Here is a 55,358-nt window from a genome sequence, read left to right on the forward strand (position 1 = left end):
GCGAGAGGTCGAGCTGCCCGGGGACCGACATCCCGTGGACCAGGGTCGCCGCCGGCTCCACCCCCTCCAGCGCGGTGGCGTGGAACTCGCCCGCCGCCACGGTGTAGGTCTCCCCGCCAGCGCTGACCCGGGCCGGACCGGGCTCGCTCCGCACCAGGAGGGAGGTCGGCCGGATCTCGTCCACGCCGTCGCTCCCGCTGTGCACCTCGAAGATCCGGTGGGTGGCGCCCTCCTCGCCGTCCCGCACCGCGCTCGTCCGTACGGGCAGGTTGGCCACCCGCCCGTACAGCACGCGGCTGCGCAGTTCCCAGCTGTGGGCGTGCATCGGTGACGCGTCCGGATCGGCGCGGTTGCCGATCTCGAAGAGGTGCACGCAGATTCCGCGCGGACCCTCTCTCAGCAGCGGCAGGCAGAGGAATCCGAGCGGATGACGGACTGCATGCAACTCCCTGGTCCCGGAGGCTATCTCCGCCAGGGTGACAAGAGTGCTTTCGAGCTCGCGGTCCATGGGCACGCGCCGGAGCGCATCACCTCCTGTAGGGGTCCTCCGCGTGCAGGGCCTTTTCGATGATCTTGCCGATGTCGCTGTCGGTGAAGACGCGCGGCAAGGGCAGCCGCAGGTCCTCGAAGAGCGTCCGCACCTCGTCGACGGTGGGCTCCTGACCGAGCGGGGAAGCGACGCGCAGGTCGAGCACGGTCGCCTGTTCGCGGCTCTGGTGCAGCTCGGTCACGTAGTAGTCGTAGAGCGGCTGCCCTCGCTCCACCAGCAGGTTCACCCGGGACTGGTCGTCCTGGGTGATGATGAGGCAGGTCTCGGACAGGTCGAAGCGCAGGGTCGGCACCGCGGCCGACAGGTGCACGCTGATCTCCAGGGTGGTCAGCTGCCGCTGGTACCAACAGGCGGCGAGGACGGTCGCGTACGACTCCCGGCGGACCCGGTCGGTGGTCCACGGGTCGTCCCCGCGCCGCTGCGCGCCGAACATCTGCCGGAACCGGGAGTACGCGGCGCAGGCCCGCTCGTCGGCCGGGTTGACGATGTCGATCTTCACGTTGAGCTGCGAGCGCTGTTCCTTCGCGGCGGCCACGCACAGGGGCAGCGTGACCGCCCGCAGGTAGGTGCCCGTACCGCCCTTGAAGTACCAGAGGTTGGTGTGCTGGCGTGCCTTGCGCAGTGCCTCGCCGACCTCGTTGCCCGAGATCGAACGCACCATCGCGAGGTCCTCCAGTGCCTGCCGGGTGCCGCTCATCGCCTCCTGGATGCTCGCGGGCCGGCGCACCCGTTCCACGATCGACCCGGTGGCGAGGAGGCCGAGGACGACGAGGGTGGCACCCGAGGAGACGTCGTCACTGATGACGTCGCCGAAGATGTCGAGGAGTCCGACCGCCATCGCGATGCCCAGGGCGACCACGACGTCGGCGTTGCGCAGCACCCAGGCAACGAAGCGTTCCAGCCGCCCTACGTGCGCTGCCATGAACGCACCCCCCTCCCCCACCCGTGTTCCGATGGTAGGAGACGTGCCGGTGGCGCCACCAGAGCGACTTCACGTCGCGCGGTGGTCCTCCACGGCGCCGCTGTCGCCGCCGTCGTTGTCGCCGCCGCCGGTCAGCAGTCGGGAGCGCAGTCGCTGCACGGTCCGCTCCGGCAGCCCGACACGGTCCGTGAGGTAGCCGTGCACGGATCCGTACCGGGCCTCCAGGTCCGCCAGCACCAGCTCCATGATCACGGCGGGGGCGCGGCCGTAACTCGGCCACTTCATGGTCCGGCCCGGGTTGGCGGCCCGCCAGTCCGCGGCGAGCCGCTCGGTGGCCAGCTCGGTGAGCGCGAAGTCCGCGAGGACATCGGCCCGGTCCACCCCGAGCAGGGTCAGGACGAAGACTCCGATGAGCCCGGTCCGGTCCTTGCCCGAGGTGCAGTGGAAGACCACGGGCCCGGGCGCGTGCGCCACCTCTTCCAGGACCTGCCGGATCTCCCCGGCCCCGTCCTCGGTCACCTCGGCGAACCGGTCCGCGAGGTAGCGCCAGGGATCGATGTCGGGGTCGATCTCGGCCTGGTCGTAGGGCCGGTGCTCGATGCTCAGGTTGACGTAGCGAAACCGCTCGGCCTCGGGCACCCGCCCCTTGGCCTCGATCTCCCACGGATACCGAAGGTCGATCACGGTCCCGATCCCGAGCTCCAGGAACCGCTCCCAGTCGCCGCCCGCCAGCTTGCCGAGCGAGTCGGCGCGGTACACCGTCCCCCAGCGGACGGTCCGGCCGTCGGCGGACCGGTAGCCGCCCAGGTCACGGAAGTTGTGCAGTCGTTCGAACTCGACGTGCCGCTCCATCGGATCTCTCCCCCGTCTTCGGAAACCCCACCGACACCATGCCGCAGAGCGGCCGCCCGGCCGGGGGATCCGCGGGAAACTGCACCCAAGATCACAACGGGGACCACGGACCCCGGGCCCGGCAAGATCAGGAAGAGGCGGCCTAACCCTCCGCCGCGGGGATGAGGTACCCCCAGGTCCTGATGCCGACGATGCCGTCCGGGCCGCCGGTCTCCCGCGGGTACGTCGACTGGAACCGCAGGACGGCCGCCTCCGTCCTGGGGCCGAAGGCGCCGTCGATGAAGCCCGGGGCATCGGCGGAGTTGACGAACCCGGTACGGACCAGCGCCCATTGGAGTGCCCGTACGCAGTCGCCCGTGGAGCCCCTGGCGAGATTCACGGCCGGGACGGGCCAGCCGTTGGCCGCCCAGCGGGTGCCGGCCTGGTTCGTGCACGACTCCAGGTAGCCGGCCTGGGCCGAGGCCTGCGGGGCGGTGAATCCGGCGGCCATGAGCAGGGCCGCGCCCAGGACTCCGACGCGGGTCGTCGTGCGCCTGATGGTGTTCATGCCGGGGGTTTCCTCTCGGTGAAGGGTGGGCGTGCCGGCCACGCGGACTACTCGAAGTAGACGGTGGCGATCAGGTGGTGCCAGGTGTAGCGCCCGACCACACCGTCCGCGCCGCCCCTGGTCGAGTTGCTGCGCTGGAAGTTCACCACCGCGTCGTACGTCTTGGGGCCGAAGCGTCCGTCGACGAAGCCGGGCTGGTCCTCGCTCCGGACGGCTCCGGCCTCGAGCAGCTCCTCCTGGAGCTCCCGGACGCACACGCCGGACGAGCCCTTGGCCAGTACCACCGTGGGGATCTCCCACGCCATGTAGTACTCGGAGCCGTAGGCGTTCTTGCAGGCCTGCAGTTCGTTGCCCCAACTGGCCTGGGCGGTGGGGGCGGTGACCAGCAGCGTGCCGACGGCGGACGCGGCGAGCGCGAGGGCGGCGAGAGGGCGGATGCGATGCGACGAGGGCATGGGAAGGCGTCTCCTGGCGATGCGGAGGAAGAGCGGACGGGACGTACGCGGGAAGAGGCCCGCGCGAGGCGGGAGGGACTCAGCCCGTCAGGAGCTTCTCCCAGGTCCGCGGACCCACGATGCCGTCGGCGTCGAGGTTGTGGCTGCTCTGGAACCGGCGGACGGCCGAGTCGGTACGGGCGCCGAACACGCCGTCGACGAAGGTTCCGCCGCCCTGCTCCCACGAGGTCAGGCCGAACTGCGCGACGAGCTCCTGGAGTCCGCGGACACACACGTCGGAGTCGCCCTGGGAGTAGTTGTAGCGCGGGATGTTGTAGCGCCCGCTCGGGGAGAGGCGCGTGCCGTACGTGTCCTTGCAGATCTTGTACGAGGAGTCGTCCGCATGGGCGGCCGGGGCGGAGACGAGCAGGGTTCCGGCGGAGACGGCGGCGATGAGGAGCGAGGTGACGCCCTTCGCGGGGCGGGGTATGCGCATGTCGGGAGACTCTTTCGCTGATGATCCGGTGGCCCGGTGGCCCGGCGGCCTGTCGGGGACACGGCCTGGTGGCCTGGCGGCCTGGTGACGTCGAAAAGCTGTCACACGAGGCCCGGCCGTCTCCCTCGTCCCACCCGCGCGGGATGCGGGGGACGAACATCGACCCAGGTCAGAGCCGCTTTTCGGCCCCCGTCCCAGGGACGTCCCGCGGGTCGGGCCGGTCAGCCGGCCCGCTCACGCACGTAGGTCTCGGTGAGGAGATCGCAGGTGCACCAGTCGCCGGCGCACGGGGTGCCGTACTCCGCGCCGTAGGGGCCGAGCCGGGCCATGAGGTCGAGGATCCCGGCGCGTTCGGGCGCGGCGAGGACGGGGGCCGGAGCATCCTCCGGTCGCCGCCGGCCGGACGGGAGGTGGTCCAGGTCGGCGACGCGCCGGCCGTCGACGAAGAGGGTGAGGAGCGGGTGCTCGGGGAAGTCGTTGAGCCGCAGGACCCACCAGCGCCCTCCGACCCGCGCGGCATGCGGAAAGACGCCCGAGCCCGTGGCGTACCAGCTGGTGCCCGGTGGCAGCGGGAGCGGGATCCCGTCCGCCCCCGCCCGTCCTGTGGCGGCCCGTTCGTTCGTCATGGGTCCATCGTGCACGCCCACGACACGCGGAGCAGCTGCCGGGGGCGTTCAGAACTGCAGCCGGAACAGCGCACCCCCGCCCGGAGCGGCCTCCGCCGTCAGCTCGGCGGAGTGCGCCCGCGCGATCTGCCGGGCCATGGCCAGGCCGAGCCCCGACCCCGGCAGCGCGCGGGCCGCCCCGGCCCGGTAGAACCGGTCGAAGACGTGCGGCAGGTCCTGCGGCGAGATGCCCGGGCCGTGGTCACGGACCGTCAGCTCGGGTCTCCTGCCTCCGCCCGGGACGCCCGCCACCAGCTCCACCTCGACGGGCAGCCCGTCCCGGCTGAACTTGGCCGCGTTGTCGAGCAGGTTCCCCAGAAGCCGGCTGAGCCGGGCAGGTACCCCCGGCACCACGACGGGCTCGGCCGGCACCCGTACGTGGACGGGCACGGCCGGCCAGTGCGTCCGCGCCGCCTGCGCGCAGTGCTCCACCAGTGCGTCCAGCCGGACCTGTTCCACGAGCGGCTGCGGCTCCTCGTCCCGGGCCAGTTCGATCAGGTCGTTGACGAGTCCCGTCACCTCCCGCAACTGCCGTCCCAGCGCGGCCGAGGCACGCTCGCGCTGTTCCGGGGTGAGCCGGTCGGCCCGGGCCAGCAGCTCGGCGTTGGTCCGCAGCGCCGTCAGCGGGGTGCGCAGTTCGTGGGAGGCGTCCGCGACGAGCTGGCGCTGCGCCGCGACCGACTGTTCGAGCTCCCCCAGCATGGTGTTGAAGCTCGTGGCCAGCCGGGTGATCTCGTCCTCCCGCCCCGGTGGGGGCAGTTCGATCCGGTGCCGGGCGTCGCGGGTGGCGGCGATCCGCTCGGCCGTCGCGGTGAGCCGGGCGACCGGCGCCAGGCCGGTCCGCGAGACCCAGGACCCCAGCAGGGCGGCCAGCAGCACGCCGACCACCGCCGTCAGCACCAGCCACCGGGCCGCCTCCTCGATGCCGTCCTCGACGGTGTCGGCCCGCAGGGCCACCTGGAGGGCGCGCCCCTTGGCGTAGTCGGTGGTGAGCATCCGGGCGGGATACCCCGCCACCGCGATGTTCGTGTAGTAGGGGGCCTTGCGGCCCGCCGCGACCTCCCGCGCCGCCGGGGCCACCGGCAGCAGCCCCGGGGTTCCGGGGTCCTTGGCCGGGTCGGCGGCCACCACCTCCGCGCAGGCGGGGGCAGCCAGGAACCGGCATTCCCCGGCCAGGGTGCCCGGCGCGGCCCCCGGATTGCGCTGGGCGGCGAGCCGCGCGGACTGGGTGAGGCTGAGGTCGAGCTGCTCGTAGAGCGCGGACCGGACCACCAGGAACGCCGTCGCGCACACCCCGACGGCCACCAGCGCCACGGCGGCGGTGACCGACAGCGCCAGCCGGGTGCGCAGGGGGCCGCGCCTGCGCCAGACCCGGCCGAGCCGCCGACGGCCGCCGCTCACGCCGCGTCCAGCCGGTAGCCGACCCCGTGGACGGTGTGCACCAGCCGGGGTTCGCCCGCGGCCTCCAGTTTCCGGCGCAGGTAGCCGACGTAGACGGCGAGGGAGTTGGAGTCCGGCCCGAAGTCCCGCCCCCACACCAGCTCCAGGATCAGCTCGCGCGGGAGTACCTGGCCGGGGTGGCGCAGGAGCAGTTCGAGCAGGGCCGCCTCGGTACGGCTGAACTCCAGCGGACGGCTCCCCCGGCGCCCGGTCCGGGTCGCGGGGTCGAGGACGAGGTCGGCGAAGCCGAGCGGTGCGGTGGCACCGGCGGGGCCGGGCGCGGCCCGCCGCAGGAGCGCGCGGACCCGGGCGACCAGCTCGTCCAGGGCGAAGGGTTTGACGAGGTAGTCGTCGGCGCCCGCCTCCAGCCCGTCGACGCGCTCGCTGACGGAGTCGAGCGCGGTCAGGACGAGGACGGGGGTACGGTCGCCCAGCGCGCGCAGCTGCCGGCAGACGGCGAGTCCGTCGAGTACGGGCATCATCACGTCGAGGACCACCGCATCGGGTTCCCAGGCCGCGACCTGGGAGAGGGCGGCGAGCCCGTCCGGGACGCCCCGTACCTCGTACCCCTCGACGGCGAGCCCGTCCTCGACGGCGGCCCGCACCTCGGGCTCGTCGTCGACGACGAGGATCCGCTGCCCGCCCGTACCGCGTGTGCTGCCTGTGCTGTCCGTGGAGCTCATGGGGCACAGCCTGCCAAAGGCTTCTGAGAGATCCTCTTAGAACCTTCTTACGGCGCACCGGGAGTGTGCGCACATGACCACCACCACACCCCACACATCCGGGGCGCTCTCCGTCGTGATCGGTGCGGGCGGCACCGGCGGGCACATCTATCCCGGTCTCGCCCTCGCGGAGGCGCTGCGCGCCGCCGTGCCCGGAGCCGTGGTCTCGTTCGTCGGGACCGAGCGCGGCCTGGAGACCGAACTGATCCCCCGTGCCGGCTACCGCCTGCACACCGTCGACATGATCCCCTTCGATCCCGCGCTGGGCGCGAAGCGGTACCTGCTCCCCGCGGCGCTGCTGCGCTCGGCGCACCAGGCGCGTTCGGTGATCCGGGCGCAGGGTGCCCACGTCGTCGTGGGCATGGGCGGATACCCGAGCGCGCCCGCCGTGCTGGGTGCCCGGCTGGCGGGGCTGCCGGCCGTGATCCACGAGTCGAACGCGGTGCCCGGCCGCGCCAACCAGTTCGCGGCCCGGCTCACGCAGCACGTCGCGGTGGCCTTCGACCGCAGCCGGGGCCACCTCGCGGGCGGCGACCGGGCGCTGACCACCGGGATGCCGATCTCCGCCGCCCTGGCCGGTCTCGCCGAGCTGCCCGGGCCGGACCGGACGAGGCTGCGCGCCGGGGCCCGGCGGGCGCTCGGGGTCCCGGCGGGGCGCCGGCTGGTCGTCTTCAACGGCGGCAGCCTGGGCGCGGTGCGCCTCACGCGGGCGGCGGCCGGTCTCGCCGACCTCTGGCAGTACCGGGACGACGTGCAGCTGCTGGTCAAGACCGGTCCGGACGCGCTGCCGGACGCGGTGGCCGAGCTGGCGTCGTCCGGCGGGGAGCGGATCGCCCGGGCCGTGCCGTACCTGGACCGGATGGACCTCGTGTACGCGGCCGCCGACCTGGTGGTGTGCCGTGCGGGCTCCGCGACCGTCGCCGAGCTCGCGGCGACCGGGGTCCCGTCGGTCCTGGTGCCCTACCCGTACGCGCCCGGCGACCACCAGACCCACAACGCGCGGGTGCTGTCGGACGCGGGCGCGGGACTGCTCCTGCCCGACGCCGAGACCACCGCGGAACGCCTCGCCGGCCTCATCGGACCGCTGCTGGCCGACCCGGCGCGGCTGTCGGCGATGGCCGGCGCCGCCGACCCGGGCCCGCACGCACGGGCCGCCGAACTGCTGGCCGCGGAAGTCCTCCGCGTCGCCGGCCTCGTACCCACCCCTCACCTGGAGCGCATATGAACAGCTGGACCGACCGCACCGTCCTCGTCACCGGCGCGGAGGGCTTCATCGGCTCGACGCTGGTGGACCTGCTGGTGTCGCGGGGTGCGCGGGTGCGCGCCCTCGTCCACTACAAGCCGTACGCGGAGAAGGGCCACCTGGCGCGCTACCTCGCCGACCCGGACGGTCCGGTGGAGATGTGGGCGGGGGACGTCCGTGACGCGGGCCGGGTCAGCGACGCGGTGGCCGGCTGCGACACCGTCTTCCACCTGGCGGCGCTGATCGGGATCCCGTACAGCTACGCCTCGCCGGGCGCGTACGTGCAGACGAACGTGACGGGCACGCAGAACGTGGCGGAGGCCTGCCGGCGACACGACGTCCGGCGCCTCGTGCACACCTCGACCAGTGAGGTCTACGGGACGGCGCTGACCGCCCCGATCTCCGAGAGCCACCCGCTGCAGCCGCAGTCCCCGTACTCGGCGTCGAAGATCGGCGCGGACATGATGGCGCTCTCCTTCCACCACGCCTTCGAGCTCCCGGTGACGGTGGTGCGCCCGTTCAACACGTACGGGCCGCGCCAGTCGGCGCGCGCGGTCATCCCGACGATCCTGGCGCAACTGCACGCGGGGTCCCGGGAGATCCGCCTGGGCTCGCTCACGCCGACCCGGGACTTCACGTACGTGACGGACACCGCGGAGGGTTTCCTGGCGGTGGCGGAGTGCGACCGGGCGCTGGGTGAGGTGGTCAACCTCGGCACCGGCGAGGAGATCTCGGTCGGCGCCCTGGCCGAGGCCCTGATCGCGGCTTCCGGCCGGGACGCGGAGGTGGTGGTGGACCCGACCCGGCTGCGGCCCTCGGGCAGCGAGGTCCAGCGTCTGCTGTCGGACAACTCCCGGGCCCGCGACTGGGCCGGCTGGCGGCCCCGGGTCGGGCTGGAGGAGGGCCTGCGCCGCACCTCGGACTGGATCGCGGCGAACCCCTCCCTCTTCGCCCCGGACCGGTACGCGGTCTGAGGGCGGCCTCCTCCGGACCCGACGGTGCCCCGGCCCGGGGCGCCGTCGGGCGGATATCCCGGTGAACCGGTGGCCGGTCGCCGGATATCTTGGCTCGTCCCGCACCGAACCCGGAGGTCCTCCCGCATGAGCAGCACGACGCCGTCCTTTCCCGACCGTATGGAGCTGACGGGCGAGGGCCTGGTCCTGCGCGACTGGACAGCGGCGGACCTGGCGGCGATGCCCGAGCTCTTCGACCACCCCGACATCGCCTACTGGACGCCGATCGTCTCCCCCTTCGACGCGGAGGCCGCCCGCAACCGTCTGGAGCGGGCGCAGCGGCTGCGCAAGGAGGGTACGGCCGTCCTGCTGGCCATCACCGTCGACGGGGGCGCCCCGCTCGGCGAGGTGATGCTCAAGCGCGCGCCCGAGGGCACGGAGCTCGGATACGCCCTCGGTCCGGCGCACCGGGGCCAGGGTCTGGCTGCCCGGGCGGTGCGGGTGATGGCCGCGTACGCCTTCGAGCAGCTGGGGGTGGACCGGGTGATCCTGGAGCTGGAGGCCGAGAACGCCTCCAGCGTCGGTGTGGCCACCCGGGCCGGGTTCCGCCTCCTCGACGTACCGCTGATCACGGGCGAGGAGAAGGGGCGGCCCTACACGCTCCAGACCTGGGGCCTCGACCGCTCCTGAACCCGCAGGCCCGGGGCGGAGGCTGCCACCGGGGCCGCGGGCCGCGGACCGGGGGCCTGGAGTGCGAAGGCCTCGGAGAGCAGTTCGTACGAGCGCCGGCGGTCCGCCGGGTCGCAGGTCAGGGTGTTGACGATCAGCTCGTCCACACCGTGGCTCCCGGCGAGGGCCGTCAGCGCAGCGGCGACCTGCTCCGGTGCCCCGGAGACCAGGGCCGTGCGGTGCACCTTGGCCCGTTCCAGTTCCGCGCCCGTCCAGCGGTGACGGCGCGCGGTCTCGTACGCCGGGAGCGGGCCGTCCTCGCCGAGGTCCTTGCGGGCACGCCACAGCAGCAGGCTCTGGGCCAGTTCCTCGGCGCGCCCGGCGCTGTCCGCCGTCACCACGCGTACCGCGAGGGCGCCGCCCGGCCGGTCGCCCGTGGCGGTGCGGAACCGGTCGCGGTAGTCCTCGAAGGCCTCCTGGCCGCCCACCGGGGAGAAGAAGTGCCCGAACGCGAACTCGGTACCCAGCAGCCCGGCCAGCCGCGCCGACTCGCGTCCCGCGCCCAGGAGCCACATCTGCGGCGGGACCGGAGCGTGCGGGACGACTCCGCCCCCGGTCAGCAGTGCGCGCAGCCCGGCCAGCCGCTGCGGGAAGTCGCGGGCGGGACCCCCGGCACGGCCGATGCCGAGGTCGACCCGTCCGGGGTGGAGGGAGGCCAGTACGCCGAACACCTCGGCCACCTTCGCCGGGTCGTAGCGGGGCAGCAGCACCCCGCCGGTCCCGATCCGCATCCGCGAGGTGTGGGCGAGCAGGGTGGCCGCGAGGATCTCCGGCGCGCTGCTCGCGAAGCCGGGCGAGTCGTGGTGTTCGGCGACCCAGTAGCGGGTGTAGCCGAGGGCCTCGGCGGCTCGGGCGAGATCCACGGAGGCGCGCAGTGCCTGGTCCGGGGTGTGGTCCTCGCCCACCGGGGTCTGGTCGAGCACGGACAGTCGCAGTTCTGTCATGACGGGCCGCCTTTCAGTGCTGGTGGACGGGGAGGCCGGTGGCGCCCGCCATGGTCGCGGGGACGATCCTGAAGTCCCTTTCGAAGACCAGGTTGTGGAGGTCCGCGGCGGCGATCGCACGCAGGGTGGGCAGTTCGGCGGCTGCCTGTGCGTCGTCGAAGACGTTCAGCGGCCATTCGGAGACCGTCGCGCCGCGCAGGTGCGGGTGGTGGAAGGAGGCTCCGTAGTGCGCGTACAGCGTCACGGGCGGGATGTCGGCGGCCGACTGCTCGTCCCACCACAGGGTCCAGGCGTGGAAGAGGCTGCGGTCGTCGGCTCGTTGGACTCCGCTCGCGTCGATCACGCCCTGTCCGAGGAGCAGTTCGTCGTTGAGTTCGCCGAGCGCCTGGCGGGCGTACGGGTCCAGCAGGCGCGCGGCGGTACGGAAGTGCTCCTCCTTGTCGGGACGGGAGACGGAGCCGCCGTGGATGCCGTCGCGCAGATCGGCGAAGTGGCGCAGCAGGGCGTCGAGGTTGGGGACGTCGGAGACGGTCATGTCAGCTCCAGGAAGAGGGGGAGGGGAGGGTTGCGGGGTCGTTCCGTACGGTGATCCGGCGCAAGGCCAGTCCGAGCCAGCCGCGCATCGACGCCTCCGGGTGCCCGCCCGGGCCGCGGCCCGGCTGCAGGAACGCCCCGTGGCCCGTCTGCCGGAACTCCCGCAGGGCGACGTGCACCCCGGCCGCCCGCAGCAGGCGCCCGTAGTGGTGCACGTCGTCGCCGACGGGGTCGAGGTCGCCGGTGGCCATCACGGCCGGTGCGAGTCCACGCAGGTCGGTGGCCTCGAAGGGGGTGCTGTGGATCCGGGTGCCGTCCGCGGCGACGGGCCGGCCCGGGTGCCGGTAGTCCTCCCAGGCCGCCGTCAGGTAGGCGGCGGTGGGGAACATGTCCGGGAAGCGGTGGTACGAGGCCGCCGCGCAGCGGGGGTCCAGCGGCGGGTACGCCAGTACCTGCGCGGCCAGCGGCACCCCGCGGTCGCGGCAGACGAGGGCGGCCGACGCGGCCAGGGTGCCGCCGGCGCTGTCGCCTCCCACGGCCAGGACGGGCGGGGCGCAGGTGGCGGCGGTCGAGGAGGCGGAGGAGGCGGCGGTGGACCGGGCGCCGGCGGGCCCGCCCGGCTGTTCCCCGGCCCAGGTCAGGGCGGACAGGATGTCCTCGACCATGGCCGGGTGGCGTACGTCCGGGGCCAGCCGGTAGTCCACGCTCACCACGCCGAAGCCGGAGTGGCGGGCGAGTTCGGCGGTGGCTCCGTGCCAGTCCTGGGCGGATCCGGCGCGCCAGCTGCCCCCATGGGCCCACACCAGCCAGCCCTGCGGTGAAGCGGTACCGGGCCGGTACACCCGGGCGGACAGGGGCCCGGACGGGGTGGGCACGGACACCTGCTCCCAGCTGACGACGGTGGGTGTGGCCATCGGGGTTCCTTTCCATCGGTAGCCGGCGCTCGCGCCGGGCCCGGGGCCAACGTTCGCGGCCGGGGCAGGGCTGTCACAAGGCGGAGTTGCCTTAGTGGAGGCGGGCACTTCGTCAGCTGGGCTGCTTGGCGCGGAGGAAGAGGACGGTGGTGAGGATGCCGGCCACCACGATGGCGGTGTTCACGATGACCGCCGTGGTGATGCCCGCGTGGATGTCGGTGTTGGCGGCGGCGACCGCGGACATGATCGGTGTGCCCATCGTGATGCCGATCTGCTGGGTCATGGTCGCCAGACCGGTGGCCATGCCCTGCTCGTGGTCCGGCAGACCCGTCGTCGCCGTCACCATGAACCCGACGATCACCAGCATGTTGCCGACACCACCGGCGAACGTCGCGACGAGCAGCAGCCACATGGACGCCGACGTCTCACCCAGCGCGACCAGACTCAGCGTCGCGACCGCCTGCAGCACACCACCGATGATCAGCGTCGACCGTGTGCCCACCGCACCGATCACCCGCGGTGCGATCGAGCCACCGATCACCGTGCCGACACCCAGCACACCGAACGACAGACCAGCCGTCAGCGGCGAGAAGTCCAGCACCTCCTGCAGGTAGAGCGTCATCAGGAAGACCAGGCTGGTCTCGGTGAGGAACGCGATCAGACCCGCGATGTTGCCCCACGCCACCGTCTTCTTCTTCAACACCGACACCGGCACCAGCGGAGCCGACGACTTCGCCTCGATCGCGTAGAAGGCGATCAGCAGCACCACACCGGCGACCAGCCAGCCCAGCGCCGATCCCGAACCCCAACCGTGCTCACCCGCCTGCGTCAACCCGTAGATCAGCGCCAGCAGACCCAGCGTCACCGCCGTGGCTCCGGGCACGTCCAGCTTCGGACGCACCGACGGACGCGACTCCTTGATCACCGTCGGAGCGATGAACAACACCGCCAGCGCCACCGGCACGTTGATGAAGAACGCCCACCGCCACGACAGCAGGTCCGTCAGAACGCCACCGAGGATGGCGCCCGTGGTGAACCCCGCCGACATCAGAGCACCGTTGAGACCCAGCGCCTTCTGCCGCAGCGGCCCCTCCGGGAACGACGTCGTCAGCAGCGACAGACCGGCTGGCGTGACCGCCGCCGTCGCCAGACCCTGGAACACCCGCGCCGCGATCAGCATCTCCGGCGAGGTCGCCAGACCACCCGCCAGCGAGGACAGACCCAGCACCGCAAGCCCCACCAGGAACAGCCGGCGCCGACCGAACAGATCCGCCACCCGCCCGAACAGCAGGGTGAAACCGGCCGCACACAGCGCGAACGACGTCGCGATCCACTGCAGGTTCGACAAGGAGAAACCGAGCCCGTCACCGATCACCGGCAACGCCACGTTCAGAATCGAAAAATCGACCGCCAGCATGAACTGCGCCACCAGCAGCACCACGAGAACCAACCTGAGGCGCCCGTCCAGCCGAACGGGGCCTTCGGCTCCTCCCCCTTCCCCTGCACCCGCGTCAACACGCGCTCCCTCGACAACCGACATCGCCATACATCCTTTCGATCACAACTGAGGCCTTCGGCTCGAAGGCCGGTACTCGCCGGGGAAGCCGGCTCAGGCAGGGGGCGGCGCCGAGGCGCGGCGCCGGAGTTCTTCGGAGAGTTCCTGCCAGTCCCGTGCGCACTGGGCGGCCGCGGCGGCCGCCGTCTCCACGCGGTACGGGGGTATTGCGGCGACGATCCGCTCCCACTGGCGCAGTCCGCTCACCTGGAGGTCGAGCATGCGGAGCAGCAGCCTGCCCGCATCGCTCAGCCTGAGCAGGGGGTCCTTGCACAGGCTGGTGACCAGTGCGGGCAGTGGCTGCCCCCGGACCCGGGCGGGGACCGGGGGCGGTGCGGGGGCCTGGGTGCCCGCGGAGCGGCGCTGGGCGGCCGGTACGGGGTCCGCACCGGCTCCGATCCGGCGCCGTACGTCCCGCACGGTCGACGGCGCGATGCCCGCCTCCCGCGCGATCTGCCGCAGCGACGCGGTGGGACGGCCGGCCAGCAGCCGGGCCGCGGCCTCCCGGCCGCGGACCGGATCGGCGGGCCGGACGCGGCCGTCCTGGCCGACGCGGCCCGGTGGGGCGGGCCCGGGAGCCTCGCGGCGCCGTAGTGCCCCGACGGTCTTGCCCGCCAGCCCGGTGCGCCGCGCGATGCCGCGGTCGGACCAGTCGGGGTGGGACCGCAGGATCCGCAGCGCCGCGGCGGTCCGTTCGGCATGGGTCAGCGGGAGCCCGTGACTGATGTTGGCCTCGACCGAGAGCACGAACGCGTCCTCGGCGCTGCCGTCGAAGTACGTCACCGCCACCGTGTCCTGCCCGCGCAGCAGGGCCGCCCGCAGCCGGTGCGTGCCGTCGATGATCCGCATGGTGGGCCGGTGCACGAGCAGCGGCGGCAGCGTCCGGACGGACTGGGCGAGGGCCTGTGCATGGCTCTCGTCCACCCGGACGGTGCGGGGGGAATCCGCGTCGAGCAGTGCGCCGACCGGAACCTCGGCCGCGACGGCGGGGGTTGGCGTCGCGGGCCGCGGGTTCGGCTCGTCCATGTAGTTCACCTCCTTCTCCGCACTCGGTGCTTCGGACGCCGCTCCGATCGGTGGAGCGGCGCCCGAGAAGAAATTACGTAATTACCGTTCGGTAACCAATCGCGAGGCCGAACCCCGCTGAGATCTGGGCAAGTTGGCGAAGGAGTGCCTGGTCGGGTGGGCGACCGCGGAACTTCCCCGGTCGCCCACCGGGCGGCCGCTCAGACCCCCGCGAGCTCCTCGGATCGGACGAACTCCCTGAGCCAGGAGACGAATTCGGGGCCGAGGTCGGCACGCTCACAGGCGAGCCGGACCGTCGCGCGCAGGTACTCGGCGCGGTCCCCGGTGTCGTAGCGCCGGCCGGAGAAGACGACGCCGTGCACGGGGCGTCCGGCGTGGACCAGCGTGCGCAGGGCATCGGTCAGCTGGATCTCGCCGCCGCGCCCCGGGGTGGTGTTCCGCAGGACCTCGAAGATCTCGGGGTCGAGCAGGTAGCGGCCGATGACGGCCAGGTTGCTGGGGGCCGTACCGGGCTCCGGCTTCTCCACCAGCTCGGTGACGCGCACGCCGTCGCCGCCGCCCGCCGAACGCTCCACCGCGGCGCATCCGTACTGGTGGATCGCCTGCGGATGCACCTCCATGAGGGCCACGACACTGCCTCCGAGCCGCTCCCGCACCTCGGCCATGCGGGCGAGCAGGGGGTCGCGGGGGTCGATCAGGTCGTCGGCCAGGAGGACGGCGAAGGGCTCGCGGCCGACGTGGGGCGCGGCGCACAGGACGGCGTGCCCGAGACCCTTGGGGTCCCGCTGGCGCACGTAGTGGATGTCGGCGAGTTCGGTCGAGGCGCAGACGCTCCTGAGTTTGTCCTGATCACCGCGGCGCTGGAGGGCCTCCTCCAGCTCGTGGTTGCGGTCGAAGTGGTCTTCCAGCGGCCGCTTGTTGCGTCCGGTGACCATGAGGATGTCGGACATCCCCGCCGCGACGGCCTCCTCCACCACGTACTGGATGGCCGGCTTGTCGACCACCGGAAGCATTTCCTTCGGGGTGGCCTTGGTCAGCGGGAGGAATCGCGTCCCGAGTCCGGCGGCGGGGATCACTGCTTTGGTTATCCGGTGAGGTGTGGAATTCATGCCACCGACGCTAGGGCGATCTGCCTCCCGTCGGTTCGAATTACCTCGCCTTTCTTCCTACTTGGGCATTTCCGGGGCCGCCGGAACGGCAGCGATGCCCCGCCGGACGAGCCGCCACAGCTCTCTGAGCTCGCCGGTCACCGCGCCGGGGTGCTCGCCCCGGCCCCGGCGCACCCGGGTGACGACGCCACCCACCAGATGCGCCGTCAGCAGGGTGACCGGGCTCGGGTCCACCTCCGGGTCCAGCTGACCCTGCTCCGCGGCCTGTTCCAGCAGCTCCTTGACGTCTGGAAGCCAGCAGCCGCACCAGTCGGGTCCGGCGCCCACCCGTTCCTGGGTGAGGCGCGCCGCGGCGCGCACGGCCGCGTCCGTCTCGATCAGCCGGCCGAGGGCCAGCACCAGCGCGGAAACCGTGTCCAGCGCCGGGCCGCCACGGGCCGTCACCCCTTCGACCACTCTCCGGGTGGCGGCCCGCCCCGAATCCTCGACGGCCGAGGCCAACTCCCCTTTCGCCGAGAAGTGAAAAGTGAGAGCCCCGATCGAAATACCGGCGGAGCGGCTCAGCCGGGAAAGCGAGGTCCCGTCGTACCCGTTGCGGTCGAATTCAGCGGCGGCCACCGAGATCAGATGATTACGGGTGCGTACGCCGCGCTCTTGCTTCACCACTGCACTATCACTGCCATCCAGGTCGTTCCTCACGAGCCATCGCGCCCCGCACGGAGATGGCTGCCTCCAGCGTCACCCCGGCACCGGCCGCGGACAACGCCGACTTGACGAAGAAGCACCCATGCCCCACCTCGCCGGGGGGGGCGGCCCGGAAGGGCTGCGGCACGGCTCCGGCGCGGGAGCCGCTGTCCTCCGGACCCCAACGTGCCGAAGTCGTGGCCGGAGCGCCATGGGTTCGCTAGAAAAAAAACGAACGTTCTGTATTCTATGACTGCTACCGACGGCGCATGCCGACGTCCGCAGTGGAGGGGGAGACAGATGACGACACGGACGAGGACCAGAGCCCTGGCTGCCGGCGACACCGCCCTGGCCGACTTCACCGAGCGCCTCTTCGGTCACTTACCGAGAGCCGACCAGCGGCGCTGGGCCCGGGTCTACCTGCAGGGGCTGCTCACGACCCCGGGCAAAAAATCCGTACGCAGGCTCGCGGCGTCCGTCACCGACTCGCCCACGGCCTCCCAGTCCCTGCAGCAGTTCATCAACGCGAGCCCCTGGGACTGGAATCCGGCCCGTACCGAACTGCTCCGGTGGGTGGAGGAACGACACCCCGTGCGGGCCTGGACGATCGGGCAGGTCTGCTTCCCCAAACGCGGTGAGCACTCGGTCGGCGTGCACCGCCGCTTCGACCCGGTCGCCGGACGCATCGTCAACTGCCAGTTGGGCTTCTGCCTCTTCCTGTCCCTGGACGGCATGAGCGTGCCCGTCGACTGGCGGCTGGCACTGCCCGAGGCCTGGGCGGCGGATCCCGTCCTGCGCCGCCGGGCACGCGTCTCCCCCGAGGTCGTGCACCAGGCGCCGGAGGCCCTCGTACTGGAGCTCGTCGACTCGATCGCCGCCCGCACCTCGTCGGCGCGTCCTCCCGTGGTCGCCGACCTCAGCCGCCTCGCCGGCGCCGCCGCCCTGATCGGCGTGCTCGGCCGCCGCGGGCACGACTTCCTCGTGTCCGTACCGCCCGCTCTCCCGGTCCGCGCCGCCGCCCTGGCCCACGGCCCCGATCCCGCGCGGGCGCCCGGGCGCGGGGAGACCACCGCGGGCGACTTCGCCCGGCTGGGCAACACCAGCCACCCGTACGCCACGCCGCTCACCGGGCCCGACGCGCGTGCGCGGCGGCAGCGCATCCACTCGGCGCTGGTCCGGGTGCCGGACGGGGATGCGGCGGGGCGGGGGGCTCAGCAGATCTACCGGCTGTTCGGCGAGCGGCGGCCGGACCGGCGGGGCGGCGGGCCCGTCTGGCTCACCAACATGAACCGCCACCGGATGGACGACCTGCTGCACCTGGTGCGGGGGGCGGCCCGGTCCACGGCGGTACTCGGCTCGCTGGCCGACGAGTTCGGGCTCCTCGATTTCGAGGGCCGGTCCTTCCCGGGCTGGCACCACCACATGACGCTGATGTCGGCGGCCTACGCGTACGCGTATGCGGTGCGGGAACCCGGGCAGGGCGGGCGGCGGTCCGCCTGAGCAGGCGTGGCCCGGGGGAACCAGGCCGCGCCGGGCAGCGGGCTCCGCCCGGACCCTCCCCCGGCCACCGCCGGACCGGAGGTGTCCCCTGCTCGAACGCCGGCGGGGCTGGATGACGGGCGGAGCCCGGATACCGGGTGCGGGACGGGCCCGGTGGGGTCAGCCGCGGATGAGGGCGAGGACCTCGTCGCGGACCTTCGCCAGCGTCGCCTCGTCCCGGGCCTCCACGTTCAGGCGCAGCAGCGGCTCGGTGTTGGAGGCGCGGACGTTGAACCACCAGTCGCCGGCCGTGGCGGTCAGACCGTCCAGCTCGTCGATCGTGACACCCTCCGCGTCACCGTAGGCGGCCTTCACCGCCGCCAGGCGCCCCGCCTGGTCGTCGACCGTGGAGTTGATCTCCCCCGAGCCCGCGTACCGGTCGTAGGAGGCCACCAGCTCCGACAGCGGACCGTCCTGGCCGCCCAGCGCCGCCAGCACGTGCAGCGCCGCCAGCATGCCGGTGTCCGCGTTCCAGAAGTCCCTGAAGTAGTAGTGCGCCGAGTGCTCGCCGCCGAAGATCGCACCCGTCCTGGCCATCTCCTCCTTGATGAACGAGTGGCCGACGCGGGTGCGGACCGGGGTGCCGCCGCTCTCCCGCACCACCTCCGGCACCGACCACGAGGTGATCAGGTTGTGGATCACCGTGCCCGACCCTCCGTTGCGGGCCAGCTCGCGCGCCGCGACCAGTGCCGTGATCGCCGACGGCGAGACCCCGACACCCCGCTCGTCCACGATGAAACAGCGGTCCGCGTCCCCGTCGAACGCGATACCCAGGTCCGCGCCCTCCGCCAGGACCCGGGCCTGCAGGTCCACGATGTTCTTCGGGTCCAGCGGATTCGCCTCGTGGTTCGGGAACGTCCCGTCCAGCTCGAAGTACATCTGCGTGACGTCCAGCGGCAGTCCCTCGAAGACGGTCGGGACCGTGTGGCCCCCCATCCCGTTGCCCGCGTCCACCACCACCTTCAGCGGACGGATCGACGCCAGGTCGACCAGGCCCTTCAGGTGGGCGGCGTACCCGGGGAGGGAGTCCTGCTCCGTGACCGTGCCCGCCGCCGTCCCGGCCGGAACCGCGGGTGCGCCCTCCTCGGACCACTTCTCCACCAGCTCACGGATCTGCGACAGACCCGTGTCCTGACCGACCGGGGCGGCACCGGCGCGGCACAGCTTGATGCCGTTGTACTTGGCCGGATTGTGCGAGGCCGTGAACATCGCACCCGGCAGGTCCAGCGCACCCGACGCGTAGTACAGCTGGTCCGTCGAACACAGGCCGATCAGTGTCACGTCCACCCCGCGCGCGGCCGCGCCGCGGGCGAACGCCGCCGACAGGCCCGGCGAGGAGGGGCGCATGTCATGACCGATCACGATCGCCGACGCGCCCACGACCTCCACGAACGCGGCACCGAACAACTCGGCCAGCGACTCGTCCCACTCGTCCGGCACGACACCACGCACGTCATACGCCTTGACGATGTTCGAAAGGTCGGACATTTCCACTCCTTCAGGGGGTGACCGGCTGTGCTTCGGACGCTACCCGCCGCCCTGCCCGACACAGCCCGACCACGCCCCATCCCACTGAGGCTTTGGCAGATCGCCGTCACCCCGGGGCGAGCCCGCCCCTCTCCCGGTACCACTGGGCCGCCGCGCCGATACGGCTCAGCGGACCGGGCCCCGGTGCGATCCCGGCGAGTTCCCATACCGCGTCGGCGCGGTACCAGTGGTCACCGGCCAGCAGCGTGAACTGACGCTCGCTCACCCATCCCTCGGTGGCCGCCAGGGCGTCGAGGCATCTGCGCCACGACCAGTGCGGACCGGGCCGCCCAGGCAGCACACGATGCTCGGCGAGGACGTCCATCAGGTCCCGGTTGCGCACCGGCTCGGGGTGGTGGGCGTGCAGGACGCCTCTGGCGCCGGCCTCGGAGCCGCCCGCGAACGCGAGCGCCACGACGAGCCGTGCCAGATCGTCCACGTCGACGAAGGAGGCGAGTCCGGCCCCTCCGCCCCATCCCGCCGGCACCCGCCGGAAGGCGTCGACGAGGGCCGGTACGGCCCACCGGTCGCCCCGGCCCAGGACGAGGCCCGCGCGCAGGACCAGTCCGCCCGCGTCGAGCACCGGCCGCTCCCCCGCCAGTCGGCTGCCACTGGCCGCCGACACCGGGGCGGGCGTCAACTCGCGCACGTCCTGCCCCCGATGGGGCCCCGGACCGTAGACCGCGCAGGTCGACAGGTGGATGATCCGCGCGACTCCGGCCCGCCGGGCCTCGGCCACCAGAGCGGCGGTTCCCGTGGAGTTGACCGCCGCGCACCGGTCGGCGTCCGGTCCGACGTACGAGGCCAGGGACAGCAGGACGTCCGCACCGTCGCACACCCCGCGCAGGGACGGTTCGTCGGCCAGGTCCGCCTCCACCCAGCGAGCTCCCGCCAGGGCCCCGACGGGCCGCGTCCGGGACACCGCGCACACCGCGGCCCCACGGTGCCGCTCTGCCAGTCGGCGCAGCACCGCCGACCCCACGAAGCCCGTCGCGCCGGTGACGACGATGCGACGGGTGCTCAAGCCCGCTTCTCCGGAGCCGACTTCGCCCGCGGCTTCGATTCCGGCTTCGGTTCCGGCCCCGGAGCGGGCGCCGGGTCCGGGGCCGGCCCCGGCTCGCCGGGCGGCAGGCTCAGGCGCAGTCCGTCGCGGATGCCGTCGGCGGCCACCGCAGGCAGCAGGTAGCGCCACAGGGAGGCGATCCGCTGGGGCAGGTCGGCGCGGCCGGTGGACGCCTGGGAGAAGAGCTGGGCCCCGGTGAAGGAGCTGACCAGCACCCAGGCCAGTTCGTGGTCGTCGACGTCCGGCTGGAGTTCGCCCTTGGCCCGGGCGAAGCGCAGCTGCTGGCGGAACTCCAGCACCCAGGCCTGGTAGGCAACGTCGTCACGCAGGCCGAACTCGCCCTGCTCCACGGCCAGTCGGACGCCGGCGCGGAGCACCGGATTGTGCCGGAGCTGCTCGGCGAGGTAGAGCGTGATGTCCACCAGGTGCTGCAGGCCGTCCTCCCCCGCGGGGAACTCCAGGCCGTCGCCCTGACCGACCATGACGGCGTAGGCGAGCTCCTCCTTCGAGCTGAAGTGGAAGTACATCCCGCCCTGCGTGACGTCCGCCCGCTTCATGATCTTGCTGATGCTGGCTCCACTGAAGCCGAACTCGTCGAAGACCTCGGCCGCGGCACGCAGGATGGCCGCTTTGGTCTGAACTGCCCTGAGTTGCGGGGCGCGTTGCTGCTTTCGTTCTGACATGAGCACCTAACTAATCTCGACAAAAAAAACGAACATCCTTTATTTTAGGACCTGCGCCGAACAAGCACCAGCTCATGTCCGACGTCCAGGGGGGCTCAACCATGACTGTGTCAACTGATCACTCCGCCTCACCCGTCGCCGCGCTCAGCAGCGCCTTACCGAGGGAGTACGTACACAAGAGCGCACACTCCGAGGTCCTGCTCACCGGGTGGCGCTCCGTCGCGCCGGACGAGTACGTCGTCACCGCCCAATGGCCCCGCGCCCACAGCTTCTACACACCGGACGGGGGTCACCACGACCCCCTCCTCCTCGCCGAATCGGTCCGCCAGGCCATCCCGCTCCTCAGCCACGTCGCGTACGACGTCCCCTTCGGCCACCGCCAGATCTGGGACACGTTCAGCTACTCGACCGCCGCCGACACCCTCGCCGTCGGATCGACTCCCGCCGACATCTCGCTGCACATCCGCTGCTCGGGCATCTCCCGCCGCGGCCGCAGACTCGCGGGCCTCACCATGCACGTGACCGCGACCCGAGACGGCCGGTTCCTCGGCACCGCCGAGGCCGGCTTCACCAACCAGCCGGAAGCCGTCTACCAGCGCCTGCGCGGCCAGAACGGGGACCTCGACGAGGTCGCAGCCCGCACGATCCCGCTTCCGCCACCCCTGACGCCCCGCCGGGTGGGCCGCGACCGCTTCCACGACGTGGTCCTCTCCCCCACCAGTTCCACACGGCGCGCCCAGCTCCGGGCGGACGTCAACCACCCGATCCTCTTCGACCACCCCGTCGACCACGCCCCGGGCATGCTGCTCCTGGAAGCCGTGCGCCAGGCCGCGTACCGCTCCGCATACCCCCGGCGGGGAGTCCTGACCGATATGGAGATCCGCTTCTTCCGCTACGCGGAGCTGACCTCGGCCTGCTGGATCGAGACGCTCCCCGACCCGGAGGCGGTGCCCGCGCCGGACCGTCATCCCGTACGCGTCGTCGCCCGCCAGAACGACGAGGTCGTCTTCGCCGCCACGGCGTCCATCGCCACCGCCGCAGCCGCCCCCCACCGCGCGTACGCCGAGCACTGACCGGCCCCACCCCTGCGGAAGAACGACGAAGGCGCCTGATCGGGACCCCGCCCGACAGGCGCCTTCGCGCTCCGGCCGGCAGGCCCCCGGCCCGACCCGGCCCGGCCAGGTCGGCCCGGTCAGACCTTCCTGACCACGCTGGACTTCAGCTGCATCGCGCCGAACCCCTCGACCTTGCAGTCGATGTCATGGCCGTCGACGCCGTCCACCAGGCGGATGTTGCGGACCTTCGTGCCCGCCTTGATGCCGGACGGGCTGCCCTTGACCTTCAGGCCCTTGACCACCGTCACGGTGTCCCCGTCGGCCAGCACGTTGCCGACCGCGTCCTTGACCACCCGCTCCGCGGAGGCACCGCCGGACTCGCCCCCCGACGCGCCGGAGGCGAGCGGCCACTCGTGCCCGCACTCGGGGCAGACGAGGAGCGCTCCCATCTCGTAGGCGTACGGGCCCGCGCATTCGGGGCAGGGAGGCAGGGGGTTCTCAGTCACCCCGACAGTATATTTCAGCGCCGTCGTCGCAGGTCGGCGCGCGATCCAGGCCCCGCAGGCCCCGGACGAGCAGCGCCAGCCCTCGCCCGGCGGTCATGACCTCCGTCGGGTCGCGTGCAGGCTGCCGAGCAGGGCGAGGCCCCGGGCGCTCGGGCTTCCCGGTTCGGCGTGGTAGATCACCAGTTGCTGGCCCGGTGCCCCGAGAACGGCGAAGGACTGGAAGCCGAGCAGGAGCGGTCCGACGTCGGGGTGGTCGAGCTCCTTGGTGTCGTGGGTCTTGCCGCGGACGGTGTGAGCGGCCCAGAGCTCTGTGAACTCCGCGCTCTTGTGGCCGAGTTCACGGATCAGGGCACTCAGGCGCGGATAGTGCGGTTCGAGGCCCGCGGCGTGGCGCAGGCCGGCCACCACCGCCTCGGCCGCGCGGTCCCAGCGGACGAAGAACGGCCGGGCGGCGGGGTCGAGGAACGTCATGCGCGCGAGGTTGTCCCGCCGCGCGAACGGGGAGAACAGCGCGTCGGCCAGCGCGTTGGCCGCCAGCACGTCCGTGGCGGGATTCAGGACGAACGCCGGGGTGCCCGTGTACCCGTCCAGCAGCTGGCGCAGGGGCGCGCCGATCGACTCCCTCGGCTGCGGCCGGTCACCGTCCGGTGCGGTGCCCGCCAGCCGGAAGAGGTGCTCCCGTGCCTGTTCGTCCAGACGCAGGGCGCCGCTGATCGCGTCGAGGATCTGCGGGGAGGGGCCGCGTTCGCGTCCCTGTTCCAGCCGTGCGTAGTAGTCGCTGTTCATGCCGGCCAGGACCGCGACCTCCTCGCGGCGCAGCCCTGTCACGCGACGGCGTCCGTAGGAGGCGAGTCCCACGTCGTCCGGCCGCAGGCGTGCGCGCCGGGCGCGCAGGAAGTCTCCGAGATCGCTGCTGGTCACGGCTTCAGCCTAGAGCGGGCCGGTGCTCGGGTGCCTGGGTGCGCCGCACCCAGGCACCCGATCCGGCCGGAGGGGCGGCGGCTCACCCGGCTTGGCTGAACTGCTGTTCTTAATTGGCGCGTTCCCGCTCATTCCGACGGCCGATCAGTCCGATGATCTTGCGTAGGCTCGTGCTGTCCGACCTGCACCACCCCCCACCGGAGGAGCATCGTGCCCCTGCCCATGAACCGTCGTGTTGCCCTGAGTGCGGCCCTGCTGGCGGTGATGGCCGCCGTGGCTCCGGCGACCACCGCCCAGGCCGCCGCGCCCACCGCCGTCCCCGCTCCCGCCCCCGATCTCGAAGCGCTGACCCAGGCGCTGCGCAACACGACCGCCGTCGGCGCGCCGGGCGCCCTGGCCCGTTTCAGCGGCCCCGGCGGGGTCGTCGTCCGGACCGAGGGGGTACGGGACAGGACCACGGGCTCGGCCATGGACCCGCAGGCCCGCTTCCGGATCGGGAGCGTCAGCAAGACGTTCTCCTCCGTCGTCCTGCTGCAGCTGGTGAACGAGGGCCGGATCGACCTGGACAGCCCCGTCAACCGGTACCTGCCCGGGCTGCTGCCCGACGACCGGATCACGGTGCGCCATCTGCTGACCCACCGCAGCGGGCTGGCGGACTACACGAACGCCATGTTCGAGCACACCGTGCCGGGCTTCGAGGCCGTGCGCAACAAGGTGTTCAGCTACCAGGAGCTGGTGGACCTCTCGCTCCGCGAGCCCCGGACGACCGAGCCCGGCGTCGCGTACAAGTACTCGAACACCAACTTCGTCGTCGTCGGCATGCTCATCGAGAAGGCCACCGGCAACGGCGTGGCCAAGGAGTACGAGCGGCGCATCTTCAAGCCGCTGAAGCTGCGCAACACCTCCTACGTGCACCCCAGCGCGCAGATCAAGGGACTGCACACGCGCGGCTACCTCCACCCCGACGAGGCCGGCGCCCCGCTGGTCGACTCCACCGAGCAGACGGTGTCGTGGGCCCAGTCCGCCGGAGCGGTGATCTCCACTCCCGCCGACCTGAACACCTTCACGTCCGCGCTGCTCGGCGGGCGGCTGCTGCCCGCACGCATGCTGGACGCCATGCTGACGGTGACGCCCACCGACGCCACGAACACCCGCTTCTACGGGCTCGGCCTGCGCCGCTACGACCTGTCGTGCGGCACCTCGGTCTACGGGCACACGGGCACCGTGCAGGGCTACTACACCTACGCCTTCTCCACCCGCGACGGCCGCCGCTCCCTCTCCGCGATGGCGAACACCTCGAACAAGGGGGAGGCGAACACGGCCCTCGGCGGAACCCTCGAAGCGGCGTTCTGCGGCAAGCCGGCCCCGAAGGCCACGGCACGCGGCTTCGGGATCGCCCCGGCCGAGATGGACCTGCCGGAGACCAGCGCGCGCTGACGCCACGGCGCCACCCCGGGCGGGGCGGACACCGGCTCGCGCGCGCCTGCGCAACGGCGCGCCGAGCCGGGCCGCCCCGCCCCGTGGGCATGGGTGGGCCTTGTGAAGGAAGTGCCTGTCTGATGAATCATCAGGTCAGCTGTCCCGGACTATTGACTCTGCCGACGGCAGTCGCGATTCTCGTCCCACGATTGTGGGGTTCATGACAAGTCATGCCTGTGGCCGCGGCTCGCCACGCCCCCGATCGGGATCCGGCTCCCCGACCGTGCCATCCGGCTGACCTTGAGACGTGAGTGATGACCATTCCTCGACACACGCACCACAGGCGTAGGCCCCTGGCGGTCCTGTCGTTGCTCCTCGCCGTGGTGGCCATGGCGCTGGGCCCCGTACCCGCTTCCGCCGCCGACCCCGGCTGGTGGAACCCGGTCGCGCGGCCCGCACCCGACTCCGACATCAATGTCACGGGCGAACCCTTCAAGGGGACCGACGCCCAGGGACGGGTCCGGGGCTTCGTCGACGCGCACGACCACCTGATGTCCAATGAGGGCTTCGGCGGTCGTCTCATCTGCGGCAAGCCGTTCTCCGAGGCGGGGGTGGCCGACGCGCTGAAGGACTGTCCCGAGCACTACCCCGACGGCACGCTCGCGATCTTCGACATGATCACCAAGGGCGGTGACGGCAAGCACGACCCGAACGGCTGGCCGACCTTCAAGGACTGGCCCGCCCACGACTCGCTGACCCACCAGCAGAACTACTACGCCTGGGTCGAGCGGGCCTGGCGCGGCGGTCAGCGCGTGCTCGTGAACGACCTGGTCACCAACGGCGTCATCTGCTCGGTCTACTTCTTCAAGGACCGCGGCTGCGACGAGATGACCGCCATCCGGCTCGAAGCCCAGAAGACCTACGACATGCAGGCCTACATCGACAAGATGTACGGCGGCCCCGGAAAGGGCTGGTTCCGGATCGTCACCGACTCCGCCCAGGCCCGCGACGTCATCCAGCAGGGCAAGCTGGCCGTGGTCCTCGGGGTGGAGACCTCCGAGCCCTTCGGCTGCAAGCAGATCCTGGACGTCGCGCAGTGCGGCAAGGCGGACATCGACCGCGGCCTGGACGAGCTGTACCGCCTCGGGGTGCGCAGCATGTTCCTGTGCCACAAGTTCGACAACGCCCTGTGCGGGGTCCGCTTCGACGAGGGCGCCCTGGGCACGGCCATCAACGCCGGCCAGTTCCTGTCGACCGGGACCTTCTGGAAGACGGAGAAGTGCACCGGTCCCCAGCACGACAACCCCATCGGGCTGGCGGCGGCCACACCCGCGGTGCAGAGCAAACTGCCCGAAGGGGTGTCGATCCCGTCCTACGCCGCCGACGCGCAGTGCAACACGCGCGGACTCACGGAACTCGGCGAGTACGCGGTGCGCGGCATGATGAAGCGCAAGATGATGCTCGAAGTCGACCACATGAGCGTGAAGGCCGCGGGCCGGTCCTTCGACATCATGGAGTCCGAGTCGTACCCCGGCGTGATCTCCTCGCACAGCTGGATGGACATGGACTGGACCGAGCGGGTCTACAAGCTCGGCGGCTTCATCGCCTCGTACATGAGCGGCGCCGAGGGATTCAGCGCCGAGGCGAAGCGGACGGACGCGCTGCGCGACAAGTACAACGTCGGCTACGGGTACGGCACCGACATGAACGGCGTCGGCGGCTGGCCCGGACCGCGCGGAGCGGACACCCCGAACCCGGTGCGCTACCCCTTCCGCAGCACCGACGGCGGCTCCGTCATCGACAGGCAGACCACCGGTTCGCGCACGTGGGACCTCAACACCGACGGCGCCTCGCACTACGGTCTGGTCCCCGACTGGATCGAGGACATCCGACTCGTCGGCGGCCAGGGCGTGGTGGACGACCTGTTCAAGGGCGCCGAGTCGTACCTGACCACCTGGGGGAACTCCGAGAAGCACGAGTCCGGGGTGAACCTTGCCACGGGCTCCCCGGCCTCGGCGTCGAGCGCGGAGTGGTGGAACCCCTTCGTGAACTTCTCCCCGGGCCGGGCCGTGGACGGGGATTCGGGCAGCCGCTGGGCGAGCGAGTGGAACGACGACCAGTGGCTGCGCATCGACCTCGGGTCCGCCCACCGGGTGGGGCGCATCACCCTCGACTGGGAGGCCGCGTACGGGAAGGCGTACCGCATCGAGGTCTCCACGGACGACACGAACTGGCAGACCGTCTGGTCCACGACCGCGAGTGACGGCGGTCTGGACACGGCCCGCTTCTCCGGGGTGACCGCCCGCTACGTCCGCGTCCAGGGGCTCCAACGCGCCACGAAGTGGGGATACTCGCTCCACGAGGTCGGCGTCTACAGCAGCTGATCGCGCCGAACACCACGTCCAGGGGCCGGGGCCGGCCGGATCCGCCGATCCGGCCGGCCCCGGCCGCCCTGGCACCACGCACCACGCACCACGCACAAGGCACCGAGCACCGCGGCACGAACCGAAAGGAACGCCCATGGCACGGATGCCCTCGGCAGAGCGGCGCCGGCAGCTGACCGAGGCCGCCATCCGCGCCATGACCCGCGACGGCGTCGCCGCGACGACGACCCGGTCGATCGCCGCCGAGGCGGGCGTGTCCCTGAGCGTCTTCCACTACTGCTTCGACTCCAAGCAGGCCCTGCTCGAATCGGTCATCGCGGCGATCACCGACCACAGCGTCACCCTGGTGCGGGGGGCGATCCAGCCGAAGGCCACCCTGCGGGAGACCGTCCGGGCCGGCTTCCAGGCGTACTGGGACCATGTGTCCGCCCACCCGGGCGAACACATGCTCACCTACGAACTCACCCAGTACGCCCTGCGTCGGCCGGACTTCGAGCACCTGGCGCGGCGGCAGTACGAGCGGTACTGCGACACCTACACCGAACTGATCGAAGGGCTCCGGCACCACATGGCCTTCGAACTCCGCGTGCCCGTGCGCGTCCTGGCCCGCTATCTGGCCGCCATGACCGACGGACTGACGCTGAACCATCTCGCTCTCGGTGACGACAGGATCTCGGCGGACATCCTCGACATGATCACCGACCATGTCGCGGGCCTCGTCGGCGACGACGGTACGCCCGCGGACGTGGACCGGGCCGTGGCCTTCCCGGCCTGACCCGCGGGCAGCGGCCCGGCGGCTCAGACCTCGGCGCGTACCTGCCGGGCCGCCTCGACCAGGTTCTCCAGGGAGGCCCTGGTCTCCGGCCAGCCCCGGGTCTTCAGGCCGCAGTCGGGATTGACCCACAGCCGCTCCGCCGGGATGGCCCCCAGCCCCGTGCGCAGCAGCGCCGCCGCCTCGGCCACGGAGGGAATCCGCGGCGAGTGGATGTCCCAGACGCCGGGGCCGACCTCGCGCGGGTAGCCGGCGCCCGCGAGTTCACCGGCGACCTGCATGTGGGAACGGGCGGCCTCCAGGCTGATGACGTCGGCGTCGAGGTCCTCGATGGCCGCCACGATGTCACCGAACTCGGCATAGCACATGTGCGTGTGGATCTGGGTGTCCGGACGGACCCCGCCGGTGGTCAGCCGGAAGGACTCGGTGGCCCAGGCGAGGTAGGCGGCGTGGTCGGCGGCCCGCAGCGGGAGCGTTTCGCGCAGGGCGGGTTCGTCGACCTGGATGACCGGGGTGCCGGCCGCCTCCAGGTCGCCCACCTCGTCCCGCAGGGCGAGCGCCACCTGGCGGGCGGTGTCGGCGAGGGGCTGGTCGTCGCGTACGAAGGACCAGGCGAGCATGGTGACGGGGCCGGTCAGCATGCCCTTGACAGGCTTGGCCGTCTGCGACTGCGCGTACGTGGTCCAGCGCACGGTCATCGGGTCGGGGCGGGAGATGTCGCCGGCCAGGACCGGGGGCCGGACGTAGCGGGTGCCGTAGGACTGGACCCAGCCGTGCTGGGTGGCCAGGTAGCCGGTGAGCTGCTCGGCGAAGTACTGCACCATGTCGTTGCGTTCGGGCTCGCCGTGCACCAGGACGTCGAGGCCGGCCTTCTCCTGGAAGGCGAGGACCTCCCGGATCTCGGCCCGGATGCGGTCCTCGTAGCCCGCGGCGTCGATGCGCCCGGCCCGCAGGTCGGCGCGGGCCGTGCGCAGTTCCGTGGTCTGCGGGAAGGATCCGATCGTGGTCGTCGGGAGCAGCGGGAGGCCCAGGTGCGCCCGCTGGGCCGCGGCCCGCTGCGCGTACGGCTGGGCGCGCCGCCCGTCCGCGTCGGTGACGGCGGCGGTGCGGGCCCGGACCGCCGGATCGTGGGTGAGGGCGGAGCCCGCGCGGGAGGCCAGGTCGGCCCGGTTGGCGGCGAGTTCGGCGGCGATGGCGTCCGTGCCGCGGGCCAGGCCCCGGGCGAGCGTGGCGACCTCGGCGGTCTTCTGGCGGGCGAAGGCGAACCAGCGCCTCACCTGCGGGTCGATGTCCCGTTCGGCGGTGGCGTCCAGCGGTACGTGGAGCAGCGAGCAGGACGCGGCCACGTCCACCCGGTCGGCGAGCCCCAGGAGGGTGCCGAGGGTGCCGAGGGACTTCTCGTAGTCGTTGATCCAGATGTTGCGGCCGCTCACGACACCGGCGACGAGGCGCTTGCCGGGCAGGCCGCCGACCGCGGCGAGGCCGTCGAGGTTGGCGGCCGCGGCTCCGGTGAAGTCCAGCGCGAGCCCTTCGACGGGCGCCCCGGCCAGCACGGGCAGGGCCTCGCCGAGCCGGTCGAAGTAGGAGGCGACGAGCAGCCTGGGCCGGTCGGTCGGGCCGCCGAGCTCCCGGTACGCGCGGGCGGTGGCCTTCAGCTCGGCCGGGGTGCGGTCCTGCACCAGGGCGGGCTCGTCGAGTTGCACCCACTCGGCTCCGGCGGCCCGCAGGTCGGCCAGGACCTGGGCGTAGACGGGCAGCAGCCGGTCGAGCAGGGCCAGCGGATCGAAGCCGGCCGCGACGCCGGGTGCGGGCTTGGCCAGCAGCAGGTAGGTGACGGGACCGACCAGGACCGGGCGTGCGGTGTGGCCCAGCGCGAGCGCTTCCCGCAGCTCGGCGACCTGCCGGGCGGAGTCCGCGGTGAAGACCGTGTCCGGGCCGAGTTCGGGCACCAGGTAGTGGTAGTTGGTGTCGAACCACTTGGTCATCTCCAGCGGCGCCACGTCCTGGGTTCCGCGCGCCATCGCGAAGTACCCGTCGAGCGGGTCGGCGGCGACGGCGGCGCGGTGCCGCTCGGGGACGGCGCCGACCATCACGCTGGTGTCCAGCACGTGGTCGTAGTACGAGAAGTCGCCGGTCGGCACCTCGGTGATGCCGGCGTCGGCCAGCTGCCGCCAGTTGGTCCGGCGCAGCTCGCGGGCGGTTTCCCGGAGGGCGTCGGCGGTGACGCGGCCCTTCCAGTAGCCCTCGACGGCCTTCTTCAGTTCGCGGTTCTGGCCCTGGCGGGGGTAGCCGTACACGGTGGCCGCGGTGGGCCGTCCGGCGGCGGGGGTCCTGCTGGTCACGGAACTCTCCTTCGCGAGCGTTCTCCTGTGGACCCGGTGCGGGGTCGCAGGCGCGAAGGGAAGACGAACCGGGCGGATCCCGACCGGGTAGGGGTGCGTGCGGCTGCACGTGCCCGCGGTCGTCCGCCTGAGATGTCGCCGACCCGCCCACGAGGTCACCGGGATTTCCGTGCGCGATCGGTCGTGCACGGGCAACGGGCAGGTCTTCGGACTCGCGGGCACGTCCCGTCGTACGGATGCCGTACGAGACTCCTACTGGCCGTCGCTTCCCAGGCCCGGCCGGGCCCAGTGCGTATGACGGCGGTCGTTCCCGCTCACCGCTGCGGGGCAGTCCCGGATTCCCACCGGGTTCCCTCTTACGACGCATCCCGCCTGGCGGACGGGGCGAACCAGCTGCCCGGTCAGCGTAGACGGCGTTGCCCGCCGACGCGTGGTCCTGTCCGGCATCCGGACGGCGAGTCGAGACCAACGGGAGGGCGAAATCCAGCCAAGGAGTGAATTGCGTCACTGAAGCGTCAGTTGTGTCCCCCTTGTCCGTTTACCGGATCGAACTGCGCGGTCAGGGCAGTACGTTGCAGCTCTCAGCATCGGGATCACCCGATGACCACCGGAAGACCGAGGAAGCATGCCTGGACCGGTCCCCCGCGCCACCTTCGCCCTGCGCGCCGTCCTGGTGTCCGTGCTGGCAGGGGGCGCTCTCACCGCCTGCGCCTCCGACGAGGAGCAGCTGCGGTATTCCACCGACTACGCGGGCCACGAACCGCTGGGCGTGGTCGGGTACCCCACCTCCGAGTCCCTCCGGATCACCCAGAAGCTGGTCTGGCGGCTCGCCGACGGCAAGGCCGAGGAGGTGGAGGCGCTCGCCGCCGACCCCGATGACGCGAAGGGGGACGTCGAGCGGACCGCCCGGAACTGGATCCGAGCCTTCCACGAAGGGGCCAAGGGCAAGGCGACCGCGGAGTTCTACGACGAGGGCTCCGTACGTCAGCTCGTCGTCGTGTACTTCCACGACACGGGCCAGACCAAGTCGTTCGTGGTGCGCCTCACCGGAAGCACCGGAGAGGACGGCTGGCGCGTGACCATGCGGGAGCCGGACCCGAAGGAGGCCTCGGCGGCCCCCGACTGGGTTCCGCGGACACCCGGGGGCCTCGGGTCGAAGACGACGCGCTGACCCGGTCCGGCGTCACCGCCGGACGAAGGGCGCCGTCCCGCGGATCACTCCGCCGGACGGCGCCCTCGGTGGCCGCGGGAGCGGGACGGTCGGCTCAGGACCGGTCCAGCAGTGTGGTCAGGACCTCGTGGAGGACCGCTGCCGGATCCGCCACTCCCTGTGCCGAGCGCCAGGCCACGAACCCGTCCGGGCGGACGAGGATCGCGCCCTCCGCGGTCGTGCCGTGCACCTCCGTCCAGTCGCCGCCGTTCGCCGGGATCAGGTCGGCCTCCGGGCCGGTGCCGATCGCGTACACGTCCAGGGGCAGGCCCAGCTCCGCGGCGACGGACCGCCCCGCGGCACGCCACGGCGCGTCCTCGGAGCACAGCAGGACGAACGAGCGCTCATAGAGGTCCACGGTGGACTTGGGCTCCGGATCCCCCGGACCGCAGAGCCACATGTGCGGCGCGCGACTGCCCGGGTCGCCGCAGAGCCGCATCCGCTCGGGCACGACCGGCCGGTCCGGGTCGGCTCCCAGCACGGCGCCCCGGTTGTAGCGGTAGCCCATGGCCACGGAGAGAACCCCGCCCTGCCGGCCGCCGCCGGGCACGGAGTCCGGGCCGCCCTCGGGCGCCGCCCCGGAGGCGGACGGGGGCTCCAGGTCGGGTTCGTACCCCGGGTGGCTGTGCTCCGCCGACCGCGCCGAGGCGCGCTCGCTCGTCGCCCGGGCCACCGGCAGCCGCTCGGCCTCGTAGGTCTGCAGCAGCCCCGGACCGGCCGAACCGTCCAGCACCGCGGCGAGCTTCCAGGCGATGTTGTGGGCGTCCTGGATGCCGGTGTTCGAGCCGAACGCCCCGGTGGGGGACATCTCGTGGGCGGAGTCGCCGGCCAGGAAGACCCGGCCGACCGCGTAGCGCTCGGCGACCCGCTCGGCGGCGTGCCACGGGGCCTTCCCGGTGACCTCGACGTCCAGGTCGGGGGCGCCGACGGCCCGGCGGATGTGCTCCACGCAGCGCTCGTCGGTGAAGTCCTCCAGCGTCTCGCCCCGGTCCGGGTGCCAGGGCGCGTGGAAGACCCACCGCTCGCCGTTGTCGACCGGCAGCAGGGCGCCGTCGGCATCGGGCTTGGTCAGGTAGCACACGATGAAACGCCGGTCGCCGACCACGTGGGGCAGCATCCGGGACCGGAAGGTGATGCTCACGTTGTGGAAGAGGTCCCCGGAGCCGCTCTGGCCGATCCGGAGCGCCTCCCGCACGGGGCTGCGTGGCCCGTCCGCCGCGACGAGGTAGTCCGCGCGCACCGTGCTGTGCTCCCCGGTCTCCCGGTTCTTCACGATCGCGGTGACCCCGCCCGGGTCCTGGTCGAAGGAGAGGAGTTCGGTGGAGAACCGCAGGTCGGCTCCGAGTGAGGGGGTCACGGACATCAGGACCGGCTCGATGTCGTTCTGGCTGCACAGGCACCATGTCGCCGGACTGAAGCGCGCGAGCGCACCACCCGGGTCGATTTCCTCGAAGAGCCACTCCTGGTCGTCACCGGTCAGCGAGCCGCCCTGCATGATGCCGTGGTTGTCCGCCAGGACCGAGGCGGCCTCACGGATCCGGTCCTCGACACGGGCGACCCGGAACAGTTCCATCGTCCGCACGTTGATACCGCGTCCGCGTGGGTGCATCGAGGTACCCGCGTGCTTCTCGACCACCATGTGGGGGATGCCATGCCGGCCGAGGAAGAGCGAGGTGCACAGACCCACCAGCGAGCCGCCCACGATGAGGACCGGGACGTGGTGGTCGACGTTTTCCTTCATGGCTCTTCCATGCCCTGTGCGAGGCCGCTTCCCTCGCTCGTTCACCCGCTTGGTTCTCTCCTCTCGCGCCGCAGGGATTACGGGACAACGATCGGTTCGGGTGGCGCCGCCCGTGGCGACCGTGTGGTCTCGAAGGAGTGTGAACGATGACAACCTTGTCGGAACGGATATCCCAGTCCGCCTTCGACGGCTCGAGACTTCGGGTCGTGCTGCTGCTGGATCTGTACGACGGTGCGCAGAATCAGTTTCTCGAGGTGTACGAACGTCTCCAGCAGCAGGTGTCCTCCGTCCCCGGACACATCAGTGACGAGTTGTGCCAGTCGATCGAGAACCCGTCGCAGTGGCTCATCACCAGCGAGTGGGAGAGCGCACCGCGGTTCTTGGCCTGGATCAACAGCGAGGAACACGTCGCGTCGGTGCAGCCGCTGCACGGCTGTGTACGGGACACCCGCTCGCTGCGTTTCAGCGTGCTGCGGGAGATCGGCAAGGGGCCGAGTCCCGGCTCCCCCTCCCCCACCGGCCCGCCCTCCGCCGCCTCACCGGACGCCGCGGACCGGGCGCGGGGCAGCCTCCAGGTCGCGCCCCGGCGCGGTGACGGCGTGGTCCGCCACGCGCTCACCTTCACCGTGAAGCCCGGCAGCGAGCCGGTGGTGGCGGAGCTCCTGGCCGGGTACACGTCCCCGCAGGCCCAGGTCGACGAGAGCACCCGGCTGCGCCGCACCTCGCTCTTCATGCACGGCAACCGTGTCGTGCGGGCGGTCGAGGTCGAGGGCGACCTGCTGGCGGCCCTGCGGCACGTGTCCCAGCAGCCCGAGGTACGGGCGCTGGAGGAGGCCATCAACCCGTATCTGGAGCAGGACCGGGATCTCAGCGACCCCGGATCGGCCCGCGTGTTCTTCACCCGGGCGGCGCTCCCTGCGGTACACCATGTGGCGGCCGGCGGACGCGAGGGCACGGACGTCGGGCGGCACGCCCTCTTCTACCCGGCGAAGGACGGATGCGGCATGGCGCTCGCCCGGCTGCTCGCCGGGCAGGACGAGGCGGCCGTGGACGACCCGACGAGCCCCGTCGAGAGCAGCACCGTCTTCCAGCGCGACGACATCGTCGTGCGCCTCCTCGACCTGCGCGGCCCGCTCGACGCGCGCCCCGCACTGGCCCTCGGCGTCGAGGGCGGCCACAAGGCGGCCGTGCTCGCCCGGCTGCTCGACAGCGCCAAGGACGGCGTACCCACCACCGACCAGGAGATCTCCCGCTTCCTCGCGCGCTCCGAAATGCGCCTGATCACCGACCGGCGTTCGCCGGTCCAAGCCTGAGGAGTTGTCCGTCATGACCGCTCGACTGACCATGGAAGAACTGGCCGCCCTGATGAAGAAGGGGGCCGGCATCACCGTCGACCCCGCGGCCATGGCGAGCCGCCCCGACTCGGGCTTCGACGAGTGGGGGCTCGACTCCCTGGGCCTCCTCGGCATCGTCGGTGAGCTGGAGAACCGGCACAGCAAGCCGCTGCCGGCCGACGCGGACCGGTGCAAGTCCCCGCGCGAGTTCCTCGACCTCGTCAACAGCGCCCTGGCGGCCTGACGACGACGCCCGGGACACCGCGTACGCCCTCGAGACCGGCCCGGTGCCGGTCTCGAGGCGTGCGGTGCTATGCCGGCCGGGGTCACCCGGGCACGGTGCACTCGAACGCGTGCAGGTACGCGTTGACCGGCCGGATCTCGCCGATCACCAGTCCGGCGTCCTCCATGCGGGCGCAGAGGCTCGCCTTGGTGTGCTTCGCGCCGCCGACGTTGAGGAGCAGCAGCAGGTCCATGGCCGTGGTGAACTTCATCGACGGGGTGTCGTCGACCAGGTTCTCGATGATGACGACCCTGGATCCGGGGCGGGCCGCGTCGACGACGTTGGCGAGGGTCCTGCGGGTGCTGTCGTCGTCCCACTCCAGGATGTTCTTGATGATGTACATGTCGGCGTCGACGGGGATGGCCTCCCGGCAGTCCCCGGGGACGATCTCGGCCCGTGCCGCGAGCGGACCGTCCTCCCGCAGCCGCGGATCCGCGTTCGCCGCGACGCCCGGCAGGTCGAGCAGGACGCCCCGTACGGCCGGGTGCTTCTCCAGCAGGCTCGCCAGCACGTGTCCCTGGCCGCCGCCGATGTCCGCGACGACCGAGATCCCGGTGAGGTCGAGGAGTTCCGCGACGTCCAGCGCCGACTGCATGCTGGAGGTGGTCATGGCCCGGTTGAACACGTGGGCCGACTCGTGCGCGTCCTGGTGCAGGTAGTCGAAGAAGCCCTTGCCGTAGAGCTCCTGGAAGACGCTGCCGCCGGACCGGACGGCGTCGTCGAGCCGGGGCCAGGCCTGCCAGGTCCAGGGCTCCGTGCACCACAGGGCGATGTAGCGCAGGCTGTGCGGGTCGTCCTCGCGCAGCAGCCGCGACATCTCGGTGTGGACGAACTTCCCGTCCTCCGTCTCCGCGAAGATCCCGTAGCAGGACAGGGCGCGGAGCAGCCGTTGCAGGGGCAGCGGCTCGGAGCCGACGGCGGCCGCGAGTTCGGTGGCGGTGGCGGGCGACTCGCCGAGGGCGTCGGCCACCGTGAGGCGGGCCGCGGCCCGTACGGCGGCGGCGCAGGCCGCTCCGAAGACGAGCTCCCGCAGGCGCATGGCCGGCTGGGGGGTGTGCTGGGGGGAGGGGATCGGGGTCGGGGTGGGACTTACCGTGGTCATGAGGCCTCGCTTCTGCTGATCAGGGGGGTCACGCGTCAGCACATCCCGGCCGGTACGGAGGATGCGCACCGGTTGTTGACGAACCGGTTGCCCGTTCCGGTCCCCTGGTTGGCCAGGTCCGCCGGCTTGTTGTCCCGCACCACGTTGTCCCGGATGACGTTGTCGGTGTTCGTCGCGCCCACGAAGCTCTTGAACAGCAGGATTCCGCCGGACAGCGGGGAGGCTCCGACGTTGCCGCGGATGTCGTTCGAGCGCACGACCGTTTCCTCGGCTCCGGTGAGGACGATGCCGGCGCCCTGGATGTCGGGGAGGCGGCTGTTGCCCTTGCAGAACTTGTTGTTCTCGTGGATCCGGTTGTTGCGGATGGTCATGTCCCCGGCGCCGGGCTCGCCCTCGTCGCCGACGACGAAGATGCCGCCGCAGTTGCCGGTGAGGGTGTTGCCGTAGACGGAGAGGTTCCGGACGCGCCTGACGGTGACACCGATCCGGTTGCCGGTCAGCGTGTTCCTGCGGACCACGGCGCCCAGGGTGTCGGTGGCGCCGCCCTCCCGGTCGACGGTGTTGGCGATGAAGAGGCCCGACTCGGCGTTGTCGCGGGCGGTGTTGTCGCGGAAGAGCCCGCGGGTGGAACGCTCCTGGGCGATGCCCCAGGTGCCGTTCTTCTCGGAGATCACCCGCTGGACGCTCAGCCGGTCGGTGTAGGAGGCCCAGATGCCGTTGCGCTTGAAGCCCGAGACGGTCAGCGACCGGATGTCCACGCCGACGACGGGCTGCTCCGCCGTCCCCATGACGCAGATTCCGGAGTCGGCCTGCGAGCAGGCGAGCGCGCGGCCGCTCGGCGCCGTCGTCGCGGCCGGTGCGGTCGCCGCTCCGGGTGCCGCCGGCGCCGCGGAACCGCCGGTGGCCGGCGGTGCCACGGGCGTGGCCGGGGTGACGGCGGTGACCGGCGGCTTGATCACCGTCCGGGCACCGAACCCGCGCAGGGTCAGCCGCTTGGTGATCAGCACGTTCTCGTAGTAGGTGCCGGGCATGACGGTGATGATGTCGCCCGGCCTGGCGTAGTTCACCGCGTCCTGGATCGAGTCGCCCGGGTGCACTCTGCGTCCGGCCTCGGCGGCGGCGGGCGGCGCGAGCACGCCGAGACCTGCGGCCATGACGACAGCGATGCACGTGAGGGGCTTGATTTGTCGGTTCGTCACGATGCCGAAGTTATGGGCGTTTACGGCCGCTCGCCACACCATGCGAGCGGATGGATACACCCCGTGGGCAAACGGCCGCATTTTGCCGTCCGGAGGAGTGGATAGTCGTACTCCGGGAGACGGCCGAACGGGGTGACGCCCGATCAGCTCCGGGCCCACGGCGTGTCGCCGGGCCCGGACGGACCCCGGCGGCGCCTCACACGGCGGTCAGGGACGCCGCTCCGAAGGAGACGTCGAAGCGGTCGCACCAGATGGTGACGCTGGTGAACTCGGCGACGTTCACGTCGGCGGGCACGGGGTAGTTCTGGTCCCCCTTGTTGCCCTTGAGCTTGCCGAGGCTCGTGTGCTTGCCGTCGTCGAAGACGCGCCAGCCCGCCACCCCCTCCTTCACCGGGGCGTCGGTCAGCCACACCCGCAGGTCCGGGCCGTTGCTGGTGTCGAGGTCCGTCAGCCGCAGGGTGTGGGACCCGTCGGGAAGCCGGATGAGCTCCACCGCGCCGGTGGTGCTGTGCTCGTGGCTGATGAGCGTCCCCCGGGCCACGGTCACCGGGCCGGCCGCGGCGCCCGGTGCGGCCGCCGGCGCGCCCGGCACCGACGGCGAGGCGGCCGGGAGGGCCTCGCGGACGGTCTCGTCCTGCCACAGCTTCCACGGCTGCAGCCAGTACAGCGCCACTGCCAGCACCACCGCCGCCGCGACCGATGCTCCGCCCCACAGCCGTCCGCGCCTTGTCCGTGTCACTGCCGTTCCCTCTTCCTCGTTTTGCCGGTCCCTGTGGATTCAACGCGTCCGGGCCGCCGTGCGCCATGCCCGCACCGGTGACGAAAGTCTTACGCCGCCCCACCCGGCCGTTGCCCGCCGCTGCGCGTCCCGCCTGGTGACGGGGGGTTTCCCGGACGCTGCCGGGATGGGCAACGGGCAACCCGTCGACCCCGGTGCGGGCCGGGGGCAGGCTGAAGCCGTCAGCACGAGGCAAGCACCACAAGGGGAAATCATGCGCAAGATGTTCCGCGGCGCCGCCGCACTCGCCACCTCCGTCGTCGCCGTGATCGCGCTCAGCGGTACGGTCGAGGCCAAGCCGGCCGACGCGTGGGCCGGATGCCCGGACGGGGCGGTCTGCATCTACCCTCAGAACCAGAACCCCGCCGTCAAGCCGACGCACGTCTTCTACGCCTACGGGGCACACAACCTGAGCAACCAGTTCGGGAACCACTGGGTGCTCAACAACCAGTACGGCGGTGCGACCGCAAACCTGTGCACGGGCTCCGGAGGCTCGGGCTGCGGCAGCCCCATCGCCGCCAAGACCGGTGTGTACGCGGACCTCACGCCCATCAACTCGGTCCGGCTCAACCCGTAGCCGCGCCCCCGACAGGACGGCGTGCGGAGCCGCCCGCGCGGTGGCTCCGCACGCCCGTGTACCGGTCATACCGGTTCGAAGAGGCGGATGTCCGCCCCACCCCCGCTGTAGCCTGGGCGCTCCCGTACCGCTGCCTGGGCGCGCACTGCCATGGGGGATGTCTTGGGGGATCCGGACCACCGGCGCGAGACCGGCCGCCCGCACGCGTCCGACGACGCCGCGATGCCCTTTCCCGCACAGCTGAGACGTCTGCGGGTGCAACGTGGCCTGTCCCTCGCGGACCTCGCCCGGCAGACGCACTACAGCAAGGGCTATCTGAGCAAGATCGAGACCGGCTCGAAGCGCGTCACCGTCGACGTCGCACGCCGCTGCGACGAGGTACTGCGGGCCGGGGGTGAACTGGTGCGGCTGGTCCGGGAACCGGGGCCGCGCGACGGCGTCGGGGGCGGGGGCGGCGGGAGCGACGCCGGTCCGCAGGCGGACGGCCAGTGCCCCTACCAGGGCCTGCCGGCCTTCACCGCGCGGGAGGCCCGCTGGTTCTTCGGGCGGGATCGGGCTACGGCCGAGCTGATCGAGCGGGTCTTCGAACGGATCGGGGAGGGGCCGCTGATGCTGCTCGCCCCGTCGGGCGCGGGCAAGTCCTCCCTGCTGAACGCCGGTCTGGTGGCGGCGCTGCGCGGGGGCGGCTTCCCGGTGCCGGGCTCCGACAGCTGGCCCGTACTGCGGTTCACGCCCACCGCGGACCCGCTGGAGGAGCTCGTGGCCTGCGCCGCGAAGGCGCTGGGGGGCGATCTCGGCGTCACCGCGGGCGAGGTGCGGGACCGGCCGTCCGCGCTGCTCGAAGCCGTCCGGCGGTGCGCGGGCGGTACCCCGGCGGACGGCCCGGACCGGACGCCGCCGCCCCCGCGTCCGGTGCTGATCGTCGACCAGTTCGAGGAGCTGTTCACTCTGTGCTCCGACGAGGACGAGCGGCGTGCGTTCGTCCGGGTGCTGTGCGCGCTGGCGACCGCGCCCGCACCGGCCGGCCCCGCCGCGGACCCGCCCGACCCCGCCGTCGTGGTGCTCGGCGTACGGGCCGACTTCTCCGGGAGCTGCCTGGACCTGCCGGAGCTGGCCCCGGTCTTCGCCCGGGGGCTGTTCGTCCTGCCCGCCATGTCCCTGGCCGAGCTGCGGGAGTCGATCGCCCGCCCGGCGGAGCTCGCCGGCCTCACCCTCCAGCCGGGTCTGTTCCCACTGCTGATGCGCGACGCCGGAGTGCGCGACGACCAGCCCGACCGGGCGCCGTCCGGGGTGCTCCCCCTCGTCTCGCACGCCCTGCTGGCCACCTGGCGCCGGCGCGAGGGCGCCACCTTGACCGTGGACGGGTACGAGCGCACCGGCGGCATCCAGGGGGCGATCGCCCGCACCGCCGAGGAGGTGTTCACCCGCCTGTACCCGGCCGAGCAGAACACGCTCCGCCGCGTCCTGGTCCGGCTGGTGCACGTCGCCGACGGTACGGGGGCCACGCGCCGCCGGATGAGCCGGACCGCCCTGATGGAACAGCTGGCCGATGCGGGCCCCGCCGCGGCCGCGCTCGACACTTTCGTACGGGCCCGCCTGATCACCATGGACAGCGACACCGTGGAGATCACCCACGAGGCCCTGCTGCACGCCTGGCCGCGGCTGCGCGGCTGGATCAGCGCCGACCGGGCCGGGCTCCTGGTCCACCAGCAACTGGCCCACGCCGCCGCCGAATGGGAGCGTGAGGGACGCGATCCGTCCGCGCTGCACCGCGGGACCCGGCTGGAGACCGCCCGGGCCTGGGCCGACGAACACGACGGCAGGAGCCGGCTCGGCCCGCTGGAGTCCGCCTTCCTGCGGGCGAGCCAGGACGCGCAGCACGGCCGTGAGCGGCAGGCGGGGCGTCAGGTGCGGCTGCGGCAGTGGGCGCTGGCGACGCTCGTGGTCCTGCTGGTCCTCGCCGTGGGCGCGGGCGGGCTCGCGTACCAGCAGCGCGCGGGCGCGCTCGGCCAGGAGCGCGTGGCCCGTTCGCGGGCACTGGCCCTGCAGTCCGCGGCGCTGGCCTCGGGCCGGCCGGAGGCCTCGATGCTGCTCGCGGCGGAGGCGTACCGGACCTCGGCCACGAGCGAAGCCCGCGGGGCGCTGCTGAGCACCCAGTCCCAGCCGTTCATCGCCCGGCTGGGCGGGCACGGGGGGCCGGTCAACGCGGTGGCCTTCGGCCCGGGCAACGGCATGCTGGCGACGGCCGGTTCGGACGGGAAGGTGATCCTGCGGAGGGTGGCCGACCGCCGGACGATCGCGACCTTCACCATGCCCGGGCGGGTGCGCGCGGTGACCTTCAGTCCCGACGGGTCGATGCTCGCGGCCACCTCCACGGACGGGCCGGCGCAGCTCTGGGACACCGCCGGGCACGGCGCGGGGGCGCGGCTCCCGGCGAGTACGACGGGGTCCAGGGCGGTGGCCTTCGCACCCGACGGGCGGAGCCTGGCCGTCGCCGGTGCCGACGGGGCGATCGGGCTGTGGGACGCCGCCGGGGACCACCGCGCGCTCGCATCGCTCACCGGGCACACCGGGCGGGTGAACGCCCTGGCGTACGCCGCCGACGGCCGGACGCTGGTGTCGGCCGGTGCCGACCGGACCGTCCGGCTGTGGGATCCGGTGGAGGCGGGTCCGCTCGCGGTCCTCACCGGGCACACCGACGAGGTGCTCGGCGTGGCGTTCGCGCCGGACGGCCGTACGGTCGCCACGGGGGGCGTCGACCGCACGGTCCGGCTGTGGGACGTGGCCGGGCGCCGGGCGACCGCCACGCTCAGCGGGCACAGCGACGACGTGAACGCCGTCGCCTACACCCCGGACGGGACGACGGTCGTCAGCGCGGGCGGCGACGGTACGACCCGGCTGTGGGACGTGGCCGGGGGCCGGGCGGCGGCCACGCTGGCCGGGCACACCGACTACGTCCTCGGGGTGGCCGTGGACGGCGGTGGCACGGTGCTGGCCACCGCCGGTTTCGACCAGTCGGTGGTGCTGTGGGACCTGCGGGGCGCGGCCTTGGCGTCGCGGCCGTTCACGGAGATCTGGCACGCCGCGTACAGCCCGGACGGGAAGTGGCTGGCGACCGCGGAGGCGGATCACGCGGTACGGCTGTGGGACGTCTCGGGGCGCCGCGTCGTGGCCACGTTCACGGGGCACGCCGAGACGGTGTTCTCGGTGGCCTTCGCGCCCGACGGGCGGACTCTGGCCTCGGCCGGCTCCGACGGCACGATCCGGCTGTGGGACACGGCGGTCCACGGCCGGTCCGCCGTGCTCGACGGCCCGGGCGGGACCGTGTTCTCGGTGGTCTTCTCACCGGACGGGCGGACGCTCGCCTCGGCCGGCTCCGACGGCACCGTACGGCTGTGGGACGTGGCGGGGCGCCGGCAGCTGGCCGTGCTGACGGGGCACACGGACTTCGCCAACGACGTGGCGTTCAGCCCCGACGGGCGCACCCTGGCGAGCGCCGGGGACGATCTGACGGTCCGGCTGTGGGACGTGGCGGGGCGCCGCCCGCTCGCCGTCCTCACCGGCCACCGGGGCGCGGTGCGCGGTGTGGCCTTCGGCCCGGACGGGCGGACGCTGGCGAGCAGCGGCAACGACGGGACCGTACGGCTGTGGGACGCGCGGCTCCACCGCTTCGAGGCGGCACTGGCCGGGCACACGGGTTCGGCGCGGGGCATCGCCTTCTCCCCCGACGGCCGCACGCTCGCGAGCAGTGGCAACGACCGCACGGTGCGGCTGTGGGACGTGGCCGGGCGCCGGACGGTGGCCGCGCTGTCCGGCCACACGAACGCGGTGTGGGGCGTCGTCTTCGCTCCCGACGGACGGACGGTGGCCAGCAGCAGTACGGACGGCACCGTACGGCTGTGGGACCTGGACGTCGGGGCGCGGCTGGCGGTGGTCGACAGACTGCGGGCGGCCGGGTCCGGGGGCGGGGCGGGGCCGTAGGCGCGGCGCCGGTCCTGCGCGAGGGCGTGCCGGACCGGCGGAGCCCGGCTCCGGAACGACCTGCCCCGGGAGACGGAGGCTGCCCGGGCCCCCGTGGCTCGCGGCCCGCCCGGCCGTGGTGTTCGCCCGGTCGGCCCACCGTGTCGGCCGCCGGGCGCGTGACCTGTCCTGACCCGCCCTGGACCGGGAGGTCGTCGCGGCCACGCGCCGGGCGGCCGGCTGGTCCGTCAGCTGTCGCGGACCGCGACGATGCCGTTGAAGACGCCGACGTACGCGGTGCCGTCGGGGCCGAGGGTGATCGGGGCCCAGTTGTTGTCGAAGAGCGGACCGGTGCCGGTCAGCTGCCGCCAGCGGCGCTCACCCGTGCGGAAGTCCACGGCCGTGAGGTACCAGGCGTCGATGCCCCAGGCGTTCGGCTCCTTCTCGTAGAAGTAGAGCAGCCCGTTGGCGGTGGAGAGCTTCGGGACGACGGAGGGAGCGCGGATCGCGCTCTCCCAGACCGTGTCGCAGCCGCTGCCGTCGGGGCGGACGTCGATGCGGGCCACTCCGCCCACGACGGACTTGCCCAGAAGCAGGGTGGTGGGGTTCTCGTAGCCGTAGTTGTTCTCGACGACGATGCTGTTGCCCCAGGTGATCAGGGAGTTGTCCGTGGTCGAGGCGCCGGAGCCGAAGACGGGCACCCTGCAGACGAGCCGCCGGTCGGCCGGCACGTCCACGCCCCGCTTGTAGACCAGGACGTTCATCCGGTCGTCGGCGTTGTCGGTGATGGCGACGTAGCCCTGGCCGAAGAGGTCCGGGGTGGTGCCCGAACCCTGGTTGACCGAACCGGGTTTCGGCGCGGTGCCCCGGTCGTACGTCTGGCGCCACTGGATCTCGGGGGTGCCGTCGGGGCCGGCACGGAAGCTGTAGAGCGCGTGGTCGGAGACGATGGAGACCCCGTCCTCCGCGACCGAGAACGAGTTCTGGATCTCCTCGCCCGCGAGCCGGACGGAGCGGATCCGGTCGGTCGCCGGATCCACCGTGCCGACCCGGCCCTGGCGGGTGACCCACCAGATGCGGCCGTTCCAGTCGGGCATGACGGAGGTGACGGGGTCACAGGTGCCGCTGGGCCACAGGTTGGTCCAGGTCACGCAGTCGTGCGGGACGTGCCCGGTGAGGTCCCAGTCGTCGTCGACCGTGAACTTCCAGCTCCCGTCGGGGTTCTGGGAGTGGGACAGGCGCAGGACGTGCTGGCGGGAGTCGGCCAGCACGGCGCGGTCCTGGTCGTCCAGGTAGAAGTAGGCACCGCCCGAGGTGTCCTTGAATATCTTCGCGAAGTCGAGCGAGGTGATCGCCTCGACGGTCGAGGAGCGCTGCGGGAGCTGGTGTTCGGCGAGGGTGGCGAGCGTCCGGGGCTCCAGGAGCTTGACCTTGAAGCCGGAGAAGGTGCCGCACACCGTGACGAGCCGGCCGGCCGAGTCGAAGGTCGCGGTGGCGCACTCGCCGCCGAGCGCGGCGATCTTCTCGCTGGTCACCTTCGGGTTCTTGCCGAGCGGCCCCGCCCAGGGGGCCGTGGCGCTGCCCGCCGCGTCGGAGTGCATGCCGCTGCGGCCGTTGGGCGCGAGGAAGGGGTGCTGCGGCGGCGCCTCGCCGGGCAGGGGGACGGCGGCCGCGGGGGTGCCGTCGTAGTGGGTGACGAGGCGGTGGCCGGGGGCCTTGGGTATCTCCTCGGCCTGGGCCGGCGAGCCCCCGTACATCACCGTGAGTGCGGCGACGACGGGCAGCACGGCACAGTTCAGCGGTCTTCGGAACATCCGGACTCCTCCATGTCTCTGAGCGTTGTTGACATTGCGTCTGATGTCGCGCCGCCGCCAGACGCTAGATCGCACCGCCCGAGGAGTCCATGGAAGGGCCCGATGATTCACGAAGGCGCAACAGTCGATCAAGGGTTGAGGCTGGACACGACGTTCGCGGTGGCCGTCAGGCCGTTGTGGATGGTCGTGGCCATGCTGCTGCTGGCGAGGTAGAAGCCCAGCAGCGCGCAGACGACGGCGTGCGAGAACTTGAGACCGCCGCTGCGCAGGAAGATCCAGGCCAGGATGAGGAGCAGGACGACCACCGAGAGGGAAATCACCATCGAAACCTCCTTACTCGCCGTCATGGTGGCGCAGGAGGGGGTGCCTTCGGGCGAAACACGTGTCCGCCGTACGGGTGTTGACCGTCGGTGACGGCCGGTCGGTCCTTGACGAACCCGTCGCGGACCGGCGGCTCGTGCGGTCGCCCGCCTTCCGCCTTGATGCCGGAGCGGGGACGGAGGAACACGAATCCGGGCACACCACGGGCCGCCGGGTGCAGGGGTCTTGTCGGGCTGCCACCCGCCGTGCCATATATGTCTAGACCATTAAGGAAGCCGAGGAAGGCACCCCGTGCGACGCAGCGCCCCCACGCTCGCCCTCTGCCTGGCCGTCTCGGGCATCACCGGCATCACCACCCTCACGGCCTGCACCGCGCCCGACACCCGGCCCCCGCCCGCCCCCGCCGGGCTGACCGCCCAGGCCGGCAGCGCCACCAGCGTGCACGTCATGTGGGACGCGGCGGCCGACCAGGACGGGGTGACCGGCTACCAGGTCTTCGAAGCCGGCCGCCTGGTCCGCGAACTCCCCGCCGAGAAGACCATGGTCGACATCACCGGCCTCGCCCCGCAGACCGGTTACGTCTTCACGGTCCGGGCCGAGGACGCCGCCGGGAACCTCTCGTCACCCGGCCCCGCCGCCCAGGTCACCACCCCGGCCGCCAAGGCCGAGGACCGTACGGCCCCCACCTCCCCGGCCGCCACCACCGCCCTGGCGACCGGGCCCCGGTCCGCCCGGGTGACCTGGACGGCGGCGACCGACGACACCGGGGTCACGGCCTACGACGTCTACCAGGGCGGCGTCCGGATCCACACCGCCGGCCCCGGCGAGACCTCCACGGCCCTGGACAGCCTCCGGCCGGACACCGTCTACACCTTCACCGTCCGGGCCCGCGACGGGGCCGACAACTCCTCCCCCGACGGCCCCGCAGTGGACGTGACGACCCCGCCCGCCTCCGGCAACGGCCCCGGGACGGCCCCCGCCGAGTTCGCCGCGACGGCCTCCCCCGGCACCGTCACCCTGACCTGGACCGCCCCGGACACCGGGGGCGAGACGACGGAGTACGAGCTGTACGTCAACGGAACGCCCACGACCGTCATCCAGTTCGGAGCGGGTGCCGTACCCAGCGGCCGGGCGGAGCACCGGCTCACGGTGGCCGAGCCGACCGGCACGGTGTGGGCCGTGAAACTGCGGGCCAGACTCCCCGACGGCAACTGGGGATCCTTCTCGGCGGAGCGGCGGATCACACTCCTCGCGTGAAAGAAGACACCGATCCGGCCTGAACGGCACGGCCGCACAGGAAGATCGCGCACAATACATCCGTGTTCGGTGAGTACTCGTTCAATGACAATCAGGCAGACTCCACGGACGGCGATCCCGGCCCGGACGCCCGCCCGGCGCCCGGCAACCTGCCGCCGGAACCCGCGAGCTTCGTCGGCCGGGAGAACGAACTGCGGCTGCTCGAAAGCCTGTTGACCGAGCGAAGACTGGTCACCCTCACGGGGGTGGGCGGTGTCGGCAAGTCACGGCTCGCCCTGCGGGCCGTCGCGGCCGCCCGCCAGGCACGCCCCGACGGGGTCTGGTGGGCGGAGCTGTCGCCCCTGCGCGATCCGAGCCTGCTCACCGCCACCGTCGCCCATGCCGTCGGCCTCGCCGACCACTCCCCGCGCCCTCCCGACGAGGAGCTGTGTGCGTGGATGGCCGACAAGGAACTGCTCCTGGTGCTGGACACCTGTGAGCACCTGGTGGCCGACTGCCGTCATCTCGTCGGCGAACTCCTGCAGTCCGCACCCGGGTTGACGATCCTGGTCACCTCCCGCGAGCCGCTCGGCATGCCGACCGAGGAGGTCGTCGAGGTCCGTCCGCTGCCCTGCGAGGGGCCCGACAGCGACGCCCTCACGCTCTTCCGGGCCCGTGCCCTGGCCGCCACCCCGCGGGCAGCTGCGGTCTTCGCCGACCCCGAGCGGACCGCGGTGGCCGCCGAGGTGTGCCGGCGCCTCGACGGCATCCCCCTCGCGCTGGAACTCGCGGGAGCCCGGATGCGGTTGTGGACGCTGGAACACATGGCCGAGCGGATCGGCGAGCGCCTCGAGGTGCTGTCCGACGCCCGGGCCGCACTGCCGCGCCGGCACCAGACGATGCGGACCACGATCGGCTGGAGCCACGAACTGTGCGAGCCGCTGGAGCGGCTGCTGTGGGCCCGGCTCTCGGCCTTCACCGGAGACTTCGACATCGCCGCGGCGCGCGCCGTGTGTTCGGGCGGGCCGCTGCCGGCCGCCCGGGTGGAGCGCCTGCTGGCGGGCCTCGCCGCCAAGTCCGTGGTCCTGCGCACCGAGGAACGCGGGGCCGGGACCCGCTACCGGATGCTGGACACGATCCGCGAGTACGGGCAGGACTGGCTGGGCGAGCTCGGCGAGGTGGAGATCGTCACCGACCGGCACGCCCACTGGTACGCCGCGCTCTCCCAGGCCGCCGACCGGGGGTGGATGGGGCCCGGACAGGTGGACTGGTACCGCAGGATCACCGCCGAGCACGCGCAGCTGCGCACCGCCCTGGAACACCTGATCGCCGCCGACCCGACGGCGGCGCTGGAGATGGCCGGAGCCCTGTGGTTCTACTGGTTCGGGTGCGGGCACGTCCACGAGGGCCGCGGCTTCCTGGAACGGGCCCTGCGGGCCGGTCCGCGTACGGGGGCCGCGTACAACCAGGCCGTATGGGCCCTCGGGCTCACCGCACTGCTCCAGGGCGACATGGACGCGGCACAGCGGCTCGGCGACGAGTGCGCACGCGACGCGGCCCGGCTCGCGGACCCCGAGCGGGAGCTGCGCGCGGGCTACCTGCACGCGGCGGCGGTCCTCATGCCCGGTGACCCCGTACGGGCCCTGCGGCTCGCCGGTCCGCGCGCCCGGGCCGGGCACGGCGGACGCACCAGCGGCGCGGGCTGGCTCCTGTGCAAGCTGGCCACCGGCTACGCCCTGTGCGACCTGCGGCGTTTCGAGGAGGCGACCGAGGAGGCGATGTCCCTGCGGGAGGCCTGCGTGGAGCTGGGCGAGCGCTGGCTGCGGGCGTACGCGGACTACATCCTGGCGGTGGCGGCGCTGGGCCTGGGCGACCACGGGGAGGCCTCCCGGCACGTACGGGCCATGCTCTCCGGCAAGCGGCTGCTCGGCGACCGCTTCGGCATCGCGCTCGGCCTGGACCTGCTGGCCGCGGCCGTGGCCGGTCTGGGCGACGGTGAACTCGCGGCGCGGCTGCTCGGCACCGGGCACGCCTGGTGGCGCACGGTGGGCCGGCCGCAGATGGGCTCGCCCTCACTGACGGCCCTGCGGGACCAGGGCGAGCGGCAGGCCCGCGCGGCGATCGGGGACGCCGCCTACGAGGCGGCGTTCCTGGGCGGCGCGGCTGCGCCCACCGGCTGAGTGCCGGCCGGTGGGTCCGGAGTACCTAAGTCCTGGGCTCCCGTCAGTACGGGAGGGGTCTGCCCGACGGTGTGCGCAGGTCCAGGTCTCGGGGGGCGGGCTTCGGGACGGGCTTGCGGATCAGCTGCTGGCGCATGCTGCCTCCTCGCTCAGACCAGGGCCGGGCGGCGGGGTTCCACCGTGCGGCTGTCGGGGAGCAGTTCACCGGTGTCGTCGAACACCACGACTCCGTTGCACAGCAGGCTCCAGCCCTGTTCGGGATGGGAAGCCACGATGCGGGCGGCGTCGTGATCGGCGCTGTCGGCGGTAGGGCAGGGTGGCTGGTGGGAGCACATGGCGCACCTCCTCGCGAAGTGGGGCGGGAGCGCCGGTGGGTCACCCGGTCGATTCCGCGATCCACGGTGGCGGTGAGTATTACTGATCGCCGCCCCCGGACGGAACCCATATTCGCCGTCCAGTTCACGGTGTGTATGCCCGCTTACGATGCGCTCATGCCCGCTATCCGGATCATTCATCGCACGTCTTTCGCGCCGGTCCAGGCGTGGTCGATGCTCACGGACTGGGAGCGCCACGGCGCACAGGTCCCCCTCACCCGGACGATCATCGAGACGCCGCCCCCGACCCACGTCGGAACGATCTTCACCGCGCGCACGGGCGTGAGCAGGATCACATTCGACGACCGCATGGAAGTCGTCGTGTGGCGGCCCCCCACGGAGGGTTCGCCGGGATTGGTCCGGTTGGAGAAGCGCGGACGGACGGTGACGGGCTGGGCGGAGATCGAGATCCGCCCCCTCGCCACCGGAGGCGCGGAGATCCACTGGCGCGAGGAGCTGCGCCTGCGCGGCCTCCCGCGCGCACTGGATCCCTTGATCGCGGCGGCGGGCCGACTCCTCTTCGGCCGGGCCCTCACGCGGCTGCTCCGGCCCTGAGGCGGCTGGTCGGGCCGGAGCCGCGGATCACGTTCGGGGTACGGGGCGCTCACCCCGTACCCCGGCGGGCCCCTGCGGGCACCCGCGACTACCGGATCGGCATGCCGGAGATCGTCCGGGCGATCACCAGGCGCTGGATCTCGCTGGTGCCCTCGAAGATCGTGTAGATGGCGCTGTCCCGGTGCATGCGCTCGACCGGGTACTCACGGGTGAAGCCGTTGCCGCCGAGGATCTGGACGGCCTGGGCGGTGACCTTCTTGGCGACCTCGCTCGCGAAGAGCTTCGACATCGAGCCCTCCGCCGACTCGAACGGCCGGCCCGCCACCGCCATCCAGGACGCGCGCCACACCAGCAGGCGGGCCGCGTCGATCTGCGTCCGCATGTCGGCGAGCTGGAAGGCCACGCCCTGGTTGTCGATGATCGGGCGGCCGAACTGGGTGCGGGTCTTCGCGTAGTCCAGCGCCACCTCGTACGCGGCACGCGCGGTGCCGACGGCCATGGCGCCGACCGCCGGCCGGGAGGCCTCGAAGGTGGCCATGGCCGCGTTCTTCACCCGCTCGCCGCCGCCGCTGCGGGCGCGCTCATGGGCCCGCGCGAGGCGCTCGTCCAGCTTCTCCTTGCCGCCGAGCAGGCAGGAGCCGGGGATCCGTACGTCCTCCAGCACCACCTCGGCGGTGTGCGAGGCGCGGATGCCGTGCTTCTTGAACTTCTGCCCCTGGGACAGGCCGGGGGTGTTCGGCGGGACGATGAAGGAGGCGTGCCCCTTGGTGCCGAGCGCGGGGTCGACGACCGCGACCACGATGTGGACGTTGGCGATGCCGCCGTTCGTCGCCCAGGTCTTGGTGCCGTTGAGCACCCACTCGTCCTTGGCCTGGTCGTAGACCGCCCGGGTGCGCATCGAGCCGACGTCGGAGCCGGCGTCCGGCTCCGAGGAGCAGAAGGCGGCGACCTTCACGTCGTCAGGGGTGCCGTACATCTGCGGGATCCAGGTGCCGATCTGCTCCTCGGTGCCGTTGGCGACGACACCGATGGCCGCGAGGCCGGTGCCGACGATGGACAGCGCGATGCCGGCGTCGCCCCAGAAGAGCTCCTCCATCGCCATCGGGATGCCGAGTCCGGTCGGGTCGAAGAACTGCTGGGCGTAGAAGTCGAGCGAGTAGATGCCGACCTTGGCGGCCTCCTGGATGACGGGCCAGGGAGTCTCTTCGCGCTCGTCCCACTCGGCGGCGGCGGGGCGCATCACATCGGCGGCGAAGCCGTGGATCCAGTCCCGCACCTGCTTCTGGTCGTCGTTCAGCTCCATGGTGAACTCCGCCATGTCCCCTCCACCTGTTCTGTACTCGTCCATGCGGAAGTTACTAGCGGTAACCTACGCGGAGACCACAGTCTGTTACCGGCGAGTAAGCACTGTCAAGCACCGTCGGCACCGGCCACGACGCCGGACGGGGGCGACCTCCGGTTCGATCGACGGGGTGTCCGGGGTGTTACGTTGCGTGGGCGTCACGCACATCGCAAGGGCGGGGAGAGAAACACGTCATGGAGACCACTCAGCAGGCCGGCGAACCGGGAGCGGCCGAACGCCGCCGGCGGGAGCTGCTCGAAGCCGCCGACCGGGTCGTGCTCAGGGACGGCCCCAAGGCCTCCATGAACGCGATCGCGGCGGAGGCCGGCATCACCAAGCCCATCCTCTACCGGCACTTCGGGGACAAGGCCGGCCTCTACCAGGCCCTCGCCGTCCGGCACACCGACGCACTGCTCGACTCGCTGCGGGCCGCGCTCGACGCCCCCGCCGAGCGGCGCCGCCGGGTGGAGGCGACTCTCGACACCTATCTTGCCGCCATCGAGGCCCGCCCGCAGGTCTACCGCTTCCTCATGCACCCGGCCGAGGACTCCCACAGCGCGGAACGCGGCTTCGACGTGGGCCTGCACTCGGCGCCGCTGCTGCGCCGGCTCGGCGAGGAGCTGGCCGAGGTGATCGGCGAGCGGGTCGACCTCGGCCCGGGGGGCGAACGCCTCGCCCGGATCTGGGGCCACGGGATCGTCGGCATGATGCACGCGGCCGGCGACTGGTGGCTGGGCGAGCGGCCGTGCGAGCGGGCGGACCTCGTCGCGGGCCTCACCGACCTCCTCTGGGGCCGCCTGGCCACCGCCGGCAACCGCGAGGACGGCCCGGGCTTCTAGCCCCTGTCAGCCTCGCCGGGCAAATTCAGCCTCGCCGGCGTCTGAGGCGCGGGGTCTGGGGCGGAGCCCCAGGGAACCCGGCTCCGCCGGGCACCGGGCTCCGCCCGGACCCTCCCCCAGCTACCGCTGGGGTGTGCCCCTGCTCAAACGCCGGCGAGGCTGGAGATGCCCTCGGCGCCCCAGGACGTCTTCCGGATCGCCCGCCGCAGGCGACGGGCGCGCAGGCCCGTCACGCGGTCCGCGTACACCCTCCCGTCGAGGTGGTCGCACTCGTGCTGCAGGCACCGCGCGAAGAACCCGGTCCCGGCGATCCGGACCGCCGCCCCGTCCGACGTCACGCCTTCGACCACCGCGTGGTCGAAGCGGGCCGTCCCCGCCTCCAGCCCCGGCAGGGACAGGCAGCCCTCCGGCCCGAGGAACTCGTCCCCGTCGGCCGTCACCAGCCGGGGGTTGACGATGTGCCCGACGTGGCGGACCTCCTCGTCGTCGGGGCAGTCGTAGACGAACACCCGCTGTCCGACGCCGATCTGGTTCGCGGCGAGCCCGACACCCTCGGCGGCGTACATCGTGGCGAACATGTCCTCGATGAGCCGGTCGAGTTCCGGGCCGAATTCGGTGACTTCCGCGCACGCGGAGTGGAGCACCGGATCACCCAACAGGCTCATGGTGCGGACGAGGCCGGTGGTACCGGGGATGGCGCGCTGTCGCATGGCGTTAAGCCTACGACGGGCGACTATATGAGGAGATCCGCGGCGGGGCGGGGGCGCCGCGGTCAAGGCTCCGGCCGGTACTGGATAGGCTGGGGCCGACCGACGCAAGGAGGACAAGGGACGATGGCAGGCAACACGGAGCCGCTTTCGCCGCGGGCCAAGCTGGCCGTGACGGCGGGCAAGGCCGCGGCGGCGGTGTCGCGGGCCGCGGGACGCGGAAGCGGATCGGTGATCGGTGGCAAGGTCGCACTCAGGCTCGACCCCGATCTTCTCGGCGCGCTGGCGCAACATCTCGATGTCGTCCTCGTATCCGCGACGAACGGCAAGACCACCACGACCCGACTGATCGCGGAGGCCCTGCGGGCCAGCGGTCCGGTCGTGTCCAACGCCCTCGGCGCCAACATGCCGGCCGGCATCACCTCGGCGCTGGCCGGCGGCTCGGACGCCAAGTACGGCGTCATCGAGGTCGACGAGAAGTACCTGGCCGGAGTGGCCCGGGACGTCACCCCCAAGGTGATCGCCCTGCTCAACCTCTCCCGTGACCAGCTGGACCGCGCCGCCGAGACCCGCATGCTCGCGGAGAAGTGGCGCGAGGGCCTCCAGGGCTCCAAGGCGGTCATCGTCGCCAACTGCGACGACCCGCTGATCGTGTGGTCCGCCTCCTCCTCCCAGAACGTGGTGTGGGTCGCGGCCGGCCAGGAGTGGAAGGACGACGCCTGGTCGTGCCCCTCCTGCGGTGGCGTCATGCAGCGCCCCGGCGACGACTGGTTCTGCGGCGAGTGCGGATTCCGGCGCCCGACCCCGACCTGGGTGCTCTCCGGCGACCACGTCCTGGACCCGCACGGCTCGGCCTGGCCGATCCACCTGCAGCTCCCCGGCCGCGCCAACAAGGCCAACGCCGCGACCTCGGCCGCCGTGGCCGCCGTCTTCGGGGTCCCGCCGCAGGTCGCGCTGGAGCGGATGTACCAGGTGCAGGCCGTCGCCGGCCGGTACGACGTGGTCACCTTCCAGGGCCGTGAGCTGCGGCTGCTGCTCGCGAAGAACCCGGCGGGCTGGCTCGAAACGTTTTCGCTGATCGATCCCCCGCCGACCCCGGTGATCCTCTCGGTGAACGCGCGCGGTGCCGACGGCACCGACACCTCGTGGCTGTGGGACGTGGACTACCCGCGGCTGGCCGGCCACCCGATCTTCGTGATCGGTGACCGCAAGCTGGACCTCGCGGTCCGCCTGGAGGTCGCGGGCCTGGACTTCCGCGTGTGCGACACCCTCGACGAGGCCGTGCAGCTCGCGCCGCCCGGGCAGATCGAGCTGATCGCCAACTACACCGCCTTCCAGGACGTGCGCCGCCGCGTCGGCAACTAGTACCCATAAAGGACAAGAGCATGAGCGACAACAGCCTGCGTCTGGTGTGGGTCTACCCGGACCTGCTGAGCACGTACGGAGACCAGGGCAACGCCCTCGTGGTGGAGCGCCGGGCGCGCCAGCGCGGCCTGGACGTGCAGCGCGTGGACGTGCGCAGCGACCAGCCGATCCCCACCTCGGGCGACATCTACCTGATCGGCGGTGGCGAGGACCGGCCGCAGCGCCTGGCCGCGGAACGCCTGCTGCGCGACGGCGGCCTGGAGCGGGCCGTCTCGAACGGGGCGATCGTCTTCTCCGTGTGCGCCGGGTACCAGATCCTCGGCAAGGAGTTCGTCAACGACCAGGGCCAGCGCCAGGAGGGCCTCGGCCTGCTGGACGTCGTCACCCTGCGCGGTGAGGGCGAGCGGTGCGTGGGCGACGTCCTCGCGGACATCGACCCGCGCCTGGGCCTGCCGCAGCTGACGGGCTTCGAGAACCACCAGGGCGTGACCCACCTCGGCCCGACCGCCAAGGCGTTCGCCCGGGTGACCATGGGCCGCGGCAACGGCACCGGTGACGGCACCGAAGGCGCGTACAACGACACGGTGTTCGGCACGTACATGCACGGTCCCGTGATGGCCCGCAACCCGCAGATCGCGGACCTGCTGCTGAAGCTGGCCCTCGACGTGAACGCGCTGCCGGCCATAGACGACCGGTGGTACGAGGCGCTGCGCGCGGAGCGCATCGCCGCCGCGACGCAGCCCGCCTAGAGGCCCTGCGGACCGCTCATCGGGGCGGCCCCGTCATCATCTGTTCGGCCCGGTTTTCCCTAGGGGGAACCGGGCCGACGTGGTTTTGTACGACGAGTGCGACCAGCATGTGGAGGATGGTTCAGTCCACCTCTCCACCGCTTGTAGGGTGGCCGTAGTTCCAACCGGACGACGTGGTCCGGTCGTCGGCCCACGTTGCAAAGGTCCGTTCCTGCCATGCGCATAGGTGTGCTCACTTCCGGTGGCGACTGCCCCGGTCTCAACGCCGTCATCCGCTCCGTCGTGCACCGTGCCGTGGTCGACCACGGCGACGAGGTGATCGGCTTCCTCGACGGCTGGAAGGGCCTCCTGGAGGCCGACTACCGCAAGCTCGACCTCGACGCCGTCGGCGGCATCCTCGCCCGCGGCGGCACCATCCTCGGCTCCTCCCGGGTCCAGCCCGAGCACCTGCGCGACGGCGTGGAGCGCGCCCGCGGCCACGTGGCGGACCTCGGCCTCGACGCGATCATCCCGATCGGCGGCGAGGGCACGCTGAAGGCCGCGAACCTGCTCTCCGAGGCCGGGCTGCCGATCGTCGGTGTCCCGAAGACCATCGACAACGACATCGCCTCCACCGACGTCACCTTCGGCTTCGACACCGCAGTCGGAGTGGCCACGGAGGCGCTCGACCGGCTGAAGACCACCGCCGAGTCCCACCAGCGCGTGATGGTCGTGGAGGTCATGGGCCGCCACACCGGCTGGATCGCACTGCACTCCGGCATGGCGGCGGGCGCGCACGCGATCGTCGTCCCGGAGCGCCCCTTCGACATCGACGAGCTGACGGCGATCGTCGGCGAGCGGTTCTCCGCGGGCAAGCGGTTCGCGATCGTCGTGGTGGCCGAGGGCGCGAAGCCCAGGCCCGGCTCGATGGACTTCGAGGAGCGCGGCAAGGACATCTACGGCCACGAGCGGTTCGCCGGCATCGGCAACCTGCTGGCCGTGGAGCTGGAGAACCGCCTGGGCAAGGAGGCCCGGCCGGTGATCCTGGGCCACGTCCAGCGCGGCGGCACGCCCACCGCGTACGACCGGGTGCTCGCCACCCGCTTCGGCTGGCACGCGGTGGAGGCGGCGCACCGGGGCGAGTTCGGCATGCTGACCGCGCTGCGCGGTACGGACATCGTGA

The 55,358-nt window shown here is 72.4% G+C and carries 51 protein-coding genes and 1 riboswitch (2 of these 52 cut by a window edge); of the genes, 20 read left to right on the top strand and 31 right to left on the bottom strand.

The genetic code is table 11. From position 1 onward, the window contains the following. From DEJ51_RS03930 to DEJ51_RS03970, 9 genes are all read right to left on the bottom strand, one after another. Positions 1-508, bottom strand: the 5' portion of a protein-coding gene (locus DEJ51_RS03930) for a hypothetical protein (RefSeq protein WP_223836136.1). The gene continues 116 nt to the left of window position 1, outside the view; only the first 508 of its 624 coding nucleotides appear in the window; it begins with the start codon at positions 506-508; the stop codon falls past the left edge of the window. A 19-nt stretch (positions 509-527) separates the two neighbouring features. Further along, positions 528-1,472 (bottom strand): hypothetical protein, encoded by a 945-nt coding sequence (locus tag DEJ51_RS03935; protein WP_150256290.1) that lies wholly within the window; start codon positions 1,470-1,472, stop codon positions 528-530. A 69-nt stretch (positions 1,473-1,541) separates the two neighbouring features. Continuing rightward, positions 1,542-2,324, bottom strand: coding sequence for a tyrosine-protein phosphatase (locus tag DEJ51_RS03940; protein WP_150256291.1), 783 nt, complete (start codon positions 2,322-2,324; stop codon positions 1,542-1,544). 142 nt (positions 2,325-2,466) lie between these two features. Next, a complete protein-coding gene (locus tag DEJ51_RS03945; protein WP_150256292.1) occupies positions 2,467-2,871 on the bottom strand; it encodes a peptidoglycan-binding domain-containing protein in 405 nt (134 codons plus the stop codon). A 47-nt stretch (positions 2,872-2,918) separates the two neighbouring features. Next, positions 2,919-3,326 carry a peptidoglycan-binding domain-containing protein gene (locus DEJ51_RS34920; protein ID WP_223835655.1) on the bottom strand — a complete coding sequence of 136 codons (408 nt, stop codon included), beginning with the start codon at positions 3,324-3,326 and terminating at the stop codon, positions 2,919-2,921. Positions 3,327-3,405: 79 nt separating this feature from the next. After that, on the bottom strand, positions 3,406-3,801 hold the full coding sequence (locus tag DEJ51_RS03955) for a peptidoglycan-binding domain-containing protein (protein WP_150256293.1): 396 nt from the start codon (positions 3,799-3,801) through the stop codon (positions 3,406-3,408). 221 nt (positions 3,802-4,022) lie between these two features. Continuing rightward, complete coding sequence (locus DEJ51_RS03960) at positions 4,023-4,427, bottom strand: hypothetical protein (protein ID WP_150256294.1); 405 nt, start codon at positions 4,425-4,427, stop codon at positions 4,023-4,025. Between the two features lie 48 nt (positions 4,428-4,475). After that, positions 4,476-5,867 carry a sensor histidine kinase gene (locus tag DEJ51_RS03965; RefSeq protein ID WP_150256295.1) on the bottom strand — a complete coding sequence of 464 codons (1,392 nt, stop codon included), beginning with the start codon at positions 5,865-5,867 and terminating at the stop codon, positions 4,476-4,478. Continuing rightward, positions 5,864-6,589, bottom strand: coding sequence for a response regulator transcription factor (locus tag DEJ51_RS03970; RefSeq protein ID WP_150256296.1), 726 nt, complete (start codon positions 6,587-6,589; stop codon positions 5,864-5,866). Before DEJ51_RS03970 ends, DEJ51_RS03965 begins: the two co-directional genes overlap by 4 nt. A gap of 73 nt (positions 6,590-6,662) precedes the next feature. Between DEJ51_RS03970 and DEJ51_RS03975 the strand changes: the two genes are divergently transcribed. From DEJ51_RS03975 to DEJ51_RS03985, 3 genes are all read left to right on the top strand, one after another. Next, a complete protein-coding gene (locus DEJ51_RS03975) occupies positions 6,663-7,853 on the top strand; it encodes a UDP-N-acetylglucosamine--N-acetylmuramyl-(pentapeptide) pyrophosphoryl-undecaprenol N-acetylglucosamine transferase (protein ID WP_150256297.1) in 1,191 nt (396 codons plus the stop codon). Next, a complete protein-coding gene (locus DEJ51_RS03980; protein ID WP_150256298.1) occupies positions 7,850-8,845 on the top strand; it encodes an SDR family NAD(P)-dependent oxidoreductase in 996 nt (331 codons plus the stop codon). The genes DEJ51_RS03975 and DEJ51_RS03980 overlap by 4 nt, the downstream gene beginning before the upstream one ends. A gap of 126 nt (positions 8,846-8,971) precedes the next feature. Next, positions 8,972-9,514, top strand: a complete 543-nt coding sequence (locus tag DEJ51_RS03985) for a GNAT family N-acetyltransferase (protein ID WP_150256299.1) — start codon at positions 8,972-8,974, stop codon at positions 9,512-9,514. Here the strand turns inward: DEJ51_RS03985 and DEJ51_RS03990 are convergent. The 7 genes from DEJ51_RS03990 to DEJ51_RS04020 all read right to left on the bottom strand — a co-directional run bounded on the left by DEJ51_RS03990 (position 9,478) and on the right by DEJ51_RS04020 (position 16,298). Next, a complete protein-coding gene (locus tag DEJ51_RS03990; RefSeq protein ID WP_150256300.1) occupies positions 9,478-10,497 on the bottom strand; it encodes an LLM class flavin-dependent oxidoreductase in 1,020 nt (339 codons plus the stop codon). The genes DEJ51_RS03985 and DEJ51_RS03990 overlap by 37 nt on opposite strands. Positions 10,498-10,510: 13 nt before the next feature. Beyond that, positions 10,511-11,032 (bottom strand): hypothetical protein, encoded by a 522-nt coding sequence (locus tag DEJ51_RS03995; RefSeq protein WP_150256301.1) that lies wholly within the window; start codon positions 11,030-11,032, stop codon positions 10,511-10,513. A 1-nt stretch (position 11,033) separates the two neighbouring features. Then, complete coding sequence (locus DEJ51_RS04000; protein WP_150256302.1) at positions 11,034-11,945, bottom strand: alpha/beta hydrolase fold domain-containing protein; 912 nt, start codon at positions 11,943-11,945, stop codon at positions 11,034-11,036. A gap of 112 nt (positions 11,946-12,057) precedes the next feature. Continuing rightward, a complete protein-coding gene (locus DEJ51_RS04005; RefSeq protein ID WP_150256303.1) occupies positions 12,058-13,485 on the bottom strand; it encodes an MFS transporter in 1,428 nt (475 codons plus the stop codon). Positions 13,486-13,554: 69 nt separating this feature from the next. After that, positions 13,555-14,526 (bottom strand): ParB/RepB/Spo0J family partition protein, encoded by a 972-nt coding sequence (locus DEJ51_RS04010; RefSeq protein WP_150256304.1) that lies wholly within the window; start codon positions 14,524-14,526, stop codon positions 13,555-13,557. A gap of 200 nt (positions 14,527-14,726) precedes the next feature. Continuing rightward, positions 14,727-15,635: a UTP--glucose-1-phosphate uridylyltransferase GalU gene (galU, locus tag DEJ51_RS04015; protein ID WP_150256305.1), complete on the bottom strand. Its 909-nt coding sequence runs from the start codon at positions 15,633-15,635 to the stop codon at positions 14,727-14,729. Between the two features lie 57 nt (positions 15,636-15,692). Next, positions 15,693-16,298, bottom strand: a complete 606-nt coding sequence (locus DEJ51_RS04020) for a TetR/AcrR family transcriptional regulator (protein ID WP_223835656.1) — start codon at positions 16,296-16,298, stop codon at positions 15,693-15,695. A 321-nt stretch (positions 16,299-16,619) separates the two neighbouring features. On the opposite strand from DEJ51_RS04020, the gene DEJ51_RS04025 reads away from it, so the two are divergent. Further along, complete coding sequence (locus DEJ51_RS04025) at positions 16,620-17,819, top strand: transposase (RefSeq protein WP_150256307.1); 1,200 nt, start codon at positions 16,620-16,622, stop codon at positions 17,817-17,819. A gap of 159 nt (positions 17,820-17,978) precedes the next feature. Here the strand turns inward: DEJ51_RS04025 and DEJ51_RS04030 are convergent, their stop codons facing one another. The 3 genes from DEJ51_RS04030 to DEJ51_RS04040 form a co-directional block, all read right to left on the bottom strand. Then, complete coding sequence (locus tag DEJ51_RS04030; RefSeq protein ID WP_150256308.1) at positions 17,979-19,346, bottom strand: phosphomannomutase/phosphoglucomutase; 1,368 nt, start codon at positions 19,344-19,346, stop codon at positions 17,979-17,981. 106 nt (positions 19,347-19,452) lie between these two features. After that, entirely contained in the window at positions 19,453-20,409 is a 957-nt protein-coding gene (locus tag DEJ51_RS04035; protein ID WP_150256309.1) for an NAD-dependent epimerase/dehydratase family protein, read from the bottom strand. Further along, positions 20,406-21,131 (bottom strand): ScbR family autoregulator-binding transcription factor, encoded by a 726-nt coding sequence (locus tag DEJ51_RS04040; protein WP_150256310.1) that lies wholly within the window; start codon positions 21,129-21,131, stop codon positions 20,406-20,408. Before DEJ51_RS04040 ends, DEJ51_RS04035 begins: the two co-directional genes overlap by 4 nt. Positions 21,132-21,232: 101 nt before the next feature. On the opposite strand from DEJ51_RS04040, the gene DEJ51_RS04045 reads away from it, so the two are divergent. After that, complete coding sequence (locus DEJ51_RS04045) at positions 21,233-22,204, top strand: ScbA/BarX family gamma-butyrolactone biosynthesis protein (protein WP_190620196.1); 972 nt, start codon at positions 21,233-21,235, stop codon at positions 22,202-22,204. A gap of 119 nt (positions 22,205-22,323) precedes the next feature. Here DEJ51_RS04045 and DEJ51_RS04050 read toward each other — a convergent pair whose 3' ends face one another. Further along, a complete protein-coding gene (locus DEJ51_RS04050; RefSeq protein ID WP_150256312.1) occupies positions 22,324-22,692 on the bottom strand; it encodes a zinc ribbon domain-containing protein YjdM in 369 nt (122 codons plus the stop codon). Between the two features lie 93 nt (positions 22,693-22,785). Beyond that, the gene (locus DEJ51_RS04055) at positions 22,786-23,613 is read right to left on the bottom strand and encodes a helix-turn-helix transcriptional regulator (RefSeq protein WP_150256313.1); all 828 of its coding nucleotides are present in this window, start codon (positions 23,611-23,613) and stop codon (positions 22,786-22,788) included. Positions 23,614-23,835: 222 nt separating this feature from the next. Between DEJ51_RS04055 and DEJ51_RS04060 the strand changes: the two genes are divergently transcribed. From DEJ51_RS04060 to DEJ51_RS04070, 3 genes are all read left to right on the top strand, one after another. Next, positions 23,836-25,050: a serine hydrolase domain-containing protein gene (locus DEJ51_RS04060; protein ID WP_150256314.1), complete on the top strand. Its 1,215-nt coding sequence runs from the start codon at positions 23,836-23,838 to the stop codon at positions 25,048-25,050. Between the two features lie 296 nt (positions 25,051-25,346). Further along, on the top strand, positions 25,347-27,416 hold the full coding sequence (locus tag DEJ51_RS04065; RefSeq protein ID WP_150256315.1) for a discoidin domain-containing protein: 2,070 nt from the start codon (positions 25,347-25,349) through the stop codon (positions 27,414-27,416). 136 nt (positions 27,417-27,552) lie between these two features. After that, positions 27,553-28,191, top strand: a complete 639-nt coding sequence (locus DEJ51_RS04070; RefSeq protein WP_150256316.1) for a TetR/AcrR family transcriptional regulator — start codon at positions 27,553-27,555, stop codon at positions 28,189-28,191. 23 nt (positions 28,192-28,214) lie between these two features. Here DEJ51_RS04070 and metE read toward each other — a convergent pair whose 3' ends face one another. Then, positions 28,215-30,530, bottom strand: a complete 2,316-nt coding sequence (metE, locus tag DEJ51_RS04075) for a 5-methyltetrahydropteroyltriglutamate--homocysteine S-methyltransferase (protein WP_150256317.1) — start codon at positions 30,528-30,530, stop codon at positions 28,215-28,217. 179 nt (positions 30,531-30,709) lie between these two features. Beyond that, a riboswitch (cobalamin riboswitch) is annotated at positions 30,710-30,939 on the bottom strand. A 216-nt stretch (positions 30,940-31,155) separates the two neighbouring features. Here metE and DEJ51_RS04080 point away from each other — a divergent pair. Then, complete coding sequence (locus tag DEJ51_RS04080) at positions 31,156-31,701, top strand: hypothetical protein (protein ID WP_150256318.1); 546 nt, start codon at positions 31,156-31,158, stop codon at positions 31,699-31,701. A gap of 94 nt (positions 31,702-31,795) precedes the next feature. Here the strand turns inward: DEJ51_RS04080 and DEJ51_RS04085 are convergent, their stop codons facing one another. Further along, on the bottom strand, positions 31,796-33,526 hold the full coding sequence (locus DEJ51_RS04085) for an FAD-dependent oxidoreductase (RefSeq protein WP_411757281.1): 1,731 nt from the start codon (positions 33,524-33,526) through the stop codon (positions 31,796-31,798). A 101-nt stretch (positions 33,527-33,627) separates the two neighbouring features. Between DEJ51_RS04085 and DEJ51_RS04090 the strand changes: the two genes are divergently transcribed. Both DEJ51_RS04090 and DEJ51_RS04095 read left to right on the top strand, forming a co-directional pair. Beyond that, positions 33,628-34,794: a SchA/CurD-like domain-containing protein gene (locus DEJ51_RS04090; protein WP_150256320.1), complete on the top strand. Its 1,167-nt coding sequence runs from the start codon at positions 33,628-33,630 to the stop codon at positions 34,792-34,794. A gap of 13 nt (positions 34,795-34,807) precedes the next feature. Next, the gene (locus tag DEJ51_RS04095; RefSeq protein WP_150256321.1) at positions 34,808-35,059 is read left to right on the top strand and encodes an acyl carrier protein; all 252 of its coding nucleotides are present in this window, start codon (positions 34,808-34,810) and stop codon (positions 35,057-35,059) included. A gap of 82 nt (positions 35,060-35,141) precedes the next feature. Here the strand turns inward: DEJ51_RS04095 and DEJ51_RS04100 are convergent, their stop codons facing one another. From DEJ51_RS04100 to DEJ51_RS04110, 3 genes are all read right to left on the bottom strand, one after another. After that, positions 35,142-36,200, bottom strand: a complete 1,059-nt coding sequence (locus tag DEJ51_RS04100; protein WP_150256322.1) for a methyltransferase — start codon at positions 36,198-36,200, stop codon at positions 35,142-35,144. A gap of 35 nt (positions 36,201-36,235) precedes the next feature. Continuing rightward, on the bottom strand, positions 36,236-37,354 hold the full coding sequence (locus tag DEJ51_RS04105) for a nitrous oxide reductase family maturation protein NosD (protein ID WP_150261683.1): 1,119 nt from the start codon (positions 37,352-37,354) through the stop codon (positions 36,236-36,238). A 241-nt stretch (positions 37,355-37,595) separates the two neighbouring features. Further along, entirely contained in the window at positions 37,596-38,138 is a 543-nt protein-coding gene (locus tag DEJ51_RS04110) for a DM13 domain-containing protein (protein WP_150256323.1), read from the bottom strand. 253 nt (positions 38,139-38,391) lie between these two features. Between DEJ51_RS04110 and DEJ51_RS04115 the strand changes: the two genes are divergently transcribed. Both DEJ51_RS04115 and DEJ51_RS04120 read left to right on the top strand, forming a co-directional pair. Beyond that, the gene (locus tag DEJ51_RS04115) at positions 38,392-38,754 is read left to right on the top strand and encodes a hypothetical protein (protein ID WP_150256324.1); all 363 of its coding nucleotides are present in this window, start codon (positions 38,392-38,394) and stop codon (positions 38,752-38,754) included. Positions 38,755-38,904: 150 nt separating this feature from the next. Beyond that, positions 38,905-42,735 carry a helix-turn-helix domain-containing protein gene (locus tag DEJ51_RS04120; protein ID WP_190620198.1) on the top strand — a complete coding sequence of 1,277 codons (3,831 nt, stop codon included), beginning with the start codon at positions 38,905-38,907 and terminating at the stop codon, positions 42,733-42,735. 227 nt (positions 42,736-42,962) lie between these two features. Here DEJ51_RS04120 and DEJ51_RS04125 read toward each other — a convergent pair whose 3' ends face one another. Both DEJ51_RS04125 and DEJ51_RS04130 read right to left on the bottom strand, forming a co-directional pair. Further along, a complete protein-coding gene (locus tag DEJ51_RS04125) occupies positions 42,963-44,528 on the bottom strand; it encodes a hypothetical protein (RefSeq protein ID WP_150256325.1) in 1,566 nt (521 codons plus the stop codon). A 128-nt stretch (positions 44,529-44,656) separates the two neighbouring features. Beyond that, positions 44,657-44,851, bottom strand: a complete 195-nt coding sequence (locus DEJ51_RS04130; protein WP_150256326.1) for a hypothetical protein — start codon at positions 44,849-44,851, stop codon at positions 44,657-44,659. Between the two features lie 289 nt (positions 44,852-45,140). On the opposite strand from DEJ51_RS04130, the gene DEJ51_RS35470 reads away from it, so the two are divergent. Next, positions 45,141-46,106: a fibronectin type III domain-containing protein gene (locus DEJ51_RS35470; protein ID WP_263411695.1), complete on the top strand. Its 966-nt coding sequence runs from the start codon at positions 45,141-45,143 to the stop codon at positions 46,104-46,106. A 62-nt stretch (positions 46,107-46,168) separates the two neighbouring features. Further along, positions 46,169-48,265, top strand: a complete 2,097-nt coding sequence (locus DEJ51_RS04140) for an ATP-binding protein (RefSeq protein ID WP_150256327.1) — start codon at positions 46,169-46,171, stop codon at positions 48,263-48,265. A gap of 149 nt (positions 48,266-48,414) precedes the next feature. On the opposite strand, the gene DEJ51_RS04145 is transcribed toward DEJ51_RS04140, so the two are convergent. Continuing rightward, positions 48,415-48,600: a DUF5999 family protein gene (locus DEJ51_RS04145; RefSeq protein ID WP_030011808.1), complete on the bottom strand. Its 186-nt coding sequence runs from the start codon at positions 48,598-48,600 to the stop codon at positions 48,415-48,417. A 156-nt stretch (positions 48,601-48,756) separates the two neighbouring features. Between DEJ51_RS04145 and DEJ51_RS04150 the strand changes: the two genes are divergently transcribed. Further along, on the top strand, positions 48,757-49,194 hold the full coding sequence (locus DEJ51_RS04150; protein ID WP_150256328.1) for an SRPBCC family protein: 438 nt from the start codon (positions 48,757-48,759) through the stop codon (positions 49,192-49,194). Positions 49,195-49,282: 88 nt separating this feature from the next. Here the strand turns inward: DEJ51_RS04150 and DEJ51_RS04155 are convergent, their stop codons facing one another. Continuing rightward, on the bottom strand, positions 49,283-50,512 hold the full coding sequence (locus DEJ51_RS04155) for an acyl-CoA dehydrogenase family protein (protein WP_150256329.1): 1,230 nt from the start codon (positions 50,510-50,512) through the stop codon (positions 49,283-49,285). Positions 50,513-50,730: 218 nt separating this feature from the next. On the opposite strand from DEJ51_RS04155, the gene DEJ51_RS04160 reads away from it, so the two are divergent. Then, complete coding sequence (locus DEJ51_RS04160; protein WP_150256330.1) at positions 50,731-51,375, top strand: TetR family transcriptional regulator; 645 nt, start codon at positions 50,731-50,733, stop codon at positions 51,373-51,375. 143 nt (positions 51,376-51,518) lie between these two features. On the opposite strand, the gene def is transcribed toward DEJ51_RS04160, so the two are convergent. After that, positions 51,519-52,085: a peptide deformylase gene (gene def / locus DEJ51_RS04165; RefSeq protein WP_150256331.1), complete on the bottom strand. Its 567-nt coding sequence runs from the start codon at positions 52,083-52,085 to the stop codon at positions 51,519-51,521. Between the two features lie 123 nt (positions 52,086-52,208). Here def and DEJ51_RS04170 point away from each other — a divergent pair, with 123 nt between their 5' ends. From DEJ51_RS04170 to DEJ51_RS04180, 3 genes are all read left to right on the top strand, one after another. After that, positions 52,209-53,447: a MurT ligase domain-containing protein gene (locus DEJ51_RS04170; protein ID WP_150256332.1), complete on the top strand. Its 1,239-nt coding sequence runs from the start codon at positions 52,209-52,211 to the stop codon at positions 53,445-53,447. Between the two features lie 20 nt (positions 53,448-53,467). Continuing rightward, entirely contained in the window at positions 53,468-54,196 is a 729-nt protein-coding gene (locus DEJ51_RS04175) for a type 1 glutamine amidotransferase (protein ID WP_150256333.1), read from the top strand. A gap of 216 nt (positions 54,197-54,412) precedes the next feature. After that, on the top strand, positions 54,413-55,358 hold the 5' portion of the coding sequence (locus DEJ51_RS04180) for a 6-phosphofructokinase (RefSeq protein WP_150256334.1). 80 nt of this gene lie beyond the right edge of the window; 946 of the gene's 1,026 nt are visible here — the first part of the coding sequence; its start codon is at positions 54,413-54,415; its stop codon lies off the right edge, out of view.

The sequence above is a fragment of the Streptomyces venezuelae genome (genome assembly GCF_008642275.1).
Taxonomy (GTDB): domain Bacteria; phylum Actinomycetota; class Actinomycetes; order Streptomycetales; family Streptomycetaceae; genus Streptomyces; species Streptomyces venezuelae_E.

What these genes read in the sequence shown, in the direction of transcription:
- DEJ51_RS04170 (WP_150256332.1), top strand. Translation starts at nt 52,209, where the DNA reads ATGGCAGGCAACACGGAGCCGCTTTCGCCGCGGGCCAAGCTGGCCGTG.
- DEJ51_RS03980 (WP_150256298.1), top strand. Translation starts at nt 7,850, where the DNA reads ATGAACAGCTGGACCGACCGCACCGTCCTCGTCACCGGCGCGGAGGGC.
- DEJ51_RS03995 (WP_150256301.1), bottom strand. Translation starts at nt 11,032, where the DNA reads ATGACCGTCTCCGACGTCCCCAACCTCGACGCCCTGCTGCGCCACTTC.
- DEJ51_RS04160 (WP_150256330.1), top strand. Translation starts at nt 50,731, where the DNA reads ATGGAGACCACTCAGCAGGCCGGCGAACCGGGAGCGGCCGAACGCCGC.
- DEJ51_RS03955 (WP_150256293.1), bottom strand. Translation starts at nt 3,801, where the DNA reads ATGCGCATACCCCGCCCCGCGAAGGGCGTCACCTCGCTCCTCATCGCC.
- DEJ51_RS04130 (WP_150256326.1), bottom strand. Translation starts at nt 44,851, where the DNA reads ATGGTGATTTCCCTCTCGGTGGTCGTCCTGCTCCTCATCCTGGCCTGG.
- DEJ51_RS04030 (WP_150256308.1), bottom strand. Translation starts at nt 19,346, where the DNA reads ATGTCCGACCTTTCGAACATCGTCAAGGCGTATGACGTGCGTGGTGTC.
- DEJ51_RS04045 (WP_190620196.1), top strand. Translation starts at nt 21,233, where the DNA reads ATGACTGTGTCAACTGATCACTCCGCCTCACCCGTCGCCGCGCTCAGC.
- DEJ51_RS04115 (WP_150256324.1), top strand. Translation starts at nt 38,392, where the DNA reads ATGCGCAAGATGTTCCGCGGCGCCGCCGCACTCGCCACCTCCGTCGTC.
- DEJ51_RS04000 (WP_150256302.1), bottom strand. Translation starts at nt 11,945, where the DNA reads ATGGCCACACCCACCGTCGTCAGCTGGGAGCAGGTGTCCGTGCCCACC.
- DEJ51_RS03990 (WP_150256300.1), bottom strand. Translation starts at nt 10,497, where the DNA reads ATGACAGAACTGCGACTGTCCGTGCTCGACCAGACCCCGGTGGGCGAG.
- DEJ51_RS04150 (WP_150256328.1), top strand. Translation starts at nt 48,757, where the DNA reads ATGCCCGCTATCCGGATCATTCATCGCACGTCTTTCGCGCCGGTCCAG.
- DEJ51_RS34920 (WP_223835655.1), bottom strand. Translation starts at nt 3,326, where the DNA reads ATGCCCTCGTCGCATCGCATCCGCCCTCTCGCCGCCCTCGCGCTCGCC.
- DEJ51_RS04070 (WP_150256316.1), top strand. Translation starts at nt 27,553, where the DNA reads ATGGCACGGATGCCCTCGGCAGAGCGGCGCCGGCAGCTGACCGAGGCC.
- DEJ51_RS04125 (WP_150256325.1), bottom strand. Translation starts at nt 44,528, where the DNA reads ATGTTCCGAAGACCGCTGAACTGTGCCGTGCTGCCCGTCGTCGCCGCA.
- DEJ51_RS03935 (WP_150256290.1), bottom strand. Translation starts at nt 1,472, where the DNA reads ATGGCAGCGCACGTAGGGCGGCTGGAACGCTTCGTTGCCTGGGTGCTG.
- DEJ51_RS04100 (WP_150256322.1), bottom strand. Translation starts at nt 36,200, where the DNA reads ATGACCACGGTAAGTCCCACCCCGACCCCGATCCCCTCCCCCCAGCAC.
- DEJ51_RS03960 (WP_150256294.1), bottom strand. Translation starts at nt 4,427, where the DNA reads ATGACGAACGAACGGGCCGCCACAGGACGGGCGGGGGCGGACGGGATC.
- DEJ51_RS04040 (WP_150256310.1), bottom strand. Translation starts at nt 21,131, where the DNA reads ATGTCAGAACGAAAGCAGCAACGCGCCCCGCAACTCAGGGCAGTTCAG.
- DEJ51_RS04175 (WP_150256333.1), top strand. Translation starts at nt 53,468, where the DNA reads ATGAGCGACAACAGCCTGCGTCTGGTGTGGGTCTACCCGGACCTGCTG.
- def (WP_150256331.1), bottom strand. Translation starts at nt 52,085, where the DNA reads ATGCGACAGCGCGCCATCCCCGGTACCACCGGCCTCGTCCGCACCATG.
- DEJ51_RS04090 (WP_150256320.1), top strand. Translation starts at nt 33,628, where the DNA reads ATGACAACCTTGTCGGAACGGATATCCCAGTCCGCCTTCGACGGCTCG.
- DEJ51_RS03970 (WP_150256296.1), bottom strand. Translation starts at nt 6,589, where the DNA reads ATGAGCTCCACGGACAGCACAGGCAGCACACGCGGTACGGGCGGGCAG.
- DEJ51_RS03975 (WP_150256297.1), top strand. Translation starts at nt 6,663, where the DNA reads ATGACCACCACCACACCCCACACATCCGGGGCGCTCTCCGTCGTGATC.
- DEJ51_RS03985 (WP_150256299.1), top strand. Translation starts at nt 8,972, where the DNA reads ATGAGCAGCACGACGCCGTCCTTTCCCGACCGTATGGAGCTGACGGGC.
- DEJ51_RS04155 (WP_150256329.1), bottom strand. Translation starts at nt 50,512, where the DNA reads ATGGCGGAGTTCACCATGGAGCTGAACGACGACCAGAAGCAGGTGCGG.
- DEJ51_RS04080 (WP_150256318.1), top strand. Translation starts at nt 31,156, where the DNA reads ATGCCTGGACCGGTCCCCCGCGCCACCTTCGCCCTGCGCGCCGTCCTG.
- DEJ51_RS03945 (WP_150256292.1), bottom strand. Translation starts at nt 2,871, where the DNA reads ATGAACACCATCAGGCGCACGACGACCCGCGTCGGAGTCCTGGGCGCG.
- DEJ51_RS04010 (WP_150256304.1), bottom strand. Translation starts at nt 14,526, where the DNA reads ATGGACGAGCCGAACCCGCGGCCCGCGACGCCAACCCCCGCCGTCGCG.
- DEJ51_RS04065 (WP_150256315.1), top strand. Translation starts at nt 25,347, where the DNA reads ATGACCATTCCTCGACACACGCACCACAGGCGTAGGCCCCTGGCGGTC.
- DEJ51_RS04025 (WP_150256307.1), top strand. Translation starts at nt 16,620, where the DNA reads ATGACGACACGGACGAGGACCAGAGCCCTGGCTGCCGGCGACACCGCC.
- DEJ51_RS04145 (WP_030011808.1), bottom strand. Translation starts at nt 48,600, where the DNA reads ATGTGCTCCCACCAGCCACCCTGCCCTACCGCCGACAGCGCCGATCAC.
- DEJ51_RS04120 (WP_190620198.1), top strand. Translation starts at nt 38,905, where the DNA reads ATGGGGGATGTCTTGGGGGATCCGGACCACCGGCGCGAGACCGGCCGC.
- DEJ51_RS04105 (WP_150261683.1), bottom strand. Translation starts at nt 37,354, where the DNA reads ATGGCCGCAGGTCTCGGCGTGCTCGCGCCGCCCGCCGCCGCCGAGGCC.
- DEJ51_RS04060 (WP_150256314.1), top strand. Translation starts at nt 23,836, where the DNA reads ATGAACCGTCGTGTTGCCCTGAGTGCGGCCCTGCTGGCGGTGATGGCC.
- galU (WP_150256305.1), bottom strand. Translation starts at nt 15,635, where the DNA reads ATGAATTCCACACCTCACCGGATAACCAAAGCAGTGATCCCCGCCGCC.
- DEJ51_RS04005 (WP_150256303.1), bottom strand. Translation starts at nt 13,485, where the DNA reads ATGTCGGTTGTCGAGGGAGCGCGTGTTGACGCGGGTGCAGGGGAAGGG.
- DEJ51_RS03940 (WP_150256291.1), bottom strand. Translation starts at nt 2,324, where the DNA reads ATGGAGCGGCACGTCGAGTTCGAACGACTGCACAACTTCCGTGACCTG.
- DEJ51_RS04095 (WP_150256321.1), top strand. Translation starts at nt 34,808, where the DNA reads ATGACCGCTCGACTGACCATGGAAGAACTGGCCGCCCTGATGAAGAAG.